We start from the raw sequence: 56,613 nt of genomic DNA, 5'->3' as shown, positions 1-56,613 counted from the left end.
CATGAAACCCAAGGTACTCTTGACCAATCCCATACACCCGGACGGGCTGGCCCATCTGGAGCAGTTCGCGAGCGTTGTCGTTTCCGACAGCGGCGACGCGGGACGGCTGCGCGACTTGGCCGGCGATGCGGACGGCCTCATCGTCCGCACCAAACTTCCCGACGACATTTTCGACTTCACGCCCCGGCTCAAAGCCGTGGTGCGGCACGGGGTAGGCCTGGACATGATTCCCGTGGCCCGGGCCACGGCCAAGGGGATTCCCGTCGCCAACGTCCCCGGCGCCAACACCACCGCGGTAGCGGAATACTGCCTGGCGGCCATGCTCGGCCATGTGCGCCCTCTCGCTCGCATCGACTCGGCCTTCCGCGGCCGGGGCTGGGACGCCGGAAAGCAGTTGGGTGGAAGCTGCGGCGAACTGGAAAGCCTGACACTGGGCATAGTGGGAGTGGGCGCAATCGGAGGACGGCTCGGAACGCTCGCATCCATGCTGGGCATGAACGTGCTCGGGCTTGCCCGCCGCCCGGCCGCGGTCGCCCCGCCCGTACGGCCGGTGGACAAGCCCACGCTGTTCGCGCAATCCGACATAGTGGTGCTCAGTTGCCCCCTGACCCCCGAAACACGCGGACTGGTCGACGCAGCGGCATTGAAGCTCATGAAGAGCACGGCCCTGCTCATCAATGTTTCCAGGGGGCCCGTCATCGATACGCCGGCGCTGATCGAGGCGCTTCGCCGCCGCGAACTGGCAGCGGCCGTGCTGGACGTATACGACACGCAGCCCCTGCCCGCGAACGATCCTCTGCTGCAGTGCCCGAACCTGACCCTGACATCCCATATCGCCGGAACTACGGAGCAAAGCATGCGCCGCATGAGCATGGGGGCCGTGCACGAACTGCTTGCTCTGCTCCAGCATCGGACATCCCGATTCCTGGTCAACCCGGAAGTTTTCGAATCCCGAGACCCATCATGAAAATCACCGATATCGTTGCCGTGCCGATTTCCTTTCCCGTGCCTCCCGAGCACTCCGTGACGCTCGGCATCGGGCGCAGCGTCAAGAGGGATGCCGTATTAGTCAAAGTGCAAACGGACGACGGCCTCACCGGCTGGGGCGAAGCTCACCACGGGCGCTGCCCGGGCGCGATCGCCAGGCTGCTGGAAACCACGATAAAAGAGCTGGTCGTCGGCATGAACCCCTTGGACACCGTGTCGGTGGGCAGCAGGATATACAAGATGCAGATCGCCAGCCACGGGATGGGCGCCGCGGCCGCACTGGCCTGGAGCGGCGTCGATCTGGCGCTGTGGGACATACGCTGCCAGGTTTCGGGACAGCCCTTGTGCGAACTGCTGGGAGGTTCGGCCAGGCCGGTCAAGGCTTATGCCGGAGGAATATCATTGGGCTGGCAAGCGCCGGCAAGCCTTGCCGAGGAAGCTCTCCAGCACGTGGGCGCCGGGTACAAGGCGCTGAAGCTGCGTATGGGCGACACGCCAAGACGCGATATAGAACGGGTGACGGCGGTACGCAAGGCCGTGGGCGATGCGGTAGAACTGCTGCTGGACGCGAACACCGCCTACAGCCTCGAACAGGCGCGCGAAGTCATGCCCGCTTACCAGGAACTGCGCGTTGGCTGGCTGGAAGAACCCTTTCCCGCCCATGATCAATACTCATACGATATGTGCGCCCGGTTCGCCACCGTGCCGCTGGCCGCCGGAGAGAACCATTACACCCGCTACGAATTCGAACCTCTGCTCAACTCCAGGACGGTCGCCTTCGTGCAGCCCGATCTCTCGAAGACCGGGGGCTTGAGCGAATCCATGCGCATCGCGGCCATGGCAAGCGCCAAGAGGATATCGGTCAATCCGCACACATCCGCCACAGCCATCAACATGTCCAACTCGATCCATTTCCTGTGCGCCGTGGACAACGCCGGATATTTCGAAGCGGATGTCACGACCCTGAATCCCTTCCGCGACCAGCTAAGCGCCGTACGCCCCTATGAACTGGACGACCAAGGCTGCGTCCAGCCCGCTGCCGGCAAGGGGATCGGCCTGGAACTGGACCTGGATTTCATAGCCAGGCATCCGCTGATAGATGGGCCCTGCTACGTCTAGGACCTGAGCAACTCCGGCCTATTCTCGTTCGCCGGCATCCGGTCAATTCTCCTCGCCGCATAGAGAGCAGTGCCCCGCAAGGATTACGATTAAGATCTACGATCGGCATCCTCGGGACACCCGGCGCCATTGCCGCCGGTACACTCACCCACATCGACAAGGAGAAAACCACATGGATCTCGGAATTGCGGGCAGGACGGCCCTGGTTTGCGGCGCCAGCAAGGGGCTGGGCTACGGCTGCGCGCAGGCGCTGGTGCGCGAAGGCGTAAATGTCGTCATCGTCGCGCGGGGCGCCGAGGCGCTGCAGGCCGCCGCAAAGTCGCTGCGGGAAACGGCCGCCGCCGCGGGCGGCGTCACGCCCGGCGTCAAGCACGTAGCGGCCGACATCACTACAGCGGAAGGCCGTGCCGCCGTCTTTGCCGAGCAGAAGGACTTCGATATCGTCGTCACCAACGCGGGCGGCCCGCCGCCGGGCGATTTCCGCGATTGGGACCGCAAGGCATGGGTGGCGGCGCTCGACGCCAACATGCTTACGCCCATCGAACTGATCAAGGCCACCGTCGACGGCATGGCCGAGCGCGGCTATGGGCGCATCGTGAACATCACCTCGAGCTCGGTCAAGGCGCCGATCGACATACTGGGCCTGTCCAACGGCGCGCGCAGCGGGCTGACGGGTTTTGTAGCAGGCGTGGCGCGCAGCTCCATCGCGGCCCGGGGCGTCACGATCAACAACCTATTGCCGGGCGCGTTCGATACCGACCGACTGCGGCACTCGATGGAGGTCGGCGCCAGGAAATCCGGCCGCACAGTCGATGCGATGCGAGAATCGCGCGAGAACGGCATCCCGGCGCGCCGCTTCGGCACGGCCGCAGAATTCGGTGAAGTCTGCGCCTTTCTATGCAGTATGCAGGCCACGTACCTGACGGGCCAGAACATACTCCTGGATGGCGGGGCGTACCCCGGCACGTACTGAGACGCGCGGCGGGAACCTGGCGCCATCAGGCTTCCCGGGCGCTCCAGGCGCCCTGCCCGGCCATTCCTTGCCGTTGCCTGGCCCGGTCGGCCACGCCCGAGCGCCCGACCGGGCAAGCCTGAACAAGCACTGTACGCCTATTCCGCTGCCTCGACGGCCGCGTTGCCCAGCCCTGGCGTACGGGCCTGCTTCGGCGGCACCAGCATTACCAGCACGAAGGCCAGGACTGCGGTCGCGGCGAAAACGAAGAAGTGCCACTGCGGCGGAATGGCCATGCTGGCCAGATAGCCCCCCAGCAGGGGGCCGCACATGGCGCCGACCCGGGCGAAGGCCAGGGCCCAACCCGTGGCGCTGGCGCGCGCCCACGATGCATAGTAGTCGGCCACCAGGCCGGTCAGGATCAAGGAAGCGGAGATGCTGCCGAAACCGGCCACACCAATCAGCACATAGGTGGTGAAGGCCGGGCCCTTGAACCCCAGCAAGGCAATGCCGACTGCGCCTATCAGATAGCACCAGGCCACCGTGCGCAAGGCCCCCAGGCGGTCGGCGACCTTGCCGGCCACCACGCCGCCTATGGCGGACGTAAGACTGAAAACTGCCAGGAACAACAGGCTGGAACTGAGGTTGTAGCCGGATTTGCGCATGATCTGCGGCAGCCAGGTGGTCAGGCCATACACCATGAGCAGGCCCAGGAACAGGGCCAGCCAGAAGCAGATGGTGGCGCGCAGATTATGGGCGCCGAATACTTCGGCGACCAACTCGCCGACCGACTTGGCCGCGGCGGCATCCTGCCCCTTCTTGCGATTCAAGGTATGGGCCTGGAAACGCAGGTAGTCTTCTTCGGTGGCGCCCAGTTTCAGGGCCCAGGCACGCGCGTCAGCGCCGCGCCCCTTGGATTCCAGGTATTCGACGGATTCGGGCAGGTAGCGGGCGATAAGCGGCAGGATCAGCAGCGGCACCGCGCCCAGGCCCAGCACAGCATGCCAGCTTGCATGCTGCAGCAGAGGAATGGACACCAGCGCTGCAGCCAGAATGCCCAGCGAATAGCCGGAATACATCAGGCCGTAATTTTCGCTGCGCCGCTCGGGCGGGGAATATTCTATGGTCATGGCCGCGGCCACCGGGATGATCCCGCCCAGCCCCAGGCCACCCACCAGGCGAGCCGCGCCGAAGACCTCGGGATTGGGTGCCAGCGCGCATACGATCATCGAGCACGAGAACAGCGCAATGCACAGGAAATACATGCGACGCCGCCCGTACTGGTCGCTGAGCGTGCCGACCAGCGCCGCGCCGAACAACATGCCTATCAGGGCCAGGCTGCCCAGCCAACCCAGTTGCACCGGCGTCAATGCCCAGCCCTTGTCGCCGGAGAGCACCGGCAGAATGGCGCCCATGACGCCTACGTCGTAGCCCTCGGACAGGATCGCGCCCCAACATAAGAGCAGGACGACCCAGGTGGTACGGCTGGATACTCTGAGATCGCTATTGGAAATTGCCACGGTGCCTCCGGTTTGTGCCCACTACGTCCGGTGAATCGGAGCTTGGGTAAGTTTTATATCGATATATTTTAATCATAAAATATATGGCGACAGCCGCGGAAATGCAAGCGTGGCGCGTGTTGCGTGGCACGGCCGCGACATCGTTACGGGTTGATCACAGGCGCGAACGCAGGCCAGCCATACCGTCGTGCATATGGGTCATACGAGCTTCCGTATGGCATGTCCGGACAGGGCCGCCGCCACAGGGCGAGCCCGCCCCCGTTCCCTTGTTCGGGCGGCATATGGCTCCGAACACGTATAATGTCGTGGTCTAGCCACGCTGCCGGCCTATCCGCCGGCTATTCAGTCATGGCGCACAAACCTGCAGGCCGCCGTTCGTCTCTGCAACCGCCCGCTTCCGGCCAATCGGCCGAACCCTGGCGGGAAGTCCGGCGCATCGCCCAGGATCCCGTTTCCGCAAGCAGCAACAACCGCTACGCCCCATGGGCGTTTTCGGCGTTGGGCGGCGACCGGGCAGCAGCAATACAAGGATGAAGCAAGCAAATATGAATACTCAAGTCAACTCGCCTGGCGCCGCCGTCGCGGCCCCCCACTACACCTCGGAAGAAAAACGCAAGCGCGTATTCGCCATCGTCGCCGCCTCGTCGGGCAACCTGGTCGAATGGTTCGATTTCTATATCTACGCGTTCTGCGCCATCTACTTCGCGCACGCGTTCTTTCCCAAGTCCGACCCCACGGTGCAACTGCTGAACACCGCCGGCGTGTTCGCCGCCGGGTTCCTGATGCGGCCCATAGGCGGCTGGCTGTTCGGGCGTATCGCCGACAAGCACGGCCGCAAGATATCGCTGCTGATTTCCGTCGTGATGATGTGCGGCGGCTCGCTGGTGGTGGCATTCATGCCGACCTACGCCAGCATCGGAGCCTGGGCCCCCGCCCTGCTATTGCTGGCGCGCCTGGTTCAGGGCCTGTCGGTCGGCGGCGAATACGGCACCACGGCCACCTACATGAGCGAGGTCGCGCTGCGCGGCCAGCGCGGCTTCTTTTCGTCGTTCCAGTATGTGACGCTGATCGGCGGGCAGTTGCTGGCGGTGCTGGTCGTGGTCATATTGCAGCAATTCCTCACTGTCGACCAGTTGCGCGATTGGGGCTGGCGCATCCCCTTCGTGGTCGGGGCCATCACCGCGGTCGTCGCGCTGCTGCTGCGTAGCACGCTGCACGAAACATCCACGGCGGAGACCCGCGCCAACAGCGAAGCCGGCACGCTTACCGCGCTGTTCCGCGACCACAAGGCGGCGTTCTTCACGGTGCTGGGCTTTACCGCCGGCGGTTCGCTGATCTTCTATACCTTCACCACCTACATGCAGAAATACCTGGTGAATTCGGCCGGCATGCCGGTCAAGACCGCCAGCTATGTGATGACCTTCTGCCTGTTCGTCTACATGTGCCTGCAGCCCGCTTTCGGCGCCTTGTCCGACCGTATCGGCCGACGCAACAACATGCTGCTGTTCGGCGGCCTGGGCGCGCTGTGCACGGTGCCCATCCTGACCACCCTGCACCACGTGACCAACCCCTACCTGGCTGCGCTACTGATCATCGTGGCGCTGGCCATCGTCAGCTTCTACACGTCCATCAGCGGCATCGTGAAATCGGAAATGTTCCCGCCCGAGATCCGCGCCCTGGGCGTGGGCTTCGCCTATGCGGTGGCCAATGCCATCTTCGGCGGATCGGCCGAATACGTGGCCCTGGGCCTGAAAACGCTGGGCCACGAAACCAGCTTCTACTGGTACGTGACGGCCATGATGGTCGTTGCCTTCCTGGTCAGCCTGCGCCTGCCGCGCCAGGCCGCCTACCTGCATCACGACCACTAAGGCCGGCCCGCCTCCGACAGAGGCGCGGCGCCGGCGCCGCGGCGGCGGCCCTGCGGGGCGGCCTACAGGAACATGCCGCCGGAGATCTCGATACGCTGGGCATTGATCCAGCGGTTCTCGTCGCGCAGCAAGGCGGCGATGGCGCCGCCGATGTCGTCGGCCTGGCCGACGCGCCCCAGGGCCGTGTTGGCCGCAATGCCGCGGTTCACCTGCTCGTTGTCGCGCACCACGCCGCCGCCGAAATCCGTGGCGATCGCGCCCGGCGCCACCGTATTGACGGCAATGCCGCGCGCGCCCAGTTCCTTGGCCATGTAGCGGGTCAGCACTTCGACCCCGCCCTTCATGGCCGCATAGGCGGCGTACCCCGGCAGCGAGAACCGCGCCAGGCCCGAAGACAGGTTGACGATACGTCCGCCGTCGGCGATCAGGGGCAGCAGCTTCTGGGTCAGGAAGAACGGACCCTTGAGATGTATGTTCACCAGTTCATCGAACTGCGCTTCGGTGGTCTCGGCAAACGCGGCGTGTATGCCTATGCCCGCGTTGTTCACCAGGAAATCGAAACTATCGCGCTGCCAGTGCTGCTTCAGGGCGCCGGCGACTTGCGCGACGAACGCGTCGAAGCCGTCGCTGCGCGCCACGTCGAGCTGCAGCGTCACCGCTTGCCGCCCGGCCTGTTCTATCTGCTGCGCCACGGCCTGGGCCTCGGCCCGGTTGCTGCGGTACGTGAGAATGACGTCCACGCCCTGGCGCGCCAGCGCCAGCGCGGTATTCCGACCCAGCCCCCGGCTGCCGCCGGTGACGATAGCGATCTTGCTTTCCATGCCGTGACTCCCAGTCGAATGTCCGGAAAATTGCCTGAAGTATGATTGCCCGAAAATCCAATTATCGATCATACAGGCCATGCCGGAGGTTCGCGCCCGACGCGAGCCGCAGCGAGGGGTTCCAGCAGATGTCACGAGCGCAACCGGGCTCATCCATCGCGGCAGCGCGCACGCCGCGCGCCGCCGCATCCGTGCGCCCGGCGGATCGGTCCGCCGCGGCGCGCCCGCTGGCGGGCATCCTGGTGCTGATTCTTTCGACCTGGGCGCTGTCGGGCCTGGACGCCAGCGGCAAATGGGTCATGGGCGCGGCCGGCGTCTCGCTGCTGGCCTTGTGCTGGTTCCGCTATGTGGTGCATCTGGGCCTGGTGCTGGCGCTGGTGCTGCCGGCACGCGGCCTGCCGGCGCTGCACAGCGCGCGCATGCGCGACCAGATCCTGCGCGGGGCGGTGATGCTCGCCGCCACGCTCTCCTCGTTCATGACGCTGCGCCACCTGCCCCAGGCCGAAGCCACCGCCATCAACTTCCTGGCCCCGCTCATCATCCTGGCCGTGGCCCCGTGGGTATTGCGCGAGCCGGCGCGATTGTCGCGCTGGCTGGCGGCGGCCGCGGGCTTTGCGGGGGTGCTGATCGTGATCCGCCCGGGCGCGGGGCTCGACCCCGTGGGCACCGCGTTCGGCCTGCTCACGGCTTTCATCTTCGCCGCCCAGTACATCGTCACCCGCCGCCTGGCGGGCGAAGACCCATACACGACCCTGATCTGGAGCGGCGCCGTGGGCAGCATCTGCCTGACGCTGGCGCTGCCCTTCATCCTGCCCGCAGCGTGGCCGGTGCTGGCCAGGCTGACGCCCGGCCAATGGGCCGTGCTGATCGGCACGGGCTTCTGGGGCTGCCTCGGCCACCTGCTGCAGATCCAGGCCTACCGGCACGCCCCCGCCTCGATGCTGGCTCCTTTCCTGTATTTCCAGATCGTCAGCGCCGCGGCCCTGGGCTGGCTGATCTGGGGCCAGTTCCCGGACGCATTGAGCTGGCTCGGAATCGCCGTGATCTGCGCCAGCGGCATCGTCATCGCCCTGGTGGAATGGCGCGGGCATGCACGAACGCGCTTCGCCTGATAGCCACATCTCCCGGCGATGGCCACCCTTCCAATAACTGGCCATGCCTCGCAACTTGGCCGGAACGCACCCAAGCCGACGCGCGTGGCTACCAGCCTCCTTCACGGCCGGCCTCGACGCGGATACTCTCGGCCAGCCCCAGTAATGGCCCGACCAGCACGGAGGCCACTTCGCCAAAAGGCTCATCAGTAGTCACGCTGGCATTGAGCGCGTAGGCCGGCCCTCCCGCAAACACCAGCGGGCAGGCTACTGCCACCACGTTCGGCAGCCAGGACGCCGCGCAATAGCCCTTGGAATGCACGTCCGAGATGGCCTGGGCCAATTCGTGTTCCAGCGTCATCCACTGCCGCGGATGTTTGTTCCGGAAGCCACGGTACAAGGGTTCGCGCTGCGCATTGTCGAGCGTGGACAGCCATGCCCGGCCCAGCGACGTGGACTCCATGGGTATGCGCTGGCCCGGCATGATGGTGCGCAGCGACTTGCGCCGGCTCAGGCGCAGGGATTCCAGGTACACCATTTCATCGCGATCGGCCAGGGCGATTCCCACATTGATGCGTTCGCGCCGCGCCATCTCTTCCATCAAGGGCGCCGCCAAGTGCAGCACGCGCGAACTGCTGCGCATGGAAAAGGCCAGTCCCAGCAGCGGCGCGCCCAGGCTATAGGTACGGCGCGCCGCATCGTGCAGCAGGAAACCTTCGGCCACCAGCGTCTGTGCCAGGCGGCTGACGGTGGCGCGCGGCAAGCCCGTGGCCTCGGCCAGTTCGCCATTGCCCAGCGATTCCGAGCCGGGCCGGAATGCCCGCAACAATTGCAGGCCACGGATAAGAGAACGGTTGGTCGGGGACAGACCAGTCATGGCAGGGCTCCAGCGGCCGGCAAGGCCACCGCCGCGAGGCCCCAGTATACATTTCCACTAGATGAAAATGGCGGGGTGCCTTGGCCGCCCGGCATGCGTACACTGGCCCGGCGTGCACATACTCGGCATGCACCACTCCAGAGACAGCCAAACATGGATCACAAACAAATACAAATACCAAGACGACAGTTCCTGCGGCAAGCGGCCGCAGCCATGGCAGTACCGCTGCTGCCCGCCGCAGCCGCTCGGGCCGCAGCGGACAAGGGCTATCCCGACGCGCCGATCAAGGTCATCGTGCCCTTCTCTCCGGGCGGCCCCACCGATCTCATGGCCCGCACCATCGGCAAGCCGCTGGGCCTGGACCTGAAGCAGCCCGTGATTGTCTACAACAAGCCGGGCGGAGGCGGCGCCATTGCCCTGGGCGAAACGCGCAATGCGGCCGCCGACGGCTACACGCTCGCCTTTCCTTCGATCCAGGCGGTCACCAACCCGGCGCTGCGCTCCGACTTTCCTTTCGACATGGAGCACGACTTCACCGGGATAACGGTCGTGGGCTATATCGCGCACGTCATGGTGGTCAAGGCCGATTTCGCCGCCAAAGATCTAAAGGAATTCGTGGCCATGGCCAAGGCCAGCCCGCACCCCTATGCCTACGGCTCTTCCGGCAACGGTTCGTCGGGCAACCTGGCTATGGAAATGTTCAAGGACCGCGCCGGGATCGCGCTCACCCACGTACCCTACCGCGGCTCGGGGCCGGCAGTGCAAGACCTGTTGTCGGGCCAGATACAGACCATGTTCCTGGACACCACCACGGCCATCCCGCTGCTGCAGGCGAAAAAACTGCGGGCGCTGGCGGTTGCGCCCGCCAAGCGATCCATGGTCCTGCCCGACGTCCCGACCATCGCCGAGCAAGGCTATCCGGGCTTCGATATCCATGCTTGGTATGGTTTGCTGGCGCGCTCGGGCACGCCGGCGCCCATCATCGACACGCTCTATCGGGCCACGCGCGACGCGCTGCGCGACCCAGGCGTGCTCAAGACATTTCATTCCCTGGGCATCGAGCCCGGCGGCAACACGCCGCAGGAATTCAATGCATTGATTCGCGCAGATCTACGCAGTTGGAGCAGTGTCATCAACAAGCTCGGCTTGAAGATTTCCTGAACGCGGGAGCGATTCGATGCACATAGTGATACCCGACGATTACCAGGATTGCGTGCGCGGCCTGGACTGCTACGCGCGGCTGGCCAGCCACCAGGTGACGATATTCCACGACGCCTGCAAGGACGAGGACGAGCTCGCGCGGCGCTTCGCGCAGGCCGAGGCCATCGTGCTGACACGCGAACGCACGGCCTTGAGCGCCAGCCTGCTCGAACGGCTGCCCGGATTGAAGCTGATCAGCCAGATCGGCAAGGTCGCCGGGCATATCGACCTGGAAGCCTGCCGCCGCCTGGGGATCGCGGTGGCGCAGGGTTCGGGCTCCGGCGCGGCCACGGCGGAACTTGCCTGGGCTCTGGTCCTGGCCAGCCGCCGCCACCTCGTGGACGAGGCCCTGCGCCTGCGCCAGGGGCTGTGGCAAGGCAGCCTGGGCCAAGAACTCAAGGGCCAGCGGCTGGGGGTCTGGAGCTACGGGCGCATCGGCAAACAGGTCGCTGGCTACGGCAAGGCCTTCGGCATGCGCGTCTGGACCTGGGGCAGCCCCGACGCCCTGGCGCGCGCGCGGGCCGACGGCATCGAAGCAGCCCCCTCGCGCGCAGAGTTCTTCACCGGCAGCGACGTGCTGAGCCTGCATATCCGCCTGAGCGACCGCACGCGCGGCATCGTAACGCCGGAGGATCTCGCGCGCATGGGCCGCAATGCCTTGCTGGTCAACACCAGCCGCGCCGAACTGATTGCCCCGGGCGCGCTGGAATCCGCGCTGCGCGCGGGCGCCCCCGGCTATGCGGCGGTCGACGTATACGAGGAAGAGCCGCCCGCGCCCGGCCATCGCAATCCCCTGCTGGACCTGCCCAATGCCCTGTGCACACCGCACCTGGGTTACGTGGAACGCGACAACTACGAAAACTACTTCGGCATCGCCTTCGACAACATCAACAACTTTGCTTCCGGCAAACCCACCAATCTCGTCTGAACCCAAAGGAGCCCCCATGAAATTCAAGACGCTTTTCCTGGCTGCCGCACTATGCGCCGCAGCCGTGTCCGCCGCCCCCGCCAGCGCGGCATTCCCCGATCGGCCCATAGATATCGTGGTGCCGTTTTCACCTGGCGGCGGCACCGACCAGATCTCGCGCACCATCGCCGACGGCATGTCCAAGGCCCTGAAGCAAAGCGTGCTGGTGCTGAACAAGCCCGGCGCGGGCACCGTGATCGGCACCGGCTACGTCGCCAAGAGCAAGCCCGACGGCTATACCCTGGTGATGGCCACCTTCGCACACGCGGTCAACCCCGCCCTCTACAAGCACCTGCCCTTCGATCCCGACAAGGATTTCACGCCGGTTGCGCTCATAGGCACCTCTCCGAATGTGCTGGTGGTCAATAGCCACAGCCCCTTCAAGACGGTCAAGGACATCATCGCCTACGCCAAGGCCAACCCGGACAAGCTGACCTTCGGCTCGTACGGCACCGGCACCTCGGCGCATCTGTGCGGCGCCCTGTTCGAAGACCTGGCCAAGGTGAAGATGACGCATGTGCCCTACAAGGGCAGCAGCCCGGCCATCACCGACCTGCTCGGCGGCCAGATCAATATGGTGTTCAGCACCGCGGCCAGCGTCGCGCAATACGTCAAGAGCGGCCAGTTGCGCGCCATCGCCGTCACGTCCAAGCAGCGCTCTTTCGCTTTCCCGGATGTGCCCACCATCGCCGAATCGGGCCTGCCCGACTATGAGGCCGAAAGCTGGTACGGGCTGCTCGCGCCGGCCGGCACGCCCGCCGACGTGATCGCCAAGCTGCACGATGCCACCGAACTGGCGATACGCGCCAAGCCGTTCCAGCAACGCATCGCCATCGAGGGCCTGAACCCGCACACCGGCAAGCCGCAAGACCTGCAGGACTACATCCAGAAAGAAGAAAAACTCTGGCGCCAGGTCGTGAGCGACGCCCACATCACGCTGGATTGAGTCCGGCCCCATCGACGCCCTTCCGGCACAAGACTGGGCACGGCGCAGCCTCCGCGGGCCGCGCCGTGTCCGGCAAAGCCGTGCGGCATGCGGGACGCGGGGCCCGCGGCACGGCACGGGAGCTTTTCTTACCGACACAGAGTTGAAATATCCATGAGCACATCCGACCTCATCCGCCTGGAAATCGAACAAGACCTGGCTATCGTCACCCTGAACCGTCCCGAAAAACGCAATGCGCTGGACGACAGCATGCGCGAAGCACTTCTAGCCATGCTGCAGTCGGCAGCCGCCGACAAGGCCGTCAAGGCCGTGATCCTGACCGGCACGGGCCAGGCCTTCTGCGCCGGCGGCGACATCGCCGCCATGCAGGAACGCGCGCAAGCCCCGGCCGGGGAAGTGGCCTTCAACGGCTGGAGCCGCCAGCAGCGCACCCACCAGGTCGTGGCCTTTCTGCACAACCTGCCCAAGCCGGTAGTGGCCGCCGTAAACGGGTCGGCCGCCGGCCTGGGCGCCGACATTGCCATGGCCTGCGATTTCGTGGTTGCCAGCGAACAAGCCAGCTTTGCCTGGAGCTATGTGCTGCGCGGCCTGATCCCCGATGGCGGCGGCATGTACTTCCTGCCGCGCCGGGTCGGGCTGGTGAAGGCCAAGGAATTGATTTTTTCCGGCCAGACCATAGACGCGCAAGAGGCCTTGCGCATCGGCGCGGCCGACCGGCTCGCCGCCCCTGATGGCCTGCTCGCCGAGGCGCGCAGCCTGGCCCGGCAGTTCACCGTCGGCTCGGGCACCGCCATCGCGCTGGGCAAGGCCACCCTGAACCAGAGCTTCGAACTCGACGCCCACACCGTCTTCGCCCAGGGCAGCCAGGCCCAGGCCATCTGCTACACCACGACCGAGCACCAGCAATCGGTGACGGCGTTCCTGAACCGCAAGAGCCGGAGCCGCTGAGCATGAATGCCATATCCCGCCTGATCAAACCGCAAAGCATCGCGGTCATAGGCGCTTCGTCCGACCTGTCCAAGACGGCCGGCAAGCCGGTTGCCTATCTGCTCAAGCACGGCTACGCCGGCCGCATCTATCCGGTCAACCCCACGGCCCGCGAGATCGCCGGCCTGGCCTCCTACCCCGACATCGCCTCGCTGCCCGAGGCTCCCGACGCGGCCATCGTCATGCTCGGCGCGGCAAAGGCCGTGCCCGCGGTGCGCGAACTCGCCGCGATCGGCACGGGCAGCGCCATCGTGCTGGCCAGCGGCTACGCCGAGCTCGGCGCACAGGGCGCAAACCTGCAAGACGAGCTCCGGCAGGCCGCGGGCGCGATGCGGCTGCTCGGCCCCAACACCATAGGCCTGGTCAACGTGACCGACGGCATCACCCTGTCGGCCAGCAGCGCCCTGGAAGCCGACGCCCCGCCGCAAGGCAGCATCGCGCTGGTCTCGCAAAGCGGCGGCATACTCGGCTCGCTGCTGTCGCGCGCCGCCGCACAGGGCATAGGCTTTTCCAAACTGGTCGCCACCGGCAACGAGGCCGACCTGGACGTCGCCGACTTCGTCGACGCCCTGGTCGACGACGAAGCCACGCATGTCATTGCGCTTTACCTGGAAAGCCTGCGCCATCCCGCAGCCTTCCGCCGCGCCGCGCTGCGCGCGCGGGCCGCGGGCAAGCCCATCGTCGCCTTCAAGGTCGGACGCTCGGAATCCGGAGCGCGCTCCGCCGTGTCGCACACGGGCGCCATGGCGGGTTCGGACCGCATGTACGATGCACTGTTTGCCGAAACCGGCGTGCTGCGCGTGCGCGAATTCGCCGAGCTGCTCGGCGTGCCGCAAGGCCTGGCAACTCGGCGCGCATTGCGCGGCCAGCGCATCGCCATCCTGACATCCACGGGCGGCGCCGGCACGCTGGTGGCCGACAGTCTCGGGCTGGCCGGCTTCGACACGCCCGTGCCCGACGAGGCCACCGCACAGGAACTGCGCGCCGTACAGGGCGCCACTCCTACCGTGCTGGACCGCAACCCCATCGACGTGACCCTGGCCGGCCTGGACCCGAAGCTGCTGCGCAGCGCCATCACCAGCCTGATGAAAAGCGAAGGCTACGACGGCGTGGTCATCATCGTCGGTTCCTCGGCGCTTGCCAGGCCCACATTGATGGCCAGCGCCATCGAAGACTGCCTGCACATCAGCGGCAAGCCGGTGCTCACGTATGTCAGCCCGGATGCGCCGCACATCCTGGCGCAACTGAACCGGCGCGGCATCCCCGCCTACGCCTCCCCCGAAGCCTGCGCCGCGGTATTCCAGGCGCTGTGGGCCAGCGGCCGGGTGGCGGCGCAGCCCCAGGCGGAAACGGCACGCCAGGCTCCGCCGCCGGCGGATCCCCTGTCCGGCCTTCCGGATGGGTCTCTGGACGAAGCCCAGGCCAAGCGCTTGTTCGCCGCCTATGGCATTCCCGCCACGCGGGAAATCGTCGCCGCCACGGCGGAAGACGCCGAACGCGCGGCGCGCGAGCTCGGCGGCCGCGTGGCGCTCAAGCTGCTGTCGCGCGACATCACGCACAAGAGCGACGTAGGCGGAGTCGCGCTGGGCCTGGATGCCGCCACCATGGCGGACGCGGCCCGCTCCATGGCGCAGGCCGTGCAGGCCCGTACCGGTTCCAAGCCCGAGGCCTTCCTGGTGCAGGAAATGGTATCCGGCGGCCATGAACTGATCCTGGGCCTGGCCCGCGACCCGCTGGGCACGGCCATCCTGCTGGGCACCGGCGGCACCCAGGCCGAACTGCTGCAGGACACGGTGCTGGCCATGCAGCCCTTGCAGCGCCCGCTGGATCGGGCCGAGGCCGAAGCCATGCTGCGTGCCTTGAAATTCTGGCCGCTGCTCGACGGCTACCGCGGCGCACCGCCGCGCGACACCGAGGCGGCAATCTCGGCCATCGTGGCCTTCTCCACCATGGTGCACGCGCTGGGGCCGCGCCTGCAGGAAGCGGAGATCAACCCGCTGTTCGTCAAGGCGCGCGGCCAGGGCGTGGTAGCGGCCGACGCGGTGGCAGTGCTGGCGCCGGCCACGGAAGCGTAAGGCCGCTGCAATTTACAAGCGCAGTACAAAAACAGGCGTCTCAAAAAACAAGCACCCCAATAATGGGGCGCTTGTTTTTATCTCCGCGATGAAAGGCTGCTTCGTCGTCAGCCCAGGCACTCAAGCAGCATCACGACGGTATCGGCCCGATGCTGTTCATTGCGCAAATCACCCTAAAGACAGATGAGCGGTCTCGATGACTTTCGACCACTTTTTTGTTTCACTGGCGAAGAACTGCCGACCATCCTCCGGGCTTCCGCCCATGATATTCAAGGCGAGATTGGTCCAGGTAGCCTGAAGTTCCGGCAGGCGCAGAATGCTGTTGATGTCCTTATTCAATTGCTTCACCGTTGCTTCCGGCACCTTCGAACTGGTGGCTATCGTGAACCAGCCCGACGCATCGAAGCCAGGCACCAGCAATTCCGACACGGTAGGGATATCGGGCAACACGGGGCTGCGGTCTTTACTGGTAACAGCGAGGCCACGGATCTGCCCCGCTTTCACGATGGGACCCGCCGTCGTGATCAATTCGAACATCATGTCGATCTGGCCGCCTATCAAATCGCTCATGGAAGCGGCGCTGCCCTTATAGGGAATGTGCGTCAGTTGAATGCCCGCGGCCTGCTGGAACAATTCCCCCACCATGTGAGTCGACGAGCCATAGCCCGCAGACCCGAATGTCAATTTCCTGGGATTCGTGCGCGCGTAGTCCACAAGCTGCTTCAGGGTTTGAAAGGGACGCTTGAGATTTACCGCAATCACACAGGGCACGCCACCCAGCACCACTACAGGCTGCAAGTCCTTGGGCGGGTTATAGGGCAAGTGCCTGTATATGGAGTACGCGGCGTGAATGCCGATAGTTCCCAGCAATAGCGTGCTTCCGTTCGGTTTCGCGTCCGCCGCTACTTGCGCCCCGATATTTCCACCCGAACCCGGTATGTTCTGGACAATCACGGACTGCTTATACATCTGGCCAAGACGCGTGGCGATCGCGCGCGCCAGGACGTCCGCCGTGCCGCCCGGCACGAAGGGAGCGATGATCTTGATGACGCCGGAGGGTACGTTTGGAGCAGCGAACGCTGATGTTGTTCTCAATGCGGCTGGGGTAAGCAGCAACATGGCGCAGGCCGCACGTCGGGAAAGGGCCATGGGGTTCTCCTCGGAGGTGAGTGGGACAGCGTCATTCTAGGAATGCCCCTGGTATTTGGACAAATGCTTTCTCTTTGATAGGATATACGCCACTGATATAGGCCAGCCTCGCGAAGACATATGCCCAGACCCCTGTCTTTCAATCAAATAGAGGCCTTTCGAGCAGTCGTCCTCACCGGCACGACGGTCGCGGCCGCACGCATGCTTTACACGACGCAGCCGTCGATCAGCAGGTTGATCCACCAGGCGCAAAACGCAAGCGGGCTGAAGCTGTTCACCAACGACCGCGGGCGCCTGCAACTCACGCGCGAGGGCCGCCAGTTGTTCGAAACAATCCAGCTTCACTATCAAGGACTGGAAAGAATCGAACAAACCGCCACAGCCCTGCGTGCGTCCGGGGCCGGCGTATTCCGCATCGCCTCGACGCCGTCCCTGGCCCAAGGGATTCTCCCCAAAGTGCTCAGCCGGTTCATGCACGACCGGCCGCAGGTGCACCTCAATGTACAGACCCCCAGCAGCCGCTTGATTGAAGACGGACTACGGCAGGGTATGTTCGACATAGCGATTACGAATATGGCATTTGGAGGCGCCGAATTCCTGTCGCACGAGATTCATCAATGCGAAGCGGTACTGGTCTGCGCGCCCGATCATGCCCTGAGCTCACGCAAAGTCGTGCGCATCGCGGATCTTCAAGGCCAGACCATGATCAGCCTGCCCGCGCACGACGTGCTCCAGCAGGAAATCGACAAAGCGTTTGCCGCGTACGGACTCGAACGGCACGCGAATATCGAGACCATTTACTCTGCCACGATCTGCGCATTCGCGGCGCAAGGCCTGGGCGTGGGCATCGTCAATCCCTATGTGGCCCAGCTATTCCGTGACAGTGTCGCCATCAAGCGCTATACGCCGAAACTGCCCGTCCGCACCTATGCCATGCTCGCGAAATTCGCACCGGCATCCGAACTGGTGGAACGCTTCCTGCGGATCTTGCGCAGCGTCATGAACGGCGACGATTAAGCCCACGGAATCGAACCAAGGGCCTCGTTGGGCGCCATCCGGGGCGCCCACGGTCTGCACAAGACCGGCACTCGCGCCGCAGGCATAACTATCACGCAGCCCCCAGCCAGTGAACCTGGCTTCCCGATCGACGGAACCCCGTCGGATCTCTCATGCTTCCATCAGTCGCCAGCCTATATCAATAATGAATAGCTGATGAAAAACAAAGTATTTGTCCAAATACCCGGCGAATCCTAGACTTTCCCATGCGAGATTTCGAGGACTTGAAATCATGCGGCGGACAGGCCGAGTCCTTTGAATTGAACGGCCTTCCCAATGAAGCACACCACGCCGGAACCAGCATCCCAATGAAGACATCCAAACTCAATAGCGTCACGCTCGAACTCCTGTGGCGCCGCCTGATCTCCACAGTGGACGAGGCCGCAGCATCCCTTGTCCGCACGTCTTTTTCATCCATCGTCCGAGAGTCGAACGACTTCGCCTGCGTCATCACCGACGCCCAGGGCTATTCCATAGCGCAGGCATCGAACGGCATCCCATCGTTCATCGGGACCGCGCCACGCACGATCCGTTATTTCCTGGAACGCTTTCCCGAAGACCAGCTACAGGATGGCGACATCATCATCACCAATGATCCCTGGCTTGGCACCGGACATCTTCCCGACATTACGGTAGGAAAACCCATTTTCTCGAACGGCAGGCTTGTCGGCTGGGCCGGGTCGGTAGCCCACGCTCCGGACATAGGCGGGCGCGTTCGTTCGGCAGACGCGACCTCGGTCTTCGAAGAAGGCCTGCAGATCCCGGTAATGAAAGTCATGCGCGCGGGCAAGATGGACGAGACGCTCGAACAGATTCTTCGAAAAAATGTACGCGTACCGGACCAGATGATGGGCGACTTGTACGCCCAGTTTACCGGCCTGGCGCTCATGGAGCGCAACGTCCGTGAGCTCATGGCCGAATACGGCCTGGTCACCCTGGAGGAGCTGTCCGCGGAGCTGCGCGGCCGCAGCGAGCAGGCAATGCGCAAGGCCATCTCGGCGATTCCTGATGGAACCTACTGCGCCGATGCGATCAGCGACGGCATCGACCAGCCCATACGCCTCAAAATGGCGCTTACCATTCGCGGCGACGAAGTCGAAGTGGACTTCGAAGGCACCGATGGCCAAGTCCAGAAATCGATCAATGTCTGCCTGGCCTATACGACAGCCTACACATCGTATGGGCTGAAGGCGGTCCTGTGCCCCGATATCCCGAATAACGACGGCGCCCTGGTTCCGCTCAAGATAAGCGCCCCTCTGGGAAGCATCCTGAACTCGACGCCGCCGGCGGCCGGCGGCGCTCGCGCGCTGATCGGGCACTTCTTGCCGGCGATGGTGGTTCAAGCCTTGGCGCAGGTCGTGCCGGAAAAAGTGGTCGCCACCGCCGGCTCGCCTCTGTGGTGCGTGAACATGGCGGGAGTCAGGCCGGACGGCCGCGGCTTTGCGAACTTGTTCTTCCTGAACGGCGGATACGGCGCAAGCGCCCGGAGCGACGGCGTCGACGTTCTATCCTGGCCGAGCAATATCTCCTCCACCCCAGTCGAGATCATTGAGCAGGTGGCCCCCCTGAAAGTCCATTGCCGCCGATTCCGCCAAACGAACCAGGCCAACGGGGCATACCGGGGCGGCCTCGGCCAGGAGATGCTGCTGGAAAGCCTGTCGGACCACCCCGCCACCATTTCTTTCATGGCGGAGCGCACTCGCGAAGAATCCGCCGCCCCCGGAATGAGCGGCGGCTCGCCGGGCGCGCCAGGCGAGATCCAGATCGATGGAGTCAAAGTAAATCCGAAGGCCCAGCACATTATCAAGCGCGGCTCGAAAGTCCTGCTACGCACGCCTGGCGGCGGGGGCTACGGCGATCCCGCCCATCGCTCTCCGGAGCAAAAACAACAAGACCTGATCCGTGGATACACAAAATGACGCAAGCTAAATACTCCCTTGGTATCGACATCGGCGGCACTTTCACCGATATCGTCGTTTACGGCCACGACGACGCCCGCGTATTCAGCCATAAGGAATTGACCACGCCCGAGGAGCCGACGGACGGCGCCATCCGCGGGATACAGATCTTGCTGGAGCGGGAAGGTATCAGCGGCAATCAAGTCGTACGCGTGGTTCACGCCACGACGCTATTCACCAATGCCCTGATAGAACGGCGAGGCGTGCCGACCGGCCTGATCACCACGGAAGGATTTCGCGACACCCTGGAAATGCGTCGGGAATACAAGTACGACCTGTACGATCTTTTCCTCGAATTACCGCGGCCCCTGATTCCACGCGAAGCACGCCTCGAGGCCCGCGAACGTATCCGTGTCGATGGCACGGTCGACACGCCGCTGGACGACAAGAGCGTCCTGGATGCGGCTCGGCAACTGGTCGGCCAAGGCATTCAGTCGCTTGCTGTCGTCTTCCTGCATGCCCACGCAAACCCTGTCCACGAGCGCCATGCGCGAGACCTTATCGAGCAGGCCTTTCCCGATCTGTACGTGTCGATCTCCAGCGAAGTTTCGCCGCAGATCCGCGAGTACGAGCGCACGTCCACCACCGCCGCGAATGCTTATGTGCGGCCGATCGCCGACCAGTATCTGGAAAGCCTCGAGGCCCGGCTCAAGACCCTGGATATACGCTGCCCTCTGCTGATGATGTTGTCCAACGGCGGTTTGGCGCATGTCGGCGAAGCCCGAAAATTCCCGGTGCAACTCCTGGAGTCCGGCCCGGCGGCGGGAGCCATTGCCGCCGCCTACTTCAGCAAGCGCTCGCATATGGCGGACGTGCTGGCTTTCGACATGGGCGGAACGACCGCCAAGCTGGCCATCGTCGAAAGCAATACGCCCATTCTCGCCCATAGTTTCGAAGCCGGGCGCGAAAAGCGTTTCGCGGCGGGCAGCGGGCTGCCGGTCAACATCGCAACGGTGGAGCTGATCGAGATCGGCGCCGGCGGCGGCAGCATCGCGCATCTGGACAGCATGAAGCTGCTCAAGGTCGGCCCCAAAAGCGCCAGTTCGAAGCCCGGACCCGCATGCTATCAGCGCGGCGGCACTCAGCCGACGGTAACCGACGCAAACTTGTTATTGGGGCATCTGGACCCCGACACATTCGCCGGGGGCACGATGAAGCTCAGCACCGACGCGGCACAGACCGCCGTGCGCTCCGTGAGCGACGTCATAGAGATGGAAGCCGAACAGGCCTCGGACGGCGTGCTGTCCGTCGTCAACGAAAACATGGCCGCCGCAGCGCGTGTGCACGTGGCCGAACGAGGTTTCGACGCCCACAAGTTCGCACTGCTGGTGACCGGCGGCGGCGGCCCGCTGCACGGCTGCGATCTTGCCCGACGCCTTGGCATAGGCCGGCTGATCTGCCCTCCGGGAGCCGGCGTCGCATCCGCGCTGGGCCTGCTGATTGCACCCGCACGCGTCGACCGATCCGTCACGCTCGCACGCGAACTGGACGCAGTATCCGTCGACGACCTCGAAGGCATGTTCCGAAAGCTGGAAGCCGATGCGGCCAAAGTAATGAACATCACCCTGGTAGACGGCGGAACCTTCGCCTACGAACGCAGCGCCGATATACGCTTTGTCGGCCAGGGATTCGAGCTGCTGACGCGCCTGCCAGAGGGCCCATACACAGCGGACACCCCCCAACAGATACGCTCGGCGTTTGCGCAGGCATATGGCCGTGTCTTCGGCCAGGTTCCTCCCGTACACCACATAGAACTGATGAATCTACGTGTTGCCGCAATCGAGCAACGCGCCGATCGCCCGCTCAACCTGGAGGCCGGAAAACAGACCTGGAAGCAATCGAGCAAAGAGCGGTCAGTATGGATCGCGTCGGAAGATGCGTGGGGTTCGGCGCCTGTCCTGGCGCGGGAAGCCATGCAGGAAGGCAGTTCGATCACAGGGCCGGCCGTCATCGAAGATGCTTCGTCCACGCTCATTGTTCCGGTGGGCGCAGCCGCAACCCTGGATTCCGCCGGCAATCTCATTGTCGATCTTCCCAACGCTACCGAGCAAATATGAGCCACAGCACCGATTTTCCCATCCGCCGCATGGGGCGGGACGACAAGCATTATTTTTTCGGATACTACGACAAGTCCAACTGGAATCGTGCCGGCACGCGCCTCCTGGGCAACCAGGTTCCCTGGCGCGACGCCTACCTGACGCCGGACCTGGCAGCCAATGTCGGCTACTTCGACCTCGAAGGCGATTCGGGATTCAAACCCATTGGCCGGACGACAGCCTGGAACTGGCAAATGGGATGCCAGTTGCAATGGGTCGGGATGGGCGGCCAGTCGCAGGCTATCTACAACATACGTACCGACGACGCGGATGCGCGCTATCCGTACTTTGCTTCGGAGATCGTGGATATCGATACGGGCGGCCGCCGACAGTTGCCGATCCCGATCTACGTCGCCGCGCCCGACGGAGAATATGCGCTGAGCATTGATTATCGCCGGCTCTATGTTACCCACGAGACTATCGGCTACAGTTGTGACCGCTACAAGCCCGTTCTCGATAATTGCCCCCCCGATGATGGCATCTACCGGGTCGAACTGGCCACGGGAGAGTACCGCCTGCTCGTCAGCTACGCCGATCTGGCAAACTTCCATCCCCGGAACTCGATGCGCAAGGCGATCCACTGGGTCAGTCATATCGAAGTGAATCCATCCTCGGACAGAATTCTTTTCCTGCACCGCTGGACGGAACGGGTCGAAGACGAGACCTGCTTCCTGCACCGCCTGATCACCATGAATCCGGACGGTTCCGGCTTGCGGCTGCTCGAATGCTCGGATCATCCCCTGCCGCAATTAGAGGACGACTTCGATCCAGGGGCGGTCGGAACCTTCGACTACGAGAAATCCGAGTGGCAGATTTCGCACCCACTATGGCGCAATGACACCGAGATCATCGTCTGGGGTCCGCACGACGGCGGAATCCACTACCACCTATACGAGGACCGGGACAGCGGCAAAGTGACTGCCGTAGGCCGAGGGGTGCTTACCGAGAATGGGCACATGACCTATTCTCCGGTCAATCCGCGCTGGCTGCTGAGCGACACGTACCCTGACAGTACTACACACGAACGCGTGCTCTTCTTGTTCGACATGGAGACCGGAAATCGGCACGAGCTCGGATCGTTCTATGCGGATCCCAAGCTCTCCAAAGAGAACCGGTGCGACCTGCACCCGCGCTGGCGAGCCGACGGGCGAGCGGTGTGCATAGACTCCATGCACGAACTCGATCGCGACATGTACATCATCGATGTATCGAGTGTCGTGTAATTCCGCCGCGCAAGGCGACTCGATCCGAGCAAGCCTGCACGATCCCCTACGACCGATCATCGACAGCCAGGCTTTCCAATCCACGCGGCTCCGGCAAGCGCTTGCGGCCGTGGGCCTCCCTCTATCTTTCTTCCCATTAATGGAAATATACTTTCTATTAATGAATATGTAAGTTTCATCACCTCAAAATCAACAATCTGCCTGTTATTGTCTTTCGAGTAACAGGCCGTTACAGGGCGCCCGCCCCTTTCGGCGGGAGATGTACTTCGAGGAGAAACTGATGGACGAATTCAAGGAAAGCCGACGCACATTCCTGCGCGGAACCGTCATCGGAGGTACGGCCGCGGCCAGCGTCGCCCTGCCCCTGGCGGGCTTGGCACAGCAAGCCGCGAATACGGCTGCGCCGCCCGGACCGGCTCCCGCGCCGGCTGCCGCCGAAGTCCCCGCCGGCTATGTATTCCTGACTCCCGAAGAACAGGCTTTCGTCGAAACCCTGGTTGACCACATGAGCCCCGCGGACGGCGACTTCCCCGGCGGCATGGATCTCGGCCTGCATACGTTCATCGACCGCGCGCTGGCCCAGGACTGGGGCAAGGGCGACAGGCTGTACACCAATGGCCCGTGGAAGCAAGGCACGCCGAACCAGGGGTACCAATTGCCGATGACTCCGGCCCAGCTCGCCCGGACCGGCATCCGCACGGCGAACGCCGCCTGTACCGAAAAATACGGCAAGAGCTTCGACCAGCTCACCGAAGCGCAGCGCGAGGAAGTGCTCAAGAGCCTGCAGGCCGGCTCCATGGAACTGAAGGACGGGCCGCCCTCCAAGGAATTCTTCGCTCTCCTGCTGCAAATGGTCGTGGAAGGCACCTTCGCAGATCCGATCTACGGCGGCAACAAAGACAAGGCGGCCTGGAAGGCCATAGGGTTCCCGGGTGTGGTGGCCACGCACGCGCTGGACATCGTCAACTACCGGAACAAGCCCTATCCCACCAAGCCATTGAGCATTGCTGATCTTGCCTGAGGAGCCCGACATGGCCAAAAAATTGAAAGAAGTCGACGTCGTAATCATCGGGATGGGCTGGACCGGCGGTATCCTGGCCAAGGAACTGGCCGAAGCGGGCCATACTGTGGTGGGGCTGGAGCGCGGTGCCGACCGCTCGCCGGCCGAGGATTTCTCGGTGCCGCACGTGCGCGACGAGCTAAGCCACAGCAAGCGCCACGTAATGATGATGAACACCAAGGTGGACACGCTCACCATACGCAACGACGTCAAGCAGGAAGCACTGCCGATGCGGCGCCTGGGTTCGTTCCTGCCCGGCCAGGGCCTGGGCGGCGCGGGCGATCACTGGAACGGCCATACTTGGCGCTGGACCGACCACGACCTGCAGGTCCGTTCCATGTACGAACAAAAGTACGGCAAGAAATTCATTCCCGCCGACATGACCATCCAGGACTGGGGCGTGACCTATAAAGAACTGGAACCCTATTACGACAAGTTCGAGAAGACGGCGGGCATCTCCGGCCAGGCGGGCCGGCTCAACGGCAAGACCGTGGCGGGCGGCAACCCCTTCGAGAGCGAGCGCACGGACAACTACCCCTGTCCGCCGCTGCAGCGCAGCTATGCGGCCGAGGTCTTTACCGACCTGGCGAAGAACAAGGGCTATCACCCCTTCCCCATGCCGACGTCCAACACGTCCAAGCCTTATACCAACCCGGACGGCATGACTTTCGGCCAGTGCCAGTACTGCGGTTTCTGCGAGCGCTACGGCTGCGAATCCAATGCCAAGGGCAGCCCGCTGATCACCGTCATCCCCATGGCCAGGAAGCAGAAGACCTTCGAACTGCGCACCCACGCCTGGGTCAACCGCATCAATACCGACAAGAGCGGCAAGGTTGCCACGGGGGTCACCTACACCAACGTCAATACCGGCGAGCAGTTCTTCCAGCCCGCCAAGCTGGTGATCCTGGCAGCATACGCGCTGAACAACGTGCACATGCTGCTGCTGTCGCGCATCGGCAAACCCTATGACCCGCGCACCGGCAAGGGCGTGGTGGGCAAGAACTACTGCTACCAGACGGGCGCCGGCGCCACCCTGTTCTTCGAAGAGGGCCACATCTTCAACCCCTTCATGTCCACGGGCGGGCTGTCCAGCGTAATCGACGATTTCCATTCCAACTGGGATTTCGACCGCACCGAGCCCAACTTCGTCGGCGGCTATATCGTCACCGGCGGCATGTACCACGGCCGCCCCATCGAATACCACCCGGTACCCGCGGGCACTCCGGCATGGGGCAAGGAATGGAAGGCTGCAGTGCGCAAGTGGTACCTGCGCTCCATGTCCATAGGCTCGTCGGGCAGCGTGATGGCCAACCGCTACAACTACCTCGACCTGGATCCCACCTACAAGAACCAGTTCGGCGAACCGCTGATGCGCATGACCTTCGACTACAAGGGCAACGAGCAACGCATCTCGGGACACGCGGCGAAGATCATCAACGAACTCGCTCGCACGGCCAATCCGACACACCTGAACGAGGCCAAGACGCGCATGTCGTGGTCGGTGGTGCCCTACCAGAGCACGCACAACACCGGCGGCACCATCATGGGCACCGACCCCTCGACCAGCGTGACCAACAAGTACGGCCAAGTCTGGGGCGTGCACAATCTGTTCATTACCGGAGCCTCGCTGTTCCCGCACAATTCGGCCTACAACCCCACCGGGCCGGTGGGTGCGCTGGCCTACATGGCGGCAGACGCGATCAAGAACCAGTACCTCAAGAATCCGGGCGCACTGCTGCACGTATAAGCCCGTCCGCGGACGGGCGCGCCTGCAGCGCAAGCCGCGGCAGGCGCGCCCACCCTACTCGGCCGGCCCCTGCAAGCTCGAACCCGCAACACTTACAAGGAATCCGACATGAACCACAGAACCCTGAAGCGCAGCATCCTGGCAGGCATGGCCCTGTGCGCCGCAAGCAGCATGGCGCTGGCCCAGGACGCCGCGCCCGATGCCGCGCAAATCCAGCGCGGCAAGCAAGCCTTCCAGGTCTGCCTGGCCTGCCATAGCGTCACCAAAGGCCAGCAAGGCATCGGCCCCAGCCTGGCCGGCATATACGGCACCAAGGCCGGCGAAGTGGCCGGCTACCGCTTCTCCGGCCCGATGAAGCGCAGCGGCCTGACCTGGGACGCCGCGACGCTGGACAAGTTCATCGCCAATCCCCAGGCCGTGGTGCCGGGCACGCGCATGCCTTTCTCGGGCATGCCCGACGCCAACGAGCGCAAGGACTTGATCGCCTATCTTTCCACCTTGAAATAACAGGCAAGGCCCCGTGGGCTTCGGCGACGGCCGCTACGCGGCCGTCCCGAAAATCCCGCAGCGCGCCACGCTATGCGGGCTCGAGCGTGGCGAACCAGCTCACCAAAGCCAGTACCAGCAAGCCCAGCACGATTTCGGCCAGCGCCAGCCGGCCGAACCAGATGAAGCCGGCCGCGGATTCGCGGCGCATGCGCGGCACCAGCACGTAGCGATTCACGATCGCAGCCATCGCCATCAACGCGACCAGCATCATCTTCAGCGACAGCAGGCGCTGATACAGAGACGCCCAATGCCAGGGCCAAGTGCCCAGCACCAGGCCGATATTGATCGCACCGCTGGCGATCACCACGGCCACGGCCACATGCCCGAACGTCGAATAGCGCATATGGGTGCGCACCACATCGGCGCGCCGGCCATCATGCAGACCTTCGAGCGTCAGCCACAATATGGGCAAGCCGCCCAGCCAGTATGCTCCGGCATACAGGTGCGCAAGCTGCACGATGCCCGCCAGCACCGCCCGCTCGCCGGTATGGCTGGCGGCATGCCCGACAAAAGCCATGCAAGCCAGCATGGCGGCAGCCAGCCACAGCAATGCGGGCCGGCGCCAGGGCCGCTCCGTCCCCGCCAACGCGCACAACGCCGCCGCCACGGACAAGCCAAGCTGCCAGCGCCACACTCGCCCGTAGGCAGTGCCCAGCACTTCCAGCCAGGTGGACGGGTCGCGCACGTCGGACCAGCCATTGCCCATCTGGCCGGCCTCCAGGCATAGCAAGCCGGCGGCGCAAACACAGGCCGCCAGCGCGCAGGCCCGCAGCATCGGCTCGCTGCGCGCGCGCGACCAGGCCCGCGCAGCGCGCGGCGTCAGGCACTCGACGTAGATGCCCGTGCCCAGCAGCACATAGAGCGCGACGAAATGGACAAAGCGAGTGGCTATGTAGACCGAGGCAAGGCTCATGAAACGCCCGCCGGCCCTACTTCACGCTGAAAGAGTATTGCCCTTTGGTCTTGTGGCCGTCGACGGCCACCGCGTGCCAGTTCACCACATAGCGCCCGGCGGGCATGGCCCCCTGCACGGGCACCCGCAGCACGGCCTTGTCGTGGGCGTCCACCGCGGGCTTGCCCAGCTTTACCGCGGCGCCGGGGCCTTGCATGGAAATGCCGGTGAAAGCCGGCTCCACGCCTTCGGAAAAATGCAGCTCGATCGTCTTGGGAGCCGCGGCCGCCACGCTATCGGCGGCAGGCACTTGTGATTTAAGATGCGCATGGGCAAAAGCGGCGGGCGCCGCAAGCATCGCCAGGGGCAGGACGCAAGCAGCCACGAGGCGGCTCGGAAAACGGGGGGAAGACATGATGAATATCCCGAACAATATGAATGAGAACAGTTACTATAAATCCGGCAGCTTGCGCCGCCCTGAACCCGCAAGACCGTCGCAACGTCAGGACGGGCTGCGCCCCGACGCTGCAGCGTCGGCCATGCGGCGCCCCGCCATTCAATAGCTACGCAAAGACAGAGACAGTCACCTTACCCAGGAGCCGGCCTTGACCCTGCGCTACTCGAAGATCCTGTTCGTTGCCGCCATGGCACTGTATGCCACGCTGGTGGCTTTCGGCAACATCACCGATTACGGCACCAATTTCGCCTTCGTGCAGCACGTGTTCATGATGGACACCATCTTTCCGGATTCCAGCATCAAGTACCGGGCCATCGATGCGCCCTTCATGCACCACGCAGGCTACGTGCTCATTATCGCCTGCGAAACACTGACCGCGGCGCTCTGCTGGATCGGCTGCGTCCGGCTGCTGAAAGCGCTGCGGGCGCCTGCCGAGCGCTTCAACCGCGCCAAGCCCATGGCCGTGGCCGGCCTCTCGCTGGGCTTTATCACCTGGCAGGTAGGCTTCATGTCCATAGGCGGAGAATGGTTCGGCATGTGGATGTCCAAGGAATGGAACGGCCTGGACAGCGCCTTTCACTGCTTCGTCATGTTCATCCTGGTGCTGCTGTACCTGGTGCAGCGGGACGTGGACGAGTAAAAAAGCCCCCTGCTGCGCCGGATAGCGGCCCCGGCCTCGCCCCGCCGGGGGCCCGCTATGCGGCGCCGTGGCCTTCCTGGAGCCGCCCAGCACGCGCCAGCAAGCGGCGCGCGCGCTGCACGATCGGGGCATCGATCATGCGGCCGCCGACCTGGAATGCGCCGCGCCCCTGCGCAGACGCCTCGGCATCAAGGGCCACGATATTGCGGGCCGAATCCAGTTGCTCCTGGCTGGGCATGTATTCGTCATTGAGCACGGCCACCTGGCTCGGATGAATGCAAGTCGCCCCCTCGAAGCCGAACTGGCGCGATCGGCGGACCATGGCACGAAAAGCCTCCATGTCGCGGAAATCGGTGATAGACCCCAGCATGCCCAGGGGCAATATTCCCGCCGCCCGGGCCGCGGCAATCAGCCGCTGCTTGGGCATGCGCATCACATCTTCGATCGGCTCGCACCCCCATTCCAGCGCCAGGTCTTCAGCGCCCAGTATCATTGCCACTGCACGCGGCGAGGCTTTGGCGATTTCAAGCATGTCCTCGAATGCCTCGGGTGTTTCTATCGCGATGATGAAACGCGTATGCCCCAGTGCGAGCTGGCGGCGGGACTCGCATTCGCTGACGAGTTCGTCGAAGAGCCGCACATGCGAGCGGCCTCCCACCTTGGTGAGCGCTATCGTTCCCACGTCGGGTCCGACTACCGCTTCGACGTCCCTGACGGCAAGCGAGAGCGGCTGGTTGATGCGCACGGACACATCTATTCCCTTCGCGCGCAACTGGCGCGCCGCCTGGCCGACCGCCTCGCGCGCCCGCTCTTTCTCGGCGGGAGCGATGCTGTCCTCCAGATCCAGTTGCACCGCATCCGGCCCAGCCTCGGCAGCCTTGGCCAGATACCGAGGCACATTGGCAGGAACATACAAAATAGAGCGCCAGGCAGGCAGATCCGCCCTGCCCCGGCCAGTCGTCGGGAATCCCGTCATTTATTGCCTCTATGGTTCATATCGATAAAGCGATAAAGCACCTGTTGCCGCCCGCGCGCGCCCTGCTCGAGACGGCGCGCCCCGGACTGCCCGGCCCCGCAAGCCCGGACGCGCATCGCCGGGCAAATGCGCGGACCGGTGGCCGCGCGCTGGGCATATGTCTTGCGCGGCCTGGCTCAATCGAGCTGTAGATGGATCGCCTTGGCCAGATGGCTCCATTTTTCCAGCTCTTTGTCCTGGAACTGCTTGAACGCCTCGGGGGTTTCTTCCACGACTTCGCCTCCCACCAGCTTGGCCTTGAAATCGGGCGCCGCCGTGACGCTATTGATATCGCGGTTCAACTGCGCGACAAGCTCTTTGGGAACGCCGCTCGGAACGGCAATGCCGAACCAGGAAGTGGCCTCGAACCCCTTGAATCCCGACTCGTCCAGGGTCGGGACATCCGGCAGCAGGGGCGAACGCTCCATGCTGGTGACGGCAAGCGCTCGCGCGCGCCCCGCCTTCACTTGCGGCGAGAGCGAAATAATGTTGTCGATCTGAAGCTGCAGATTCCCGTTCATCAGGTCGGTGAACGCCTGGGGGGTTCCCTTGTAGGGAACGGCGAGCATTTTTATACCCGCTACGCTGTTGAACAATTCCCCCGCCATGTGGCCGCTGGTTCCGACCCCCGCCGTTCCGAAATTGATGGTTCCAGGCTTGGCCTTGGCCGCGGCAACCAGGTCCGAAACGCTCTTGAACGGCGAATTGGCTGCCACCAGCAGCAGGTTGGCCGTCTTGACGACCAGTGCGACGGGCGTGAAGTCTTTTTTCACATCGAATGCCAGGCGCTTGTGGATGCCAGGGTTGATGGCATTGGTCGCCACATTGGCCAGGAACAAGGTATAGCCGTCGGCCGGCATTTTCGCCGCATACGCCGCCGCGATGTCTCCGCCCGCCCCCGGCCGGTTATCGACGATGACCGACTGGCCCCATTTGTCGCCCAGCCCCTTGGCCAACAGGCGCGCGACGGTATCGCTGAACCCTCCCGCCGTGAACGGCACGACGATCGTCACGGGGCGGCTAGGGTAGCGGGCCGCGGCCTGTGCCAGGGACGGCATCATTGCCAAGGCGGACACGCCCATGGCCACTGCCATGGCACGCTTGGCCCACGGCCGGGCATGCATGTAGAAAGCACTTGTTTTTCTCGGTTCCATTATTTCCTCCGTCAGGTGTAACGCTCATGCGGGCCGACGGGCCCCATCGACTTGCCGCCTCGCGCCGGGTCAACATATATAAAGGCCCAAGGCCTCGGGCTGGAAGTTCGTCGCACGGAACTCCAATCCGGGACACCGGAACCTTGTTTGGTTAATCTATGGGCCACTCAACATAAAAATTATTCAAACGGGACACTGGATTTTCCGCAGCCGCAGCACGCTCATCCAAACACCACCGGCATGGCGCCGCCCCACTCTATCGCGACAATGGACACAAACTTTCTCGTCAATTTCCTCTCCGTCGTCGAAACCGGCTCCATTGCCGAAGCGGCCCGACGCGCCAATCTGTCTCCGACCGCGCTGTCCCAGCAAGTACGCGCGCTGGAAAAAGAACTGGGTGTACAGTTGACGACGCGCGCGGGACGAACCGTCGTTCCCACGGAATCCGGACGCCGCATCCTCGACCTCGCGCGGGCACTGCAGCAGAATGTCAACGCGATCCGGTCCGCCGCCGTCGATTCCGAACAGGCGCGCGAACTGCGGCTGGGCACCATCAACACTACCCTGCAATCCTTTGTTCCCGATACCCTGGCCGCGCTGACACGGGCGCGGCCGCAGCTCAATGTATTCATCGAGACCGGTGTCGCCGAGCATCTGCTGGAACACGTGCAGGCCAGCGATATCGACTGCGCCATCGTCCCGCTTCCCCAGTTCGAGCTTCCCAAGAGGCTGAACTGGAAACTGCTGGTGGCCGAACCGCTGATTCTGCTCGCTCCCGGCTACATGGCTGCCCATGATCCGCACCTGCTGCTGTGCCGGGAACCCTTCATCCGATACAACCGCCAGACCTGGGGCGGCCGGCTGGCCGACAACTACCTGCGCGAAGCCGGGATCGCCCCCAAAGAACGATTCGAGCTTTCGTCCCTGGTGGCCATCGCCATCATGGTGGATCGCGGCCTGGGCGTGTCGCTGATTCCCGACTCCATGTATCCCGCGCCTCCGGGGCTCAATCTCGTCAAGCATGCACTGCCCATGCCCTCCGAGCCACGGCGCATCGGCATGGTCTGGCAGCGGGCATGTCCTCGGGAAGAACTCATACTCGATTTCATCGGGCGCGCCGAAAAAATCATCGCGGCCTGGCGATGAAGGCCGGTGCGCGACGCCTGGCCCGGGACTCACGGCTCGTCCTTGTCCTCGACCACCACGCCGCTGTCGAGCAGGGCCTGGTAGCGCGCATCGTCGATACCGATTTCGGCCAATACCTGTCGATTGTGTTCTCCCAGGCGAGGGGCCGGCGTGCGAATGCTTCCAGGTGTACGCGACAGGCGCGGCACGACGTGATGCATGGGAAACGCCCCCATTTCTTCGTCCGGATAATCGGCCAGGATCTCGCGCTCGATGAAATGCGGATCGTCGACGATCTGCGAAATATCGTAGACGGGCCCGATAGTGACTTCCGCCGCTTCGAAGAAAGCCACGTTTTCGGCCTGGGTGCGCTGCGCGATGAATTCACCGATGATGGCATCCAGCTCGGCCGCGTGCCGCACTCGCTCCGCATTCGTCGCATAGCGGGGATCGGCAGCCAGTTCGGGTCGGCCGATCGAGCAGAACACTCGTTCCGCCATTTTCTGGGTCGACGCGGACAAAGAGACATAAAGCCCGTCACGCGTGAGATAGACATTGCGCGGGCCCGAATTGGTAGAGCGGCTGCCGGCCCGCGGCTTGACCCTGCCGGTCAGCCTGTAGTTGGCGGCCTGCGGCCCCAGCACGTGGAATAAGGGGTCGAGCAGAGGCACGTCTATGACTTGCCCAGCACCGCCTCCCATTTCGATAGATCTCAGGGCGATCAGGACTGCCGTGGCCCCGTAGCTGCCCGCGAACGCGTCGGCCAGATACATGGGCGGCAGAACCGGTTCCCTGTCTGGAAAACCATTAAGAGACGCGAACCCGGCCATGCCTTCGATCAGCGTGCCGAAACCCGGACGGCGGCTATAAGGGCCCTCTTGCCCCCACCCCGAAATTCGTACCACGACAAGCCTGGGGTTGGCTTCGAGCAAAACCTGCGGAGCCAGACCCATTTTCTCCAGTGTGCCCGGCCTGAAACTTTCGATGAAGACGTCGGCCGTTTTCACCATGTCCAGCAAGAGTTCCAGAGCGCGCGCATCGCGGAACTTGATGGCCACGCTCTTCTTGTTTCTGCAGTACAACTTCCAGTTGGTTTGCACTCCGGCCGTGCGCCAGCCTCGCAGCGTATCGCCATCGTGGGGCTCGACCTTGATGACTTCGGCGCCGAAATCGGCCAGAGTCTGGCTCAGGGAATTGCCCGCGAACAGGCGCGAAAGATCCAGCACTCGGATCCCGTCCAGCGGTCCCCTGCCATCCGGGCAATATTCTCCGGCCTTGAGCCTGGAGGGTTTTCTGTCGTGCGACGCTGCATCCATACTCGGTCCTCTGCCACGATACACAGCCATCGTATTGCAAAGTCGCCCCCGCACAGCCCGCTAAATATTATTTTTGAATCCACATTTTCAGCGCACATTGCGCAAACCCAAGGGCTATCATTTTCTCGACCCCTGTAGCCGCAGAGCCGCCCGGGTGCTCTTGAGCAGTACCGCGATTGCGGGTTACCCAGGCCGAGCAGCGCCACGCAGAACGAATGGAGACCGACAATGAACGACACCGACACTACGAACCGGAAACTCGCCCAGGCCCCCGGCGCCATACCGATGCCGGGCCCTATCGGCGCCGAAATCATCGGCATCGACGCTGCGGGCGGTATCAGCGACGCCGAGGGCGAATTCATACGCCGGGCGCTGGACGAATACGGGGTGGTCGTATTGCGCGATCAACACCTGACGCCGCAGGACCAGGTCGGCTTCGCCGCGGCGCTGGGCAAGCTTCGCGTGTCCTTTTTCAAGGAACTGGCGGTTGCCGGCGCGCAAGAGCTCACGGTAGTCTCGAACATCGTGGAACATGGCAAGCCCATAGGCCTCATGGACGCCGGCGCGCTGTGGCACACGGACGGCTCATACCTGCCCAGGCCGGACATGTACACCGTTCTGTACGGACTGGAAATCCCCGAACGGGACGGCCAGCCCCTGGGCAACACGCTGTTCACCAGTACGGTCGCCGCCTACGAGGACCTGAGCGACGCAGAAAAACGCGCACTGCAAGGCAGGCAGGCGGTGCACAGCCTCGGCTACAACATGGACAAGAAACAGGCCGGAAATTTCCGGGCCTCGCCTCGCAACGCCGCAAAAAGCGCCGACATCCAGGATGTGCGGCACCCCGTCGTCCGGACTCACCCGCGTACCGGCAAACGCTGCCTGTATGTCACCGAAGGGCATACGAGGGAGATCGTGGATATGCCGGCCGAAGAAAGCGCAGCCACGCTGCAGCGCCTGTGCCGGCACATCACCCAGGAACAATACCGATACAGCCATTCCTGGCGGCGCGGAGACCTGCTAGTTTGGGACAATTGCGCAACCCAGCACCTGGCGGTGACGGACTATGGGGATATTCCCCGGCGACTGCACCGCGCCGGCATAGCGGGAGAGATTCCGGTTTGAACTCCGTTCCCTTTTCCGGCGGGACCGGCACGCCCCGGCTGGCCGTCCCGGCAGACGCCTGCGACTGCCACATGCACATCTTCGACGGCCGCCATCCATTTGCAGAGGGCGCGCCTGCCGTACCTCGAGCAGGGGTCGAAGACTACAAGCTGCTGCAGAAGCGCTTGGGCACTTCGCGAGCAGTCGTCGTGGCGCCGTCCATGTACGGCCTGGATAACCGGTGCACCATCGGAGCGACAGCCGCGCTGGGGCCGCAAGCCCGTTGCGTGGTGACACTAGGCGAGGACACGCCGGCGGCCGAGGTGTCCCGCCTGCATGCGCATGGCGCCAGGGGCTTTCGCTTCAATCTGTACCGCAGCAAGACCAACCGCATCGACACCTTGAGATCGATCGCCGAGCGGGTCGCGCCTTTTGGCTGGCATGCGCAGATCATGCTGGACGCGGACCAGTTGATCGACGGCGAGCCTCATTTGCGCGACCTGCCCATACCCGTCGTCCTGGACCACATGGCCAGGCTGCCGCAATCCGGAGGCCGCAGCCATCCCGCGTACGCCGTCATGCAGTCCCTGCTGGACAGAGGCAACACCTGGCTCAAGCTGTCGCTGGCCACCGCGGTGCGGCTGGTGGGCTCGCCCGCCGAGGCGGAATTGCATGTCCTGGCCAGATCATGGGTATCCCTTGCTCCCGAACGATTGCTGTGGGGCAGCGACTGGCCTCATGTCATGGCAACGCTGGAAAGCCGCCGCATGCCCGACGACGCGGCGCTGCTCGACTTCTTGCAGGACTGGGCGCCCGAGCCGGAGCTGCGGCGCCGGATCCTGGTGGACAACCCCGCAAAGCTCTACGGTTTCTGACACACAACAACCGCAAGCGACTCTTCCAGCGACTTCATGCATCGCGTACGGCTCGATAGCTGTAGATACATATAGATATCGCAAATATTGAAATCGCTAAATATTCCTATAAGTTTGATTCACCGCACCTTAGAATTCTTCATGCAGGGCTTGCGCACGCAGCGGGCTTTGCCGCACCGTACTGTTCCGATGCCAGAAGAATATGTCCATTCCTTCCGATATCTATGATTCCGCCCGTTTCGACGAGTTGCTTGCGCTGCTGCAGCAACTCGTCGGGCCGCTGCATTACGGTACCGTCGAACTGACTTTTCACCAGGGCAAATTGGTACAACTGGAAAAGAAGGAAAAACTGCGCGTGGCCGACACCAGGCCACGCAACTGATCTCTTTGCAGCCGCAAGGCCGCCCAATATCCGACTCTATTTATTCTGCTGACTGGACCACCGGAAGCCGAAGTTCCCACTTCCCACCGGAGGCTCCATGCACCACAGCTACACTCCCGACCGGGCGCCCGTTGCCGCGCGCCGCAGGGCTCTTGCGCATTTCCTGATCGGCGCTGCGCTCTCGCTGGCCGGCCTGGGCGGCGCCCACGCCGACACCACGCTGCTCAATGTCTCGTACGACCCGACCCGGGAACTGTATGCCGCCTACAACCCGGTGTTTGCCGCACACTGGAAGCAGGCCACCGGCGAAACCGTGACCATCAAGACCTCCAACGGCGGCTCGGGCAGCCAGTCGCGTGCGGTGATAGACGGGCTGGCCGCGGACGTAGTGACCCTGGCGCTGGCCTATGACATCGACGCCATCACCGACAAGACGGGCAAGATACCCAAGAACTGGCAAAGCCGCCTGCCCGACAACAGCGCTCCCTACACATCGACCATCGTGTTCCTGGTGCGCAAGGGCAACCCCAAGCACATACGCGACTGGGACGACCTGGTGCGCAAGGGCGTGCAGGTCATCGCGCCCAATCCCAAGACTTCGGGAGGCGCGCGCTGGAACTACCTGGCGGCCTGGGGCTACGAACTGAAGCAACAACTGGGCGACCTGGCGCTGCTGAAGGACCCGGCGGCCGGCCAACGGGTCGCCGCCGCCCAGGAAAAAGCCAAGGAATTCGTCGGCCGCCTGTACAAGAACGTGCCCGTGCTCGACTCGGGAGCACGCGGCTCGACCAATACTTTCGTCAAGCGCGGCATCGGCGATGTGCTGCTGTCCTGGGAAAATGAGGCGCTGCTGGCGAAATACCGGCTCAAGGGCGATTTCGACATTGTCGTACCCTCGATCAGCATCCTGGCCGAGCCGCCGGTCGCCGTGGTCGACGGCAATGCCGACAAGCACGGGGCGGGCAAGGTGGCGCGCGCCTACCTGGAATACCTGTACAGCCCCGCAGGCCAGAAAATCGCCGCCGCCAACTACTACCGGCCGCTGCACCCCGAATATGCCGACGCCAAGGACCTGGCCCTGCTTCCCAAAGTGCCGCTGTTCAAGCTGCAGGACGTGTTCGGCGACTGGCGCCAAGTACAGAAGACGCATTTCGCCGATGGCGGGATCTTCGACCAGATCTACCTGAAATGAAGTCGAATCCTGCACTGCCCGCCCCGGTCTTGCGACGGGCCGTTCCTGCGGCGCCGGCCAGGCGCCGGGGCACCTGCTCGGTGCTGCCGGGCTTCGGCCCCGCGCTCGGCTGCACGCTGGTCTACCTGAGCCTGGTGGTGCTCATACCCCTATCGGCGCTGGCGCTGAAGGCATTGCAGTTGACGCCCGCGCGCATCCTGGCGCTGCTGGATTCGCCTCGAGTGCTGGCGGCCTTCCGCGTCAGCCTGGGCTGCGCATTCGCCGCGGCGCTGATTGCCGCCGCGCTGGGCCTGCTCGTGGCCTGGGTCATGGTGCGCCAGGATTTTCCCGGCAGGAAGATCCTGGACGCGCTCATCGACCTGCCGTTCGCGCTGCCCACCGCCGTCGCAGGCATCGTCCTCACCACGCTTTACGCTCCCAATGGCTGGCTGGGCCGGTGGTTCGCCCCCTGGGGCATCAAGATCGCCTTTACTCCCCTGGGCATCGTGGCGGCGCTGATCTTCATCGGGCTGCCATTCGTGGTGCGCACCGTGCAGCCCATGCTGCAGGAGCTGGATCCCGCCCAGGAAGAAGCCGCCGCCAGCCTGGGCGCGGGGCGCGGCCACACATTCCTGCGGGTGGTCCTGCCGAACATCCTGCCGGCGCTGTTGACCGGCTTCGCGCTGGCGTTCGCGCGCGGCGTGGGGGAATACGGCTCGGTCATATTCATCGCCGGCAATATGCCCATGCATTCGGAAATCGTGCCCTTGCTGATCGTCACCCAATTGCAGCAATTCGACTACGGCAGCGCAACTGCCATCGCGCTGGCCATGCTGGCCGTGTCGTTCACCCTGCTGCTGCTGATCAATCTGCTGCAGGCCTGGGCGCGCCGCAACACGGGCAAGGAAGAGCGCCCATGAAAACATCCGCCGCAACCCGCGCCGCCACGGGCGCCGGGCAGTCCCGCTGGCCCGCTCGCATCCTGATTGCGGTCGCCGTGGGCGTGCTGCTGCTGTTCCTGGTGCTGCCGCTGCTGGCCGTACTGGAGCAGGCCTTCGAACAAGGCGCCGCCGCCTACTTCGCGGCCCTGGCCGATCCGGACGCCCTGTCGGCGCTGCGCCTGACGCTGCTGGTGGCGGCCATCGTGGTGCCGCTCAATACCTGTTTCGGCATCGCCGCCGCGTGGGCCGTCGCGCGTTTCCGCTTTCGCGGCCGCAGCCTGCTGATGACACTGATCGACCTGCCCTTTTCCATTTCCCCCGTGATCTCCGGCCTGATCTATGTGCTGATCTTCGGCGCGCAAGGCTGGTTCGGCCCCTGGCTGGACCGGCACGGCATCCATGTGCTGTTCGCCACGCCCGGCATTGTGCTGGCCACGCTGTTCGTGACCTTTCCCTTCGTGGCGCGGGAACTGATACCCCTGATGCAGGAGCAAGGCCGGGAAGAAGAAGAGGCTGCGCTCAGCCTCGGCGCCAGCGGCTGGACGATGTTCCTGAAGGTGACGCTGCCCAATATCAAATGGGGCCTGCTCTATGGCGTGCTGCTGTGCAATGCGCGCGCCATGGGCGAATTCGGCGCGGTGTCCGTGGTGTCAGGCCACATCCGCGGCCAGACCAACACCCTGCCTCTGCAAATCGAGCAGACCTACAACGAATACGACTTCACCGGCGCCTTCGCGATCGCATCCCTGTTGGCGCTGCTGGCCATCGTCACGCTGCTGGCCAAGACGGCACTGGAATGGCAGCAGGCGCGGCGCGGACGCGCCCGCGGTGCCCAGACCCGGGCGCGGGCCGGGCAATTGCATCAAGCTCGAGCACAGGTGCAGCCGCAACCCTAGCCATGGCCCGGGCAGCCATATACCCGAGGCCCAAAGCCCCGGGGAGCCCCATCAAATATCGCGAGAACACCATGAGCATAGAAATCCGCAACGTCGGCAAACGCTACGGCGACTACGCCGCGCTGGACCGCATCGACCTGGACATTCCCGAAGGCGAGCTGGTCGCGCTGCTCGGCCCCTCGGGCTGCGGCAAGACCACGCTGCTGCGCATCATTGCCGGCCTGGAGCAGCCCGACAGCGGCACCGTCGCCATCCACGGCGAGGACAAGACCGCCGAGCACGTGCGCAATCGCGGCATAGGCTTTGTGTTCCAGCACTATGCCCTGTTCCGCCATATGACGGTGTTCGAGAATGTCGCCTTCGGCTTGCGGGCCCGCCCGCGGCGCCGACGGCCCGACCCGGCCGCCATTCGCAGCAAAGTGACGCAACTGCTGGACCTGGTGCAACTGGGATGGCTGGCCGACCGCTATCCCGACCAGCTCTCCGGCGGCCAGCGCCAGCGCATCGCGTTGGCCCGCGCCCTGGCGGTGGAGCCGCGCGTGCTGCTGCTGGACGAGCCTTTCGGCGCGCTGGACGCCAATGTGCGCAAGGACCTGCGCCGCTGGCTGCGCGACCTGCACCGCAATCTGGATGTCACCAGCGTCTTCGTCACCCACGACCAGGAGGAAGCCATGGAAGTGGCGAACCGGGTGGTGGTCATGAACAAGGGCCGCATCGAGCAGGCAGGCTCTCCCTCCGAGGTCTACGACCGGCCGGCCACACCCTTCGTCTCGCGCTTCATCGGCAACGTCAATATCTTCCGGGGACGCGCGCGAGGAAACGATATCGACCTCGGCCACTGGCAATTGCCGGTGCGCCCCCCCGGCGGCCCGGAGCCGGTATCGGCCTTTGTGCGCCCGCACGACATACAACTGACGCGCAGTCCCGAACCCGGCCTGCCCGCGGTGGAAGTCGAGCACATGTTGCCGCTGGGCGCGCTGGTGCGCCTGGAGGTGCGCATGCCGCAGCAGGCCGGCGACAATCCCATACACGTCGAAATCCCGCGCCGCGACTACGATGCCCTGGAAATCGACAAGGGCGGCCCGCTGTTCCTGCGCGTGCTGCAGGGCCGGGTGTTTCCGGCGGCGGGCACGGCTTGAGCCGGCACCGGGCACATCCCCAACCGGCCCGGCCGGGAGGCACGGGCCGGCGCCCGCCGCCCTACTCCATCTTCGCGCCGGACAGCTTCACCAGTTCGCCGTAGCGGTCCACTTCCTCGGACATGAATTTGGCGAACTGTTCAGGGCTCTCGGCGGGCCCGACCTGCACGCCCATGGCTTCGAGCTTCTTGTGGATGTCGGGATCGGCCAGCACCAGGTTGATCTGCTTGTTCAATTCGGCCACCACAGGCGCCGGCGTGCCAGCGGGCGCGGCGATGCCGTACCAGGCCGACGCGTACATGCCCGGCACGCCGGCTTCGGCGAAGGTGGGCACATTGGGCAGTTCGGTCAGGCGCGTCTTGGACGCCACGGCCAGGGCCTTCAGGGCTCCGGCCTGCACCTGCGTGATCGAGCCGGTGTCGATCATGAAATCGAGGTGCTTGCTCAACAGGTCGCTGACCGCGGGGCCGCTGCCCTTGTAGGGAATGTGCGTGACCTGGATGCCGGTCAGGTGCACCAGCAGCGACGAGGCCAGGTGCTGCGAAGAACCGACGCCGGCCGAGCCGTAGTTCAGCTTGCCGGGATTCTTCTTGGCGTAGTGCAGGAATTCGGCCAGGTTGTTGAAGGGCGAGGATTTCGGCACCTCCAGCACATTGGGGATCGAGCCGATGTAGGCCACCGGCGCGAAGCTCTTTTTCGGGTCGAAGCCCAGGCGCGAATACAGGTGCGGATTGGCGGCATTGGTCGAGCTCGTCACCACCAGCAGCGTATAGCCGTCGGGCTTCTCGCGCACGAACGAGGCAGTGCCGATATTGCCGCCGGCGCCGGCCTTGTTGTTGACGACCACCGCCTGGCCGACGCGCTCGCTCAGGCCTTTGGCAATGAAGCGGCCGATGACGTCGGTCGCCCCGCCCGGCGCCCACGGCACCACCAACTGGATGGCATGGTCGGGGAATGCGGCAGCCTGGGCCATGCCGCAGCCCCCTGCCAATGCGCCGGCCAGAACGCCGGCCATCATATGTTTCCTGGTAAACGACATTTTCTTTCCTTCCCGGGTACGCATACCCTGTGCTTTATGAATCCGGTTTTTTCAGTGCGCCAAGGCCGCGTCTATCCAGCTATCGTCGTATTCGCCGCGGGCGATGCCGGCCAGGACAGCCTGTTCGTCGCGCATCTTGGCGCGAGCCAGGCCGCTGACCCGCTCGGCCTGCGCGGCCGGCACGAACACCACGCCGTCGCAGTCGCCGACGACGATGTCGCCCGCGGACACCACCACGCCGTCTATAGCCACCGGCTCGCCTATGACCCCCGGGCCGTTCTTGTAGGGCCCCTTGTGCGTGACGCCGCGGGCAAAGCAGGGAAACCGGTGTTCGGCGAATGCCGAGACATCGCGCACCGCGCCGTCGATGACATAGCCCACAGCGCCGCGCATGCGCGCCACCGACATCATGATTTCCCCGATCAGGGCGCGATCGACGCAGCCGCCGCCGTCGATCACCAGCACATCGCCGGCCCGGACTTGCCGCAGCGCCAGATGGATATATAGGTTATCGCCGGGGGCCACCTTGACGGGCAGCGCCCTGCCCACCAACTGGCCTTCGCCGTGCATGGGTTTCAAGGCGTGCGTGCCGCGCAGGCGATCCATATTGTCGCTGATGAGCGATGTCGCGACGCCGGAAAACAATTCTGCAAAATTCACTATCTATCCTGCCTGATCTAAAGAAAGCGGCCGATGGGCGCCCCCGTGTTCCGCCCCGCCTGGCCCGCGCATGGGCCAGACGCAACGCCAATGGGGCCCGTGGCCCGTGTTTCGCCGAAGTGCGTATTGTTGGACAAGCTACCTATTCCGTAAAATTAATTAAATTACAATTTATATATTCCATTAAAGAATATATTGCGGACACCGCCACACCCATGTTCACGTACAAGCAGCTCGAAGCGCTCTATTGGGTGGTCAAGCTCGGCACCTTCTCGGCGGCCGCGCAGAAGCTGTTCACCACGCAGTCGGCCGTCACCAAGCGGGTGCAGCAACTCGAAAGCATCTTCGATGTTCCCTTTTTCGTACGCGACGGCCGGCACAAGACATTGAGCCCGCAAGGGCAGGAAGTCTTCCACATCGCCGAAGAACTGCTGTCGCACCGCGAGCGCCTGGCGCGCGACTTCAAGCACCGCGCGCGCACCCACAAGAAGCTGGCGCTGGGCGTCACGGAAATCACCGCCATCACCTGGCTGCCCAACCTCATCGATCATCTGAAGAGCCGCTATCCCGAAATCCACGTCGACGCGGTGATCGGCATGTCGGGCGAGCTGCGGCAGATGCTGGCGGCCGGCAAGATCGACGTGGCCTTCATGCAGACCCGCTCGATGTCCAACGATTTCCAGGAAATCCCGCTGCGCTACCTGGACCTGATGTGGGTGGGCGGCAAGTCGCTGGATCCCGCCCGCGTCTACAGCGCCCGCGAAATCGCCGAGATGCCGCTGATCCGGCAAAGCAACGAATCGGCATTGAGCGAGATCTACGACACCTGGCTGTTGCCGTACAAGGCGGCCAGCAATATCTTCACCATCAACAACCTGATCGCCACCGCCAGCTTGAGCATGTCGGGCATAGGCATCAGTTGCATACCCCAGGAATACTTCATGCCCATGGTCGGCGCCCGGCGCCTGGTCAGGCTGCAGACGGCCAAGGCCGCGCCGCGCATCCTGTATTCGGCCTATTTCAAAAAGCAGGTCGACGACGACTTCCATACGAATATCGTGGAAATCGCCGCCCAGCATTGCGATTTTTCCAATACGGTGCTGGGCGCCGATTGAGCGTAGCGCCCGGCAAGAGGCGGCAGGCAAGCCACGGCGTGCAGCCGAGCTGCCGGCGAAAGGCCCGCGAAAACTCGGCAAACGGCCGCGACCCCGCCGCAAGCCAGACTTACATACAATGAAATCCGGCAGCGGCGCACGCGAGGACGCGCAGGCAAAGCAAGAACGAAACATACGCCGAGCACGACACGAATAACCGGACAGCATCCGCCAAGCGCTGCAAGGCGGAAAACACCGAGGAGACCCGACCATGCTGCAAGCCCGAGCCACCTATGAAGCCACCCGCGAGGCCTTCTCCTGGGCTATACCGGAACACTACAACATCGGCGTGGATGCCTGCGACAAATGGGCCGACGGCTCGGGCCGCCTGGCGCTGATCAGCGAAAAATCGCCGGGGGAACAAACGCACTACAGCTTCGACCAGCTCAAGCGCCTGTCGGACCAGTTCGCCAACGCGCTGCGCACGCATGGCGTAGGCCAGGGCGACCGCGTCGGCATTTTCCTGCCCCAGGCCCCCGAAACCGCCATCACCCACCTGGCCATCTACAAGCTCGGCGCCATCGCCGTGCCCCTGTTCACTCTGTTCGGCACCGAGGCCCTGCAGTTCCGCCTGGCCGACTCGCAAGCCCGCGCCCTGATCATTCATACCGAGGGCCGCACAAAACTGGCGGACATCCGTGCCGGCCTGCCCGAGCTGCGGACCCTCTTCGATATCGATGCGCAGCAGGCCGACGACGGCTTCCTGCCCTTCTGGCCGGAACTCGAACGCCAGTCGCCCGATTTCACGCCCGTGCGCACGCGGGCCGACGACCCGGCCGTCATCATCTACACCTCGGGCACCACCGGCAAGCCCAAGGGCGCGCTGCATGCCCATCGCGTGCTCCTGGGCCATTTGCCGGGCGTGGAGATGTCGCACAATTTCTTTCCCGACCGGGCAGCGCTGATGTGGACCCCCGCCGATTGGGCCTGGATCGGCGGCCTGCTCGACGTATTGCTGCCGTCCTGGCATCACGGGGTGCCCGTGCTGGCGCGCCGCTTCGGCAAATTCGATGCGCAGGCCGCCTACGAACTGATGTCGCGCCACGGCGTCACGCACACTTTCCTGCCGCCCACCGCGCTGAAGATGCTGCGCGGCATAGAAAACCCCGGCGCACGCTGGCCGCTGAAACTGGTATCGGTGGCCAGCGGCGGCGAATCGCTGGGCCTGGAGCTGATCGAATGGGGCCGTCGCAACCTGGGCCTGACCATCAATGAATTCTATGGGCAGACCGAGTGCAATATGATCGTCTCGTCCTGCTCGGCGCTGTTTCCCCCGCTGATCGGGTCCATGGGCAAGGCCGTGCCCGGCCACGCGGTGGAGATCGTCGACGACGACGGCCAACCAGTACCGGACGGCGCCGAAGGCAATATCGGGGTCCGCGCCCCCGACCCGGTGATGTTCCTGAATTACTGGAACAACCCTGGCGCCACGCGCGAGAAATTCGCCGGCAGCTTCCTGATCACGGGCGATCGCGGCATGCGCGACGAGGCCGGGTTCCTCCGCTTCGTGGGCCGCAACGACGATGTCATCACCAGCGCCGGCTACCGCATCGGGCCGGGCCCCATCGAGGACTGCCTGCTGGGCCACCCGGCTGTGAAGATGGCGGCCGTGGTCGGCGTGCCCGACCCGCAGCGCACCGAGATCGTCAAGGCCTACATCGTGCTCAACGAAGGCTACCGCGGCGACGACGAACTGGTACGCGATATCCAGGAGCACGTCCGGCGCCGGGCCGCGGCGCATGAATATCCGCGCCAGGTCAGCTTCGTGGACTCGCTGCCCATGACCGCCACGGGCAAGATCATCCGCAAGCAGTTGCGCGATGCCGCGCGTTGAGACGCCCGAACACCTATTGGGGAACCCGATGAAATTCCGACTGCGCCAGATGGAGGTCTTCCGCGCCGTCATGCTGACCGGCTCCATCAATGGCGCCTCCAAGCTGCTGTTCACCTCGCAGCCGGCCATCAGCCGCATCGTCGCGCACACCGAGCAGACCCTGGGCCTGAAGCTGTTCAACCGGGTCAAGGGCAAGCTGGTCCCGACTCCCGAAGGCGAAGCCTTGTTCCAGGAAGTCGAGGACTTCTACCAACACGCCTTGCGCGTCGACGAGTTTTCCCGCAATCTCGCCGCCGGCCCCTCGGGCGTGTTGCGCGTATCGGCAAGCCCATGCCTGAGCAAGGGCCTGGTGTCGCGCGCCATCACGCAGTTCCAGCAGCGCTACCCGAAGATACGCATGCATTTCCATTCGACGCTGCTGGCCGACATGGCCCAGGAAGTGCTCAGCAACAAGGTCGACCTGGCCGTCTCGGTGCTGCCGCTGGAACATTCCAATCTCGTCGCGTTCCCTTTCGACGAGGGGCGCATGGTGTGCGTGGTTCCCAAGGGCCACGAACTATGCCGCAAGAAAAGCGTAAGCATCGAGGACCTGTCGCGCTACCCCATCATCGCGCACGACCCGGGCATCGCCTTCGGCCAGTTGGTGGCCACCGCCTTCAAAAAAGCCAATGTGTCGATCAAGACGCGCGTCGACATTCACCAGACCGACGTGGCCTGTTCTCTAGTTCGCGCCGGCGCGGGCATCGCCATGGTGGACGAGTTCACGGTGGACGGCCTGGCCTGGGAAGACCTGCGCGTGCTGCCGCTGCGCGAAGAAATCAAGCTGACGCCCAGCATCGTGCGCTCCAGGTTCGACAACGGCCACACCCATGCCGACAAGTTCATCGAAGTCCTGATCCAGCAGGCGCAACAGGACGGGGAGCGCCGGGTCCGGCAGGCGCGAACCCGGCAGGCCGGCACTTAACATGAAGGCATAACCGATCTTCAAATCGGCAATGGACGGTCGGTCCTCGCACGCCTTAGCATGCGAATCGACAACCGTGCATCGTCGAACGATGCGTCATCGGCCCTCTGGAGGTGGCTTACGCAATGAAGATTGGATTGATCGGCGCCGGCAATATCGGCCAGCATTTCGGGACACGCCTATTGGCCCACGGGCACGAGTTGCTGGTGCATGACCGCAGCGCGGCCGCGCAACAGCGCCTGGCCGAAAAAGGCGCAAGCATCGCGGCGAGCGCACGCGAACTCGCATCGCAGGTCGAGATAGTGCTGCTGTGCCTGCCCATGCCCCGCATCGTCGCCGATGTGGCCGCGGAAGTGGCGCAAGGCAGCGCCGTGAAAATCGTGGTGGACCTGTCCACTACCGGGCCTTCGGTCACGCAGGAAGTCGACGCCCTGCTGCATGGGCGCGGCATCGCGCTGATCGGCGCGCCGGTCAGCGGCGGCACGGTCGCGGCCGAGAAAGGCACGCTGTCCGTGATGCCGGCGGGCCCCGAAGCAGCCTTCCGCACCGTAGAGCCGCTGTTGCGCATACTCGGCAAGAACATCTTCTACCTGGGCGCCGACCCCAGCCTGGGCCAGACGATGAAGATCATCAACAACACGCTTTACGCCACCAGCATGATCGCAAGCTGCGAAGCCCTGGTATACGGCGCCAAGGCCGGCCTGGACGCCAAGACCATGCTGGACGTGATCAATGTATCGAGCGGCCGCTCGTTCGCCACGCTCGAACGCATTCCCCAATGCGTGCTGGATCGCAGTTTCCCGACCCGGTTCACCACGGAACTGCTGCACAAGGACGTGGCCATGTGCCTGGACGAGGCCATCAAGCTCGGGGTGCCCATGCAGGTAAACCCAGCGGCGCGCCAGTTCCTCGCCTTTGCCATCACCCAGGGCGACGGGAACAAGGACAACGTCTACACCATCCGCCATATCGAGCAATGGGCCGGAGCCCAGTTCGGGGAAAAACCGGCCTGACCGGGCCGCGCGCTGCCTGAACGCCCTGCACCCGCGAACCACGCGACGCGAAACCGCCCGGCATAGCCGGCCGGAACGCGGCGCCGGCCCGAAGCGCGGTCCGGCGTGCCTGCGTCCCGAGACTCAAGCAGCCATCGCCGGGGCTCTTCGGCCCTGCAAGGCAACTCTTTCTCCTTATTCCGTCAATCGTCTTTACTGGAGCATTTCATGTCCCTGATCAAAATCCGCAAGAAGCTGCTCAATATCGAAAGCATCTATCACGAAGGGGGCCCGGCGCGCAGCGAGCCCATCAAGGCGGGGTCTATCGCCGTGGTGATTCAAAACCCGTACGCGGGCAAATACGTCGAAGACCTGTCGGAACTGGTCAAGGATTCCACGGAAATGGCCATGGAAATCGTTCCCGAGCTGATCGATGCGCTGGGAGGCGCCGACAAGATCCAGGCCTACGGCAAGGGCGCCATCGTCGGGCTGAACGGCGAACTGGAGCATGGGGCAATCTGGCATATAGGCGGCGGCTACCCGATGCGCAAGCACCTGCCCAAGGCGAAATCCATCGTGCCGGCCGCCAAAGTGGTCGCCTCCGCCGGCACGCGGCTGCAGATCCCCCTGCATCACATCGAGGCGTGCTACGTGCGCAGCCATTTCAGCACGATAGACGTGGGCGTGATCGACGGCCCTCGCCCCGACGAACTCTTGTATGCGCTGGCAATGTCGACCGGGACCCGGGTCCACGAGCGGCTGGGCGGCCTGCGCGTCGACGAGATCAAGGTCGGCGACGGCCAGCGCTGAAGCGGGCGACGCAAATACCGGCGCCGCCCGGCGACAAGGGACGGGCGGCGCAAGGCTTACACCCTTGGGCAGAAAAGGAGACAAAACGATGAAGCTGTCCTCGCTATTGAAGGGCCTGCTGGCAGGCCTGCTGTTGTCCACCGGCGCGGCCCACGCAGCGGCGTGGCCCGACCACCCGCTGACGCTGGTGATTCCATTTGCCGCCGGCGGCAGCACCGACTCCACCGGCCGCCTGCTTGCGCAGAAGCTCGGCCAGGAACTCGGGGAACAGGTAGTTGTCGACAACCGGGCGGGCGCAGGCGGCAATATCGGCAGCGCCTTCGTGGCGAAGGCCCGTCCCGACGGCTACACGCTGCTGCTGGCCACCAGCACGATCGCCACCAACGTGTCGCTGTACAAGAACATGGGATTCGACCTGCGCAAGGATCTGGTGCCGGTGTCCCAAGTCGCGCTGATTCCGAACGTATTGGTGGTCAACACGCAGTTTCCCGCCAAGACACTCAAGGAATTCGTCAGCTACGTGCAGCAAAAGAAAGGCCCTGTCGATTACGGATCTGCCGGCAACGGCAGTTCGCAGCACTTGTCGGGCGCACTGTTCAACCATATGGCGGGCGGGGCGATGATGCATGTGCCCTACAAAGGCGGAGCGCCTGCCAATCTCGACCTGCTGGCGGGCAGGATCCAGGCGGTGTTCGCGCCGCTGGTGGAGGTCTTGCCCTACATCCAGGGCGGGAAACTGCGGGCGCTTGCGGTTACCACCAAGCAGCGATCCACCCGTCTGCCCGAGGTGCCCGCCGTGGACGAAGTCCTGCCCGGTTACGACGTGACGCTGTGGAACGGCGTGTTCGCGCCGGCCGGCACGCCGCCGGCGGTGGTCGAGAAGATCGCGGCCGCCGTGCATAAAATCACCCAGGATCCACAGGTGCGCAAGATTCTCGCCGAGCAAGGAACCATTCCCGTGGGCAGTTCGCCGGCGGACTTCAAGAAGCTGCTGGGCAGCGAGATCGACAAATGGGGCAAGATGGTCAAGATTTCGGGCGCAAAAGTGAACTGAACGGGGCCGAAGCCCGCGGGCCGGCGCCGGCTGCCGGCAAAGCCTGGAGACAAAGCGGGCCCAAGGTTTCTACAATGCCATGACGAGGCACGGCTCGCTGCGCGGGCCGATGCCCTTGTATTTTTCATATCGACGACAGCCTTCTCCATTCACATTCCACATACGCTATTTCGCAAGATGAAACCCCTGCTCCTGGTTCTGGTTTTCCTGTCCGAAGAACACCGCGCACTGGTGTCCGAAAGCTTCGAGATGCTCTACGCGCCCAATGAAAACCTGGGCGCGGACCGCAGCAACGGCGCCGCCCAGATCGCCGCGCGCGGCCCGGAAATACGCACGGTCCTGACCAACGGCACCAACGGCCTGTATGCCGCCGAGATCGCGGCCATGCCGAAACTCGAACTCATATGCACCGTGGGCGTAGGCCACGAGAATGTCGACCTGAAGGCCGCCAGCGCCCGCGGCATTCCCGTATGCAACGCCGCCGGCACCAATGACGAAGCCGTGGCGGACCATGCCATGACCATACTGCTGGCCGCGATCCGCCGGCTTCCGTTTCTCAACAATGGCGTGCGCCGCGGCCTGTGGCGCGACGATATTCCGCGGCCGCCGCACGTGTCGGGGCGCAAAATGGGGATCTTCGGCCTCGGCGCCATCGGCAAGAAGATAGCCACGCGCGCCATGGCCTTCGACATGCAGATCGGCTACCACAGCCGCACACGCCGCGACGAAACCGGCTATCTCTGGTTCGACGATATCCTGGGCCTGGCGTCGTGGTGCGATTTCCTGGTGATCTCCGCCCCCGGCGGCAAGGAAACCTACCATGTCGTGGACAAGACGGTACTCAATGCCCTGGGGCCGCAAGGCGTCGTGGTGAACATCTCGCGCGGCACGCTCGTCGACACACTGGCGGTGGCCGACGCATTGCGCGACCAGCGCATCTGGGCCGCGGCGCTCGACGTCTACGAGAACGAGCCCACGCCGCCTGCTCCCCTGCTCGAATTCGAGAACGCGATATTGACTCCCCACGTGGGCGGCATCTCGCCGCAGGCTATCCACGCCTCCGTGCTGCGTTTTCTCGAGAACGCCGAGCGGCATTTCGCCGGCCTGCCGCTGCTGACCCTGGTGAACAAAGAACTGCAGGCGGCAGGCGCCTGAGCCTGGCCGCGCTCCGGCGGCGGCCGGGTTCAGGATCCGGGAGCCGGGGGCCGGCATATTTTGTCGACAGAATTCGGGTTTTAAAAAATTCGAATACAATAAAACTTGAATTATGTCGACAAAATAGCCGTCAGCACCCTTGCGGGCGGCTCGCAACCACCAGCGAGATCCTCACTTGAATTCCGAGCACGCCCCCACCGACGCCCGCCGCGAACTGGCAGTCGGAGACCAGTCCTATCAGTTCTACAGCCTGCCCGCCCTGCAACAGGCGGGGCGCGTCGACCTCGCACGCCTGCCCTACTGCCTGCGCGTGCTGGCCGAGAACGTGCTGCGCAATATCGGCCGCAACGACGTGGCCAACACCGACCTGCAGCGCCTACTGGCCTGGCGCGCGGACGCGCCCGACACCATAGAAGTGCCCTTCCATCCGGCCCGCGTGCTGATGCAGGACTACACCGGCATCCCCACGCTGGCCGACCTCGCCGCCTTGCGCGACGGCATGGCGGCGCTGGGACGCAAGCCCGACCGCATCAGCCCGCAGATCCCCGTCGACCTCGTCATAGACCATTCGCTCATCGTCGACCAGGCGGGCCATGCGGGCGCGCTGGCCTACAACCTGCAGCGCGAGTTCGAACGCAATGCCGAACGCTACAAGCTGGCCAAATGGGCCACGCAGGCCTTGCCGGGCCTGCGCGTGGTACCACCCGGCAGCGGCATCCTGCACCAGATCAATATCGAGCACATTGCCAAGGTGGTGCGCGTCGAAGAACGGGACGGCGTACAAGTGGCGTTTCCCGACACCATGGTCGGCACCGACAGCCACAGCACCATGGTCAACGGCATAGGCGTGCTGGGCTGGGGCGTGGGCGGCATCGAGGCCGAAGCCGCCATGCTCGGCCTGCCGGTGGTCGTGCCCCTGCGCCGTGTGGTGGGCGTGCGCCTGCAAGGCGCGCTGCGCGCCGGCGTCACCGCCACCGACCTGGTACTGACCCTGACCGAACGCCTGCGCGCCTTCAAAGTCGTGGATTCGCTGGTGGAATTCCACGGCCCGGCGCTGGACCGCCTGGCCGTGACCGACCGCGTCACCATCGCCAATATGGCGCCCGAATATGGCTCGACCTGTGCCTTCTTCCCGGTGGACGCGGCGACGCTGAGCTATCTCGCCACCACCGGCCGCGAGGCGCAGCAGATCGATCTGGTGCGCGCCTACGCCCAGGCCCAGGGCCTGTGGCGCGACGCCGGCACGCCCGCGCCCGAGTACAGCGCCGTGCTGGAATTCGACCTGGACGACGTTCGCCCCTGCGTAGCCGGCCCGCGCCGCCCGCAAGACCGGGTCGACCTGGGCGCCGTGCCCGACAACTTCAAGCAGTCCTTCGGCAAGCAGGCCCGCCCCGCGTCCGGCCCGCGCCTGGAAGACGGGGCGGTGGTGCTGGCCGCCATCACCAGTTGCACCAACACATCCAACCCCAGCGTCATGCTGGCCGCCGGGCTGCTGGCCCGCAAGGCCCGAGAACGCGGGCTGCGCGCCCAGCCCTGGGTCAAGACTTCGCTCACGCCCGGCTCGCAAGTGGTGGCCGCCTACCTGCAGGCCAGCGGCCTGCAGAGCGACCTGGACGCGCTGGGCTTCCAGGTCGCGGGCTTTGGCTGCGCCAGTTGCGGCGGCAATTCGGGCCGTCTCGATCCGGACATCGAACGCCAGATCGGCGAGGGCGAACTGGTGGCCAGCGCCGTGCTGTCGGGCAATCGCAATTTCGAGGCCCGCGTGCATCCGCTGGCGCGCGCCAATTACCTGATGTCGCCGCCCCTGGTGGTGGCCTACGCCCTGGCCGGCAGCGTGGCCCTGGACCTCGAGCACGAGCCCCTGGGCACGGACCAGGCCGGACGGCCGGTGTACCTGCGCGACATCTGGCCGGACGACGCGGAAATCCAGGCGCTGGCCGCCAGCCTGATCGACGCGGACATGTTCCTCTCCCGCTACGCCGGCCTGTTCCAGGGCAGCGAGCAATGGCAGCGGCTGGAAGCGGCCTCTTGCGCCCAATTCCCCTGGGATCCGGACAGCACTTATATTCGCCGCCCGCCCTATCTGGACGATTACCGGCCCGACCCGGTTCCACCCGCCGACATCGCCGGCGCGCGCCTGCTGCTGATGCTGGGCGACAGCACCACCACCGACCACATCTCGCCGGTGGGCGATATTGCACAGGATGCCCCCGCCGGACGTTTCCTGCGCGAACGCGGCGTGCAGCCCCGCGACTTCAATGCCTACGGCTCGCGCCGCTCCAACCACGAAATCATGGTGCGCGGCACCTTCGCCAATATCCGCCTGCGCAACGAACTGGTGCCGGGCGTGGAAGGCGGCATGACGCGCCACCTGCCCGACGGCCCGGTGCTGTCGGTGTTCGACGCGGCCGAACGCTATGCCGGACAGGGCGTGCCGCTGCTGGTCGTGGCCGGCAAGGAATACGGCACCGGCTCCTCGCGCGACTGGGCGGCCAAAGGCACGCTGCTGCTGGGCGTGCGCGCCGTCATCGCCGAGAGCTTCGAGCGCATCCACCGCTCCAACCTGATCATGATGGGCGTGCTGCCCCTGCAGTTCGCGGCCGGCACGACGCGCGCCACGCTGGGGCTGGACGGCAGCGAGACCTTCGACATCGAGGGACTGGCCGAGCAGGTCGCGCCCGGCTCCACCGTGCGGCTGCAGATCCGCCGCGCCAACGGCAAGACCGAAAACGTCGATCTGCAATGCCGCATCGACACGGCCAACGAACTGCAAGTGTGGGCCTCGGGCGGCATGATGCCCTTCGTGCTGCGGCGCCTGGCGCAAGACGCGCCGGTCGCGGCGGCCCGCTGAGGCGCGGCCGGAACCCGGAACCGACAAGGAAACCGCATATGGAACAACTCGCCATCGATGCCGTCTACATGCGCGGCGGCACCAGCCGCGCGCTGATCTTCAAGGAAAGCGACCTGCCCTCGTCGCAGCAGGAACGCGACGCGATCTTCCTGGCCGCCACGGGCAGCCCCGATCCCAACGGCCGCCAGCTCGACGGCATGGGCGGCGGCCTGTCGTCGCTGTCCAAGATCGCCATCGTCGGCCCTTCGGCCCGGCCCGATGCCGACGTGGACTATACCTTCGGGCAAGTGGCGATCGACAGCCCCGTGGTGCAGTACAAGGGCAATTGCGGCAATATTTCCTCGGCCATCGGCCCTTATGCGGTCGACGAGGGCATGGTCGCCGCCGCCGAAGGCAGCGCCACGGTACGCATCCATAACACCAATACCGGCAAGATCATCGTCGCCCAGTTCGAGGTGCGCGGCGGCCGCGCCGCGGTCGACGGCGACTTCGTCCTCGAAGGCGTGGCCGGCAGCGCGGCGCCGGTGCGCCTCGCTTTCCAGAGCCCTGGCGGCGCTGCCACCGGCCGGCTGCTGCCCACCGGCCACGTGCGGGAACACCTGGACGTGCCCGGCTTGGGCCCGGTCGAAGCCTCCATGGTCGATCTGGCCAATCCTGTGGTGTTCGTGGCCGCCGCCGCTTTCGGGCTGCGCGGCACCGAACTGCCCGCCGATCTGGAAGCGCATCCGGGCCTGCTCGAGCGATGCGAATCGCTGCGCGTGGCTGCCGCCCTCGCCATGGGACTGGTCGACAAAGAAGAAACCGCGCGCACCGTCATGAAGAACCTGCCGCAGGTCTGCCTGCTGTCCCCCGCGCAGGACAGCCTCACGCTGGACGGTTCGACCCTGGCCGCCGGCAGCGTGCACATCACGGCCCGCATGCTCTCGGCCGGCCAGCCGCACCGCGCCATACCGCTGACCGGGGGCATGTGCCTGGCCGGCGCCATGCGCATTCCGGGCTCGGTCGCCGCGCAACTGGCGACCCTGGACGCGGATGCCGGCGCAGATCTGCTGATCGGCCATCCCTCGGGACGGCTGCGGGTGGCGGCGCGGGTGAGCCAGAACGACGGCCTGTCCGAAGTCGAGGAAGCGGTGGTCTATCGCAGCGCCCGGCGCCTCATGGAAGGCCGCGTGCTGGTTCCCGCCAGCCGCATGCCTGCCCGACTGGCGGAAGCACAAACGACAAAGGCCTCCAATGCGCGGACGCACGATGCACCGGCCCGCCAGGCTGCGGGCGATGGCCGCCGCGACGCCACGGGAGCTGCGCATGAGCGCTCTTGAACCGGGCCAGGACACCGAAGAGCCGGGCCGCGACGGCGCCGCCGGCGACTGGCAGCCGGTGGCCGACAATGTGCTCGAGCAACTGAGCCGCGCGATCGTCCAGGGCGAACTGGCGCCCGGCGCCAAGATCAGCGAACCGGAGGTCGCGCGCCGCCTCGGCATCAGCCGCGCCCCGCTGCGCGAGGCCATGCGCCGCCTGGAAGAACGCAAGCTGGTGACTCGCGCGCCGCGCCTGGGCGCGCGGGTAGTGGTCTTGTCGCCCGAGCGGATCCAGCAGATATTCATGCTGCGCGAGGCCATCGAAGGCATGGCCGCCCGCGAAGCCGCAAGCCATATTTCCGACGAGGACCTCGGGCGGCTGCGCGCGCAACTGATGCAGCAGAAGACGCGCTCGGAACAGATCGGCGCGGTCGCCTACCTGACGCGGGAACTGGACACCGATTTCCACGCCACCATCGTGCGCGCCAGCCGCAACGAGTTCCTGGTCAAGTTCCTGTGCGACGACTATGGGCCGCTGATCGAGATGTGCCGCCAGCGCCAGCGCAGCATGCCGGAACGCGCGCAGCGCGCGTGGCTGGAACACATGCGCATCGTCGAGGCGCTGGAGGAACGCGACCCCGACCTGGCCGAGATCATGATGCGCAAGCACATCGCTGCGGCGCGCCGCAGCCTGCAGGCGCAAGCGGCCACGGCAACGCCCGCGAAAAAAAGCCGCGGGACTGTGCGCCGCTGAGCCTGCGTCAAGACTGCGCGTGGGGGCCGAATTTCATCTCGGCCAGCACGGCGGCAAGAATCAGGCCGCCGATCACAGTGAAGTGCTCGAACACCAGCATCATGTCGAGGAAGCTCGCCAGGCCGTCGAGCTTCCAGAACTGGTGCGCTATCGGTATGGTCAGCAGCGTGAACACCACCAGCATGCCCGCCCCCAGCCAGGCCAGGCGGCGCCCGAAGATCACCAGCGCCGAGCCGCCCAGTTGCACGATGATCACCAGCGCCGCATAGGCCGCCGGCGGCCGGAGCCCGAACTGCGCCATCTCGGCCTGGGCTTGCGTAAAGCCGAACAGCTTGGTGAAGCCGCTGGCCCAGTAAATGAACGTGAGCATCGCCATGCCCACGTAGAACAAGCCGCGCGAACGCAGCAGTTTGACGATGAATATCGGTGCCATGTTGCTCTCCCCCTTGTGCTTATTCTTAGATAATCCGCCCTCCATGGGCATGCGACTGCGTGCTCTCCCGCTGTCCGAGGCTTCCACTTCGCCGCCCTCCAGCCCCTCATGCGAAGAGCGAATGCACGCATGATCGTAATAGTGTTTCACACTAGTGTCGAGCAGCTGAGCTGCGGAGGTCGCACCGCAAGTCGCCGTCTCCGCTTGCACGGCATCCAGGATCGGAAGCCGGTACATGGAGGCAGTTGTTCCCTTATGCACAAAAAGGGGGACAGGTGGATCCCTCAAGTATTAAATATATCTGACCATCGATTTCCTTGACAATATCAAATACTATTCAGATAATTAACATGGCAATGAATTAACACACCCACGGCCATGCACTGGCCGTAAAAGGAGACATCATCATGCCTGCCAATACCCAACCCTCCTCGGTAGCAACCATCAAAATCGAGCGTATCAACGGCAATATCGGGGCCATCCTGCATAATGTGGAGCTAAGCAGGCCTCAGAGTGAAGCTGAATTCGCGGTGATTCACCAAGCCTTGATGGATCACGGGGTCATCGTGATGCGCAACCAGAAGATCACGTTGCAACAGCAGATGGACTTTGCACGCCGCTTCGGCGAATTGTCGATCCATCCCTTTTCCCCGAACCTCGACGATAAGCGCGAGGTCATCGTATTGGACTACAGCGCGGATAATCCTCCCGCACTCACTGACCAATGGCATGCCGACGAGACCTTCCGCAAAAATCCGCCAATGGGCACGATTCTGAGAGCCAAGGTAGTGCCGGAATATGGCGGCGATACCCTATTTTCGAGTATGGCCGCCGCGTATACCGGTTTGTCCGAACGCATGAAGCGGTACATCCATAGCCTTGAAGCCTTGCATGACTTCAAGCCCTGGAGGCCGCTATTCACAACTTCGGAGAAGCATCAACAGAAACTGCGCGAACTCGAACGCGAGTATCCCAATCCCTGGCATCCAGTCGTGCGCGTACACCCCGTTACGAAGCGTAGGATCCTCAATGTCAACGCGCAATTCACGGTAAAGCTGCGAGACCTGAAGACCGATGAAAGCGACATGATACTCAACTACCTGTATAGCCGAGCCGCTATTCCAGAATACCAATTGCGCGTCAAATGGGAGCCCGATACCGTAGTAATGTGGGACAATCGCACGGTTCAACATTACGCACCTCACGACTACTACCCGCAACGTCGCACCATGGAGCGCATTACGGTGGCCGGGGACGACGTCGTTGGCGTCAGTGGGCCCTATACGCCGGAGACCACCGCTCCGCTGCCGAATGGCGAGCAAGCACTGCAGAACTCCATGCGTCCGCGCCCGATCCGCGAATTCGAACGCTAAGGGGGCGGACCATGCCTTCCGTCCGATTTACGCGGCGCACCCTATTGGCCAGCGCAGGCGTTTTCATGCTGGCCGGCCCGATAGCCCGCGGTGCCGTTAGACACTATCCAGGCCGGCCCGTCACCATCGTAGTGCCATTTCCGCCCGGAGGACTCACTGACGAGTTGGGGCGCCTCATTGCCGACCAGTTATCCGCACAGACCAAGCAATCCTTCATCGTCGAAAACAAGCCTGGCGCCGGGACGCTACTGGCGGCACAGCAAGTGGCCCATAGCAAGCCCGATGGCTATACCTTAATGGTCGCCACAACTACAACGCTAAGTATCTCGCCTACGCTGTACAAGCACACCAAGTTCAAGCCCGATCAATTGACGGGCGTGGCGATGTGTTAGCGCCGGAGTAATACTGACCCGCTGCGTCGGAGTAAAAGTGACCCACCTGGGCAATGATGGTGGCTTTGGCCGCCGCAATGTTGACTCAGGAGCAAGCAGTGGAGATCAAGGTATTGGCACGTCGCGGGGTAGGCATCCGCGAGATAGCCAAACAGATGGGGTGTTCACGTAACACCGTCAGGCGGTACCTGCGCGAAGCGCAAACACAGCAGTATGGGCCGCGGCAGGCCAGGCCGACTAAGCTGGACCCATACAAGGACTACCTTCGGAGTCGGGTCGAGGCGGCGCGGCCGCACTGGATCCCGGCTGTGGTGTTGCACCGGGAGATCCAAGAGCAGGGTTATCTGGGCGGTCTGACCCAGCTTAAGGTCTTCATCAACGGCCTGCGCGCTCAGCCGGCCGACTCGCCGGTCGTTCGTTTTGAGACGCCGCCTGGTCAGCAGATGCAAGCCGACTTCACCCATATCCGGCGCGGCCGTGATCCGTTGCTGG

General features: G+C 64.3%; 52 protein-coding genes (1 of these 52 only partly in view). 40 read left to right on the top strand and 12 right to left on the bottom strand.

What is annotated here, in order from left to right; translation table 11 throughout:
- From KVP10_RS20405 to KVP10_RS20390, 4 genes are all read left to right on the top strand, one after another.
- Positions 1-5, top strand: partial view of a fumarylacetoacetate hydrolase family protein gene (locus tag KVP10_RS20405; protein WP_217966596.1) — the 3' portion only. It extends 898 nt beyond the left edge of the window; only the last 5 of its 903 coding nucleotides appear in the window; its start codon lies beyond the left edge, outside the window; it ends in the stop codon at positions 3-5.
- Entirely contained in the window at positions 2-967 is a 966-nt protein-coding gene (locus KVP10_RS20400) for an NAD(P)-dependent oxidoreductase (RefSeq protein WP_217966595.1), read from the top strand. Before KVP10_RS20405 ends, KVP10_RS20400 begins: the two co-directional genes overlap by 4 nt.
- Positions 964-2,106: a mandelate racemase/muconate lactonizing enzyme family protein gene (locus tag KVP10_RS20395; protein ID WP_217966594.1), complete on the top strand. Its 1,143-nt coding sequence runs from the start codon at positions 964-966 to the stop codon at positions 2,104-2,106. Before KVP10_RS20400 ends, KVP10_RS20395 begins: the two co-directional genes overlap by 4 nt.
- 172 nt (positions 2,107-2,278) lie before the next feature.
- Positions 2,279-3,079 (top strand): SDR family oxidoreductase, encoded by an 801-nt coding sequence (locus tag KVP10_RS20390; protein ID WP_217966593.1) that lies wholly within the window; start codon positions 2,279-2,281, stop codon positions 3,077-3,079.
- A 137-nt stretch (positions 3,080-3,216) separates the two neighbouring features.
- On the opposite strand, the gene KVP10_RS20385 is transcribed toward KVP10_RS20390, so the two are convergent.
- Positions 3,217-4,578 carry an MFS transporter gene (locus KVP10_RS20385; protein WP_343218782.1) on the bottom strand — a complete coding sequence of 454 codons (1,362 nt, stop codon included), beginning with the start codon at positions 4,576-4,578 and terminating at the stop codon, positions 3,217-3,219.
- Positions 4,579-5,123: 545 nt separating this feature from the next.
- Here KVP10_RS20385 and KVP10_RS20380 point away from each other — a divergent pair.
- Positions 5,124-6,446 carry an MFS family transporter gene (locus KVP10_RS20380; RefSeq protein WP_217966592.1) on the top strand — a complete coding sequence of 441 codons (1,323 nt, stop codon included), beginning with the start codon at positions 5,124-5,126 and terminating at the stop codon, positions 6,444-6,446.
- A gap of 62 nt (positions 6,447-6,508) precedes the next feature.
- Here KVP10_RS20380 and KVP10_RS20375 read toward each other — a convergent pair whose 3' ends face one another.
- On the bottom strand, positions 6,509-7,267 hold the full coding sequence (locus KVP10_RS20375) for an SDR family NAD(P)-dependent oxidoreductase (protein ID WP_217966591.1): 759 nt from the start codon (positions 7,265-7,267) through the stop codon (positions 6,509-6,511).
- Positions 7,268-7,395: 128 nt separating this feature from the next.
- Between KVP10_RS20375 and KVP10_RS20370 the strand changes: the two genes are divergently transcribed.
- Entirely contained in the window at positions 7,396-8,379 is a 984-nt protein-coding gene (locus KVP10_RS20370; protein ID WP_217966590.1) for a DMT family transporter, read from the top strand.
- A gap of 88 nt (positions 8,380-8,467) precedes the next feature.
- On the opposite strand, the gene KVP10_RS20365 is transcribed toward KVP10_RS20370, so the two are convergent.
- On the bottom strand, positions 8,468-9,235 hold the full coding sequence (locus KVP10_RS20365; RefSeq protein ID WP_217966589.1) for an IclR family transcriptional regulator: 768 nt from the start codon (positions 9,233-9,235) through the stop codon (positions 8,468-8,470).
- Between the two features lie 213 nt (positions 9,236-9,448).
- On the opposite strand from KVP10_RS20365, the gene KVP10_RS20360 reads away from it, so the two are divergent.
- From KVP10_RS20360 to KVP10_RS20340, 5 genes are all read left to right on the top strand, one after another.
- Entirely contained in the window at positions 9,449-10,396 is a 948-nt protein-coding gene (locus KVP10_RS20360) for a tripartite tricarboxylate transporter substrate binding protein (RefSeq protein ID WP_246600885.1), read from the top strand.
- Positions 10,397-10,412: 16 nt separating this feature from the next.
- Positions 10,413-11,363 (top strand): D-2-hydroxyacid dehydrogenase family protein, encoded by a 951-nt coding sequence (locus tag KVP10_RS20355; protein ID WP_217966587.1) that lies wholly within the window; start codon positions 10,413-10,415, stop codon positions 11,361-11,363.
- 16 nt (positions 11,364-11,379) lie between these two features.
- A complete protein-coding gene (locus tag KVP10_RS20350) occupies positions 11,380-12,348 on the top strand; it encodes a tripartite tricarboxylate transporter substrate binding protein (RefSeq protein WP_217966586.1) in 969 nt (322 codons plus the stop codon).
- A gap of 153 nt (positions 12,349-12,501) precedes the next feature.
- The gene (locus KVP10_RS20345) at positions 12,502-13,296 is read left to right on the top strand and encodes an enoyl-CoA hydratase/isomerase family protein (protein WP_217966585.1); all 795 of its coding nucleotides are present in this window, start codon (positions 12,502-12,504) and stop codon (positions 13,294-13,296) included.
- Positions 13,297-13,298: 2 nt separating this feature from the next.
- Positions 13,299-15,410 (top strand): acetate--CoA ligase family protein, encoded by a 2,112-nt coding sequence (locus KVP10_RS20340; protein WP_217966584.1) that lies wholly within the window; start codon positions 13,299-13,301, stop codon positions 15,408-15,410.
- A gap of 168 nt (positions 15,411-15,578) precedes the next feature.
- Here KVP10_RS20340 and KVP10_RS20335 read toward each other — a convergent pair whose 3' ends face one another.
- On the bottom strand, positions 15,579-16,559 hold the full coding sequence (locus tag KVP10_RS20335) for a Bug family tripartite tricarboxylate transporter substrate binding protein (RefSeq protein WP_217966583.1): 981 nt from the start codon (positions 16,557-16,559) through the stop codon (positions 15,579-15,581).
- Between the two features lie 120 nt (positions 16,560-16,679).
- Between KVP10_RS20335 and KVP10_RS20330 the strand changes: the two genes are divergently transcribed.
- From KVP10_RS20330 to KVP10_RS20300, 7 genes are all read left to right on the top strand, one after another.
- Positions 16,680-17,576, top strand: a complete 897-nt coding sequence (locus KVP10_RS20330) for a LysR substrate-binding domain-containing protein (protein ID WP_217966582.1) — start codon at positions 16,680-16,682, stop codon at positions 17,574-17,576.
- Between the two features lie 245 nt (positions 17,577-17,821).
- A complete protein-coding gene (locus KVP10_RS20325; RefSeq protein ID WP_217966581.1) occupies positions 17,822-19,534 on the top strand; it encodes a hydantoinase B/oxoprolinase family protein in 1,713 nt (570 codons plus the stop codon).
- The gene (locus KVP10_RS20320; RefSeq protein ID WP_217966580.1) at positions 19,531-21,630 is read left to right on the top strand and encodes a hydantoinase/oxoprolinase family protein; all 2,100 of its coding nucleotides are present in this window, start codon (positions 19,531-19,533) and stop codon (positions 21,628-21,630) included. The genes KVP10_RS20325 and KVP10_RS20320 overlap by 4 nt, the downstream gene beginning before the upstream one ends.
- The gene (locus KVP10_RS20315; protein WP_217966579.1) at positions 21,627-22,892 is read left to right on the top strand and encodes a hypothetical protein; all 1,266 of its coding nucleotides are present in this window, start codon (positions 21,627-21,629) and stop codon (positions 22,890-22,892) included. Before KVP10_RS20320 ends, KVP10_RS20315 begins: the two co-directional genes overlap by 4 nt.
- 280 nt (positions 22,893-23,172) lie before the next feature.
- The gene (locus tag KVP10_RS20310; protein ID WP_217966578.1) at positions 23,173-23,913 is read left to right on the top strand and encodes a gluconate 2-dehydrogenase subunit 3 family protein; all 741 of its coding nucleotides are present in this window, start codon (positions 23,173-23,175) and stop codon (positions 23,911-23,913) included.
- A 10-nt stretch (positions 23,914-23,923) separates the two neighbouring features.
- A complete protein-coding gene (locus KVP10_RS20305; protein ID WP_217966577.1) occupies positions 23,924-25,699 on the top strand; it encodes a GMC family oxidoreductase in 1,776 nt (591 codons plus the stop codon).
- Between the two features lie 108 nt (positions 25,700-25,807).
- Positions 25,808-26,206 carry a c-type cytochrome gene (locus tag KVP10_RS20300; RefSeq protein ID WP_246600884.1) on the top strand — a complete coding sequence of 133 codons (399 nt, stop codon included), beginning with the start codon at positions 25,808-25,810 and terminating at the stop codon, positions 26,204-26,206.
- A 70-nt stretch (positions 26,207-26,276) separates the two neighbouring features.
- Here the strand turns inward: KVP10_RS20300 and copD are convergent, their stop codons facing one another.
- Both copD and copC read right to left on the bottom strand, forming a co-directional pair.
- Positions 26,277-27,161 carry a copper homeostasis membrane protein CopD gene (copD, locus tag KVP10_RS20295; RefSeq protein WP_217966576.1) on the bottom strand — a complete coding sequence of 295 codons (885 nt, stop codon included), beginning with the start codon at positions 27,159-27,161 and terminating at the stop codon, positions 26,277-26,279.
- A gap of 16 nt (positions 27,162-27,177) precedes the next feature.
- Positions 27,178-27,555 (bottom strand): copper homeostasis periplasmic binding protein CopC, encoded by a 378-nt coding sequence (copC, locus tag KVP10_RS20290; protein ID WP_217966575.1) that lies wholly within the window; start codon positions 27,553-27,555, stop codon positions 27,178-27,180.
- Positions 27,556-27,745: 190 nt separating this feature from the next.
- On the opposite strand from copC, the gene KVP10_RS20285 reads away from it, so the two are divergent.
- Positions 27,746-28,237, top strand: coding sequence for a DUF2165 family protein (locus KVP10_RS20285; RefSeq protein WP_217966574.1), 492 nt, complete (start codon positions 27,746-27,748; stop codon positions 28,235-28,237).
- Positions 28,238-28,292: 55 nt separating this feature from the next.
- Here KVP10_RS20285 and KVP10_RS20280 read toward each other — a convergent pair whose 3' ends face one another.
- Both KVP10_RS20280 and KVP10_RS20275 read right to left on the bottom strand, forming a co-directional pair.
- Entirely contained in the window at positions 28,293-29,213 is a 921-nt protein-coding gene (locus KVP10_RS20280; RefSeq protein WP_217966573.1) for an HpcH/HpaI aldolase/citrate lyase family protein, read from the bottom strand.
- A gap of 176 nt (positions 29,214-29,389) precedes the next feature.
- Positions 29,390-30,406, bottom strand: coding sequence for a Bug family tripartite tricarboxylate transporter substrate binding protein (locus KVP10_RS20275; protein ID WP_217966572.1), 1,017 nt, complete (start codon positions 30,404-30,406; stop codon positions 29,390-29,392).
- Positions 30,407-30,673: 267 nt separating this feature from the next.
- Between KVP10_RS20275 and KVP10_RS20270 the strand changes: the two genes are divergently transcribed.
- Positions 30,674-31,552 carry a LysR family transcriptional regulator gene (locus KVP10_RS20270; RefSeq protein WP_217966571.1) on the top strand — a complete coding sequence of 293 codons (879 nt, stop codon included), beginning with the start codon at positions 30,674-30,676 and terminating at the stop codon, positions 31,550-31,552.
- Positions 31,553-31,581: 29 nt separating this feature from the next.
- Here KVP10_RS20270 and KVP10_RS20265 read toward each other — a convergent pair whose 3' ends face one another.
- The gene (locus tag KVP10_RS20265; RefSeq protein WP_246600883.1) at positions 31,582-32,847 is read right to left on the bottom strand and encodes a CaiB/BaiF CoA transferase family protein; all 1,266 of its coding nucleotides are present in this window, start codon (positions 32,845-32,847) and stop codon (positions 31,582-31,584) included.
- Positions 32,848-33,075: 228 nt separating this feature from the next.
- Here KVP10_RS20265 and KVP10_RS20260 point away from each other — a divergent pair, with 228 nt between their 5' ends.
- The 7 genes from KVP10_RS20260 (at position 33,076) to KVP10_RS20230 (ending at position 39,358) form a co-directional block, all read left to right on the top strand.
- Positions 33,076-33,975, top strand: coding sequence for a TauD/TfdA dioxygenase family protein (locus tag KVP10_RS20260; protein ID WP_217966569.1), 900 nt, complete (start codon positions 33,076-33,078; stop codon positions 33,973-33,975).
- A complete protein-coding gene (locus KVP10_RS20255; RefSeq protein WP_217966568.1) occupies positions 33,972-34,829 on the top strand; it encodes an amidohydrolase family protein in 858 nt (285 codons plus the stop codon). Before KVP10_RS20260 ends, KVP10_RS20255 begins: the two co-directional genes overlap by 4 nt.
- 202 nt (positions 34,830-35,031) lie before the next feature.
- Complete coding sequence (locus tag KVP10_RS20250) at positions 35,032-35,211, top strand: YezD family protein (RefSeq protein ID WP_217966567.1); 180 nt, start codon at positions 35,032-35,034, stop codon at positions 35,209-35,211.
- A gap of 97 nt (positions 35,212-35,308) precedes the next feature.
- A complete protein-coding gene (locus KVP10_RS20245) occupies positions 35,309-36,403 on the top strand; it encodes a sulfate ABC transporter substrate-binding protein (RefSeq protein WP_217966566.1) in 1,095 nt (364 codons plus the stop codon).
- Positions 36,400-37,302, top strand: a complete 903-nt coding sequence (gene cysT / locus KVP10_RS20240; RefSeq protein ID WP_217966565.1) for a sulfate ABC transporter permease subunit CysT — start codon at positions 36,400-36,402, stop codon at positions 37,300-37,302. Before KVP10_RS20245 ends, cysT begins: the two co-directional genes overlap by 4 nt.
- A complete protein-coding gene (cysW, locus tag KVP10_RS20235; protein WP_217966564.1) occupies positions 37,299-38,219 on the top strand; it encodes a sulfate ABC transporter permease subunit CysW in 921 nt (306 codons plus the stop codon). The genes cysT and cysW overlap by 4 nt, the downstream gene beginning before the upstream one ends.
- A gap of 71 nt (positions 38,220-38,290) precedes the next feature.
- Complete coding sequence (locus KVP10_RS20230; protein WP_217966563.1) at positions 38,291-39,358, top strand: sulfate/molybdate ABC transporter ATP-binding protein; 1,068 nt, start codon at positions 38,291-38,293, stop codon at positions 39,356-39,358.
- A gap of 61 nt (positions 39,359-39,419) precedes the next feature.
- Here the strand turns inward: KVP10_RS20230 and KVP10_RS20225 are convergent, their stop codons facing one another.
- Both KVP10_RS20225 and KVP10_RS20220 read right to left on the bottom strand, forming a co-directional pair.
- Positions 39,420-40,376: a Bug family tripartite tricarboxylate transporter substrate binding protein gene (locus KVP10_RS20225; RefSeq protein WP_246600882.1), complete on the bottom strand. Its 957-nt coding sequence runs from the start codon at positions 40,374-40,376 to the stop codon at positions 39,420-39,422.
- Between the two features lie 72 nt (positions 40,377-40,448).
- The gene (locus tag KVP10_RS20220) at positions 40,449-41,057 is read right to left on the bottom strand and encodes an RraA family protein (RefSeq protein ID WP_343218781.1); all 609 of its coding nucleotides are present in this window, start codon (positions 41,055-41,057) and stop codon (positions 40,449-40,451) included.
- A gap of 215 nt (positions 41,058-41,272) precedes the next feature.
- Here KVP10_RS20220 and KVP10_RS20215 point away from each other — a divergent pair, with 215 nt between their 5' ends.
- The 10 genes from KVP10_RS20215 to KVP10_RS20170 all read left to right on the top strand — a co-directional run bounded on the left by KVP10_RS20215 (position 41,273) and on the right by KVP10_RS20170 (position 53,923).
- Positions 41,273-42,172, top strand: a complete 900-nt coding sequence (locus KVP10_RS20215) for a LysR family transcriptional regulator (RefSeq protein ID WP_217966561.1) — start codon at positions 41,273-41,275, stop codon at positions 42,170-42,172.
- A 250-nt stretch (positions 42,173-42,422) separates the two neighbouring features.
- The gene (locus KVP10_RS20210) at positions 42,423-44,045 is read left to right on the top strand and encodes an acyl-CoA synthetase (RefSeq protein ID WP_217966560.1); all 1,623 of its coding nucleotides are present in this window, start codon (positions 42,423-42,425) and stop codon (positions 44,043-44,045) included.
- A 28-nt stretch (positions 44,046-44,073) separates the two neighbouring features.
- Positions 44,074-45,009: a LysR family transcriptional regulator gene (locus tag KVP10_RS20205; RefSeq protein ID WP_217966559.1), complete on the top strand. Its 936-nt coding sequence runs from the start codon at positions 44,074-44,076 to the stop codon at positions 45,007-45,009.
- A gap of 125 nt (positions 45,010-45,134) precedes the next feature.
- Complete coding sequence (locus tag KVP10_RS20200; protein ID WP_217966558.1) at positions 45,135-46,022, top strand: NAD(P)-dependent oxidoreductase; 888 nt, start codon at positions 45,135-45,137, stop codon at positions 46,020-46,022.
- Positions 46,023-46,229: 207 nt separating this feature from the next.
- Positions 46,230-46,811, top strand: coding sequence for an amino acid synthesis family protein (locus tag KVP10_RS20195; protein ID WP_217966557.1), 582 nt, complete (start codon positions 46,230-46,232; stop codon positions 46,809-46,811).
- A gap of 88 nt (positions 46,812-46,899) precedes the next feature.
- Positions 46,900-47,865 (top strand): tripartite tricarboxylate transporter substrate binding protein, encoded by a 966-nt coding sequence (locus KVP10_RS20190; RefSeq protein ID WP_217966556.1) that lies wholly within the window; start codon positions 46,900-46,902, stop codon positions 47,863-47,865.
- Positions 47,866-48,042: 177 nt separating this feature from the next.
- Positions 48,043-49,020, top strand: coding sequence for a 2-hydroxyacid dehydrogenase (locus KVP10_RS20185; RefSeq protein WP_217966555.1), 978 nt, complete (start codon positions 48,043-48,045; stop codon positions 49,018-49,020).
- Positions 49,021-49,195: 175 nt separating this feature from the next.
- Positions 49,196-51,871 (top strand): aconitate hydratase AcnA, encoded by a 2,676-nt coding sequence (gene acnA / locus KVP10_RS20180; RefSeq protein WP_217966554.1) that lies wholly within the window; start codon positions 49,196-49,198, stop codon positions 51,869-51,871.
- Positions 51,872-51,909: 38 nt separating this feature from the next.
- The gene (locus KVP10_RS20175; protein WP_217966553.1) at positions 51,910-53,190 is read left to right on the top strand and encodes a 2-methylaconitate cis-trans isomerase PrpF family protein; all 1,281 of its coding nucleotides are present in this window, start codon (positions 51,910-51,912) and stop codon (positions 53,188-53,190) included.
- Positions 53,177-53,923, top strand: coding sequence for a GntR family transcriptional regulator (locus KVP10_RS20170; RefSeq protein ID WP_217966552.1), 747 nt, complete (start codon positions 53,177-53,179; stop codon positions 53,921-53,923). The genes KVP10_RS20175 and KVP10_RS20170 overlap by 14 nt, the downstream gene beginning before the upstream one ends.
- 7 nt (positions 53,924-53,930) lie before the next feature.
- On the opposite strand, the gene KVP10_RS20165 is transcribed toward KVP10_RS20170, so the two are convergent.
- Positions 53,931-54,356 carry a DoxX family protein gene (locus KVP10_RS20165; protein ID WP_217966551.1) on the bottom strand — a complete coding sequence of 142 codons (426 nt, stop codon included), beginning with the start codon at positions 54,354-54,356 and terminating at the stop codon, positions 53,931-53,933.
- A gap of 407 nt (positions 54,357-54,763) precedes the next feature.
- Between KVP10_RS20165 and KVP10_RS20160 the strand changes: the two genes are divergently transcribed.
- The 3 genes from KVP10_RS20160 to KVP10_RS20150 form a co-directional block, all read left to right on the top strand.
- Positions 54,764-55,729 carry a TauD/TfdA dioxygenase family protein gene (locus tag KVP10_RS20160; protein WP_217966550.1) on the top strand — a complete coding sequence of 322 codons (966 nt, stop codon included), beginning with the start codon at positions 54,764-54,766 and terminating at the stop codon, positions 55,727-55,729.
- 11 nt (positions 55,730-55,740) lie between these two features.
- On the top strand, positions 55,741-56,121 hold the full coding sequence (locus tag KVP10_RS20155) for a Bug family tripartite tricarboxylate transporter substrate binding protein (RefSeq protein ID WP_217966549.1): 381 nt from the start codon (positions 55,741-55,743) through the stop codon (positions 56,119-56,121).
- A gap of 77 nt (positions 56,122-56,198) precedes the next feature.
- A partial coding sequence (locus KVP10_RS20150; RefSeq protein WP_217966610.1) for a helix-turn-helix domain-containing protein occupies positions 56,199-56,613 on the top strand: 415 nt, incomplete at its 3' end.

Source organism: Candidimonas humi, assembly GCF_019166065.1.
Lineage (GTDB): Bacteria > Pseudomonadota > Gammaproteobacteria > Burkholderiales > Burkholderiaceae_B > Candidimonas > Candidimonas humi.
Note: the sequence above shows the minus strand (reverse complement) of the source record. Positions and strands in the feature narration are given on the sequence as shown.

What these genes read in the sequence shown, in the direction of transcription:
- KVP10_RS20400 (WP_217966595.1), top strand. Translation starts at nt 2, where the DNA reads ATGAAACCCAAGGTACTCTTGACCAATCCCATACACCCGGACGGGCTG.
- KVP10_RS20395 (WP_217966594.1), top strand. Translation starts at nt 964, where the DNA reads ATGAAAATCACCGATATCGTTGCCGTGCCGATTTCCTTTCCCGTGCCT.
- KVP10_RS20390 (WP_217966593.1), top strand. Translation starts at nt 2,279, where the DNA reads ATGGATCTCGGAATTGCGGGCAGGACGGCCCTGGTTTGCGGCGCCAGC.
- KVP10_RS20380 (WP_217966592.1), top strand. Translation starts at nt 5,124, where the DNA reads ATGAATACTCAAGTCAACTCGCCTGGCGCCGCCGTCGCGGCCCCCCAC.
- KVP10_RS20375 (WP_217966591.1), bottom strand. Translation starts at nt 7,267, where the DNA reads ATGGAAAGCAAGATCGCTATCGTCACCGGCGGCAGCCGGGGGCTGGGT.
- KVP10_RS20370 (WP_217966590.1), top strand. Translation starts at nt 7,396, where the DNA reads ATGTCACGAGCGCAACCGGGCTCATCCATCGCGGCAGCGCGCACGCCG.
- KVP10_RS20365 (WP_217966589.1), bottom strand. Translation starts at nt 9,235, where the DNA reads ATGACTGGTCTGTCCCCGACCAACCGTTCTCTTATCCGTGGCCTGCAA.
- KVP10_RS20360 (WP_246600885.1), top strand. Translation starts at nt 9,449, where the DNA reads ATGGCAGTACCGCTGCTGCCCGCCGCAGCCGCTCGGGCCGCAGCGGAC.
- KVP10_RS20355 (WP_217966587.1), top strand. Translation starts at nt 10,413, where the DNA reads ATGCACATAGTGATACCCGACGATTACCAGGATTGCGTGCGCGGCCTG.
- KVP10_RS20350 (WP_217966586.1), top strand. Translation starts at nt 11,380, where the DNA reads ATGAAATTCAAGACGCTTTTCCTGGCTGCCGCACTATGCGCCGCAGCC.
- KVP10_RS20345 (WP_217966585.1), top strand. Translation starts at nt 12,502, where the DNA reads ATGAGCACATCCGACCTCATCCGCCTGGAAATCGAACAAGACCTGGCT.
- KVP10_RS20340 (WP_217966584.1), top strand. Translation starts at nt 13,299, where the DNA reads ATGAATGCCATATCCCGCCTGATCAAACCGCAAAGCATCGCGGTCATA.
- KVP10_RS20335 (WP_217966583.1), bottom strand. Translation starts at nt 16,559, where the DNA reads ATGGCCCTTTCCCGACGTGCGGCCTGCGCCATGTTGCTGCTTACCCCA.
- KVP10_RS20330 (WP_217966582.1), top strand. Translation starts at nt 16,680, where the DNA reads ATGCCCAGACCCCTGTCTTTCAATCAAATAGAGGCCTTTCGAGCAGTC.
- KVP10_RS20325 (WP_217966581.1), top strand. Translation starts at nt 17,822, where the DNA reads ATGCGAGATTTCGAGGACTTGAAATCATGCGGCGGACAGGCCGAGTCC.
- KVP10_RS20320 (WP_217966580.1), top strand. Translation starts at nt 19,531, where the DNA reads ATGACGCAAGCTAAATACTCCCTTGGTATCGACATCGGCGGCACTTTC.
- KVP10_RS20315 (WP_217966579.1), top strand. Translation starts at nt 21,627, where the DNA reads ATGAGCCACAGCACCGATTTTCCCATCCGCCGCATGGGGCGGGACGAC.
- KVP10_RS20310 (WP_217966578.1), top strand. Translation starts at nt 23,173, where the DNA reads ATGGACGAATTCAAGGAAAGCCGACGCACATTCCTGCGCGGAACCGTC.
- KVP10_RS20305 (WP_217966577.1), top strand. Translation starts at nt 23,924, where the DNA reads ATGGCCAAAAAATTGAAAGAAGTCGACGTCGTAATCATCGGGATGGGC.
- KVP10_RS20300 (WP_246600884.1), top strand. Translation starts at nt 25,808, where the DNA reads ATGAACCACAGAACCCTGAAGCGCAGCATCCTGGCAGGCATGGCCCTG.
- copD (WP_217966576.1), bottom strand. Translation starts at nt 27,161, where the DNA reads ATGAGCCTTGCCTCGGTCTACATAGCCACTCGCTTTGTCCATTTCGTC.
- copC (WP_217966575.1), bottom strand. Translation starts at nt 27,555, where the DNA reads ATGTCTTCCCCCCGTTTTCCGAGCCGCCTCGTGGCTGCTTGCGTCCTG.
- KVP10_RS20280 (WP_217966573.1), bottom strand. Translation starts at nt 29,213, where the DNA reads ATGACGGGATTCCCGACGACTGGCCGGGGCAGGGCGGATCTGCCTGCC.
- KVP10_RS20275 (WP_217966572.1), bottom strand. Translation starts at nt 30,406, where the DNA reads ATGGAACCGAGAAAAACAAGTGCTTTCTACATGCATGCCCGGCCGTGG.
- KVP10_RS20270 (WP_217966571.1), top strand. Translation starts at nt 30,674, where the DNA reads ATGGACACAAACTTTCTCGTCAATTTCCTCTCCGTCGTCGAAACCGGC.
- KVP10_RS20265 (WP_246600883.1), bottom strand. Translation starts at nt 32,847, where the DNA reads ATGGATGCAGCGTCGCACGACAGAAAACCCTCCAGGCTCAAGGCCGGA.
- KVP10_RS20260 (WP_217966569.1), top strand. Translation starts at nt 33,076, where the DNA reads ATGAACGACACCGACACTACGAACCGGAAACTCGCCCAGGCCCCCGGC.
- KVP10_RS20250 (WP_217966567.1), top strand. Translation starts at nt 35,032, where the DNA reads ATGTCCATTCCTTCCGATATCTATGATTCCGCCCGTTTCGACGAGTTG.
- KVP10_RS20245 (WP_217966566.1), top strand. Translation starts at nt 35,309, where the DNA reads ATGCACCACAGCTACACTCCCGACCGGGCGCCCGTTGCCGCGCGCCGC.
- cysT (WP_217966565.1), top strand. Translation starts at nt 36,400, where the DNA reads ATGAAGTCGAATCCTGCACTGCCCGCCCCGGTCTTGCGACGGGCCGTT.
- cysW (WP_217966564.1), top strand. Translation starts at nt 37,299, where the DNA reads ATGAAAACATCCGCCGCAACCCGCGCCGCCACGGGCGCCGGGCAGTCC.
- KVP10_RS20230 (WP_217966563.1), top strand. Translation starts at nt 38,291, where the DNA reads ATGAGCATAGAAATCCGCAACGTCGGCAAACGCTACGGCGACTACGCC.
- KVP10_RS20225 (WP_246600882.1), bottom strand. Translation starts at nt 40,376, where the DNA reads ATGATGGCCGGCGTTCTGGCCGGCGCATTGGCAGGGGGCTGCGGCATG.
- KVP10_RS20215 (WP_217966561.1), top strand. Translation starts at nt 41,273, where the DNA reads ATGTTCACGTACAAGCAGCTCGAAGCGCTCTATTGGGTGGTCAAGCTC.
- KVP10_RS20210 (WP_217966560.1), top strand. Translation starts at nt 42,423, where the DNA reads ATGCTGCAAGCCCGAGCCACCTATGAAGCCACCCGCGAGGCCTTCTCC.
- KVP10_RS20205 (WP_217966559.1), top strand. Translation starts at nt 44,074, where the DNA reads ATGAAATTCCGACTGCGCCAGATGGAGGTCTTCCGCGCCGTCATGCTG.
- KVP10_RS20200 (WP_217966558.1), top strand. Translation starts at nt 45,135, where the DNA reads ATGAAGATTGGATTGATCGGCGCCGGCAATATCGGCCAGCATTTCGGG.
- KVP10_RS20195 (WP_217966557.1), top strand. Translation starts at nt 46,230, where the DNA reads ATGTCCCTGATCAAAATCCGCAAGAAGCTGCTCAATATCGAAAGCATC.
- KVP10_RS20190 (WP_217966556.1), top strand. Translation starts at nt 46,900, where the DNA reads ATGAAGCTGTCCTCGCTATTGAAGGGCCTGCTGGCAGGCCTGCTGTTG.
- KVP10_RS20185 (WP_217966555.1), top strand. Translation starts at nt 48,043, where the DNA reads ATGAAACCCCTGCTCCTGGTTCTGGTTTTCCTGTCCGAAGAACACCGC.
- KVP10_RS20175 (WP_217966553.1), top strand. Translation starts at nt 51,910, where the DNA reads ATGGAACAACTCGCCATCGATGCCGTCTACATGCGCGGCGGCACCAGC.
- KVP10_RS20170 (WP_217966552.1), top strand. Translation starts at nt 53,177, where the DNA reads ATGAGCGCTCTTGAACCGGGCCAGGACACCGAAGAGCCGGGCCGCGAC.
- KVP10_RS20165 (WP_217966551.1), bottom strand. Translation starts at nt 54,356, where the DNA reads ATGGCACCGATATTCATCGTCAAACTGCTGCGTTCGCGCGGCTTGTTC.
- KVP10_RS20160 (WP_217966550.1), top strand. Translation starts at nt 54,764, where the DNA reads ATGCCTGCCAATACCCAACCCTCCTCGGTAGCAACCATCAAAATCGAG.
- KVP10_RS20155 (WP_217966549.1), top strand. Translation starts at nt 55,741, where the DNA reads ATGCCTTCCGTCCGATTTACGCGGCGCACCCTATTGGCCAGCGCAGGC.